This window comes from Novosphingobium sp. IK01 (assembly GCF_033242265.1).
Classification (GTDB): Bacteria; Pseudomonadota; Alphaproteobacteria; order Sphingomonadales; family Sphingomonadaceae; genus Novosphingobium; species Novosphingobium pituita.
In genome coordinates this window covers 1-57,671 of record NZ_BTFW01000003.1, presented here as the reverse complement: position 1 = coordinate 57,671, position 57,671 = coordinate 1, and the positions used below count along the sequence as shown (strand labels likewise).

Sequence of the window (57,671 nt, the reverse complement as noted above, 5' to 3'; positions counted from 1 at the left end):
CGCATCACGCTGCCGGAAAGCATCGCGCACCGCCCAGGACAGAACCGGGGTTGCTGGAACGAGGACCGTGACAACGAAATCGGTGAAGGGCAGATTGAGGGCTAGCCCGGCAGCTACAAGCGCGAGCACGATTGCTACCGCCCCGGCGACCAACAGGAAACTGTAGTTTTCGCGCAGCTTTGCGTCATACCACAGGTTTGTTCGCTGGCAGATTATCCGCGCTAAATGCAATGGCGCCCGTCCAACAGCAGCCGGATACCAATCGATGAGCTTTGCATCACCCTTGGGCCATCGCCGATCCGCCTCGGCGATAATCTCCGGTTCAAGCGGCTTGCCGGCGGCAAATTTGCTCCATGGCAATTTTAGAAGGTCGCAGTCGAACCGCTCGCAGATCAGAGCCGCAGTCTTCAAGCGGCGCTTCAAGGCTCTGTCGAGAAATCCGATGTCGATAAGCGTGAGGCTGACCGATACCGCGGCGGCGACCGGGCGTATCGCCGGCATGAATAGCGCGACGATCGCCATCACAACCGGGACAACGACAGTCAAAGTGACCTGCACCAGCTGCAGATGGGTCGCGCGCCGATAGATTTCGGACCGAGCGCGCAGCAGGCGCAAGAAATGCGGTGTGTTCTGACGCTCAGCTATGTCGTTCATGGTCATTCAATCACCACATGGAACGGCGGACTTTGCCCGACAAGGACATCGTCGGCCATCCTGATGATGAAGGCCTCGGCGAGATGCACTCCCCGATAATGAAGTTCCTCCCACCGCCGTTCATTTTGCTGGGGAGTATAGAAGTCGCCGCGCCCCTGCCGCAGTGACAGCGCCGCAGCGCCGGTGTTGGTGATGCGCCACTGTACCCGAAACCCGCTGGGCAACAGCTGTCCTCCGCCGATCCTTGCCTCGAACCACAGGCCTCCCCGACGAGGCAGCACCTCTCCTGGCGTTACCACCCGAATAGGTGTGGAATTGCGGGATTGATGCCAGGTCGCCGTGACATGGACGTCGCGCGACACGTGCGCCGCCTTGCTCCAGCTGGGCTCGAGCATATGCGGAGGCCGGTAAAAGAAGTCCGGGAGGATCGACACGCCATAATCACGAACGACCTCTACCAGGCTGTCGAGATGAGCGGCTGTGCTGGTCAGCAAAGCGCGCACTCGCGACACGCCCTCCACATTGGCCTTGGACGCTTCTACCACTTCGCCCTTGGCAAAGGCCTCCCCGAAAACACGGCGCCACGCGGTGATGCTGGAAGCGCGGTCTTCCGCGAGATAGGCCTCGTCAATCCATCCACGATATTTGTGAATGAAGGACCTGAAGTTGAGATACTGGGTATCGGTCCAGCTGGCGGCAAAATCCTCGCTCGAAAGCTTCGGGTTCTCCACCCGCGGTTTGGCCGGCCTATCCTGCAGCCAATCATCAAGCCGTCCGATGACCGTCCGCAAGGTGGTGGGGACATCCGAAAATGCGTCGGAATCCTTATCATACCAGTGAATCTGCATGCCCAGCAGCGTTGTGAGCAAAACCGAAGGGCAGGTGAACGTGGTCTTGATGTCCCGGAGATACTTCATCAACCGCGTCACTTTGCGGAAGCTGTTTGATCCCGACAGCGTGTTCCGCTCACGGAGCCAAGCCGTGAATTCGACCGGTTCGCTCGCATCGAAGCGGTCGGCAGCACGATTGCAGACTTCCAGGCTTCCGTCATGTTTCCGCGATCGAACCAGCGGAGCAATATCCACCTTGCGCTCGCCGGGATAGGTGATGGTGACGCAATAATCCCAGGTTTTGGCCTTGGAGCCATAAACGGAGCTGTCAGCGAATGCTTTTCCCAGCTTCGCGACATAGTCCTTCGCACTCCAGCCATCGACCGGGTCGATGACAACCAGCAGGTCAGCATCGAATTCGCCGCCATCAACCGGTTTGATAATCGTGTCGTGCGCCCACGAACCCTGCTCTTCAAACCCACGGACCCGGGGAGACCATTCACATTGGCGGATGAAATTTCTGATCGCTTCCACATTGGATTCAAGCAGATCGATGCGGGTCTGGTTGAGGTTGACGGTCTCTTTGAGAAACGACGTGAATTGAGAAACCAGCTTCATTATGTCGCCTCAGGCTGCCAGAGCGATGGTCGCGCGCTCCGCACGATTGAAGGCGAAGCCTACCGGTGTGACCGCGCGCGTCCGGAAAAATGCGACCGTATCCGCGTCGAGTTCGACGCGATCCAGAGGGCCGAGCAGCCAGCTCTCCCCATAGATTTCCAGCCAAACCTCTAAGTTGCGTGTCGCCAACCCACCGAGTGCGAGAATATCCTCGGCAGACACAGACGAATGATTGGTCGCCCGCAGGCAGCCATCGATATCGATGATATGGTGGCCGATCACGGTCCTGTTTACGCATTTCATCCTATCGTCTCCGATTCGGTTGTCACACCGTTACAATCGGCGATGAGGATGACAAAAACGGACACCCATGCTCACAATAAGGAAATCGCCGTTCGCAGGGCCACGAAGCCAGGTATCCGTCTGTCCGTGCGGACGACTTGGGAACTACGTGAATTCAGGACCGGCGCTGCGCTCAGGCGAAACTGGCGAGGCGACCTGAAGCGTCGATCTCGATCGCGCCACGCCAGGCGCCAGGCACCGCAGCCAGATCTTCTGAACAGTGATCGGTGACGATCAGCTTGGTCCAGAACAGGCATATTGGCGCGGTGACCGGTTTGCCCCAGCCCGCAAGGTCGATACGGGCCTTGACCTCGATCCGGATGCCTCGCAGCCGCTTCGCGCCGTCAGTTGCCCCTCGCCACATGACGTTTCCTATGCGTTCGCCCTTAGCGAACAGATACGTCACGTTCGTTACCTCACCCCTGCAAGAAACTCCGCCAGGACAGCGGCATGGTTCACCACAGGATCGCGTGCTGCGTAAAGAAGCGTGATGTCCTGCCTTTTTGCGAGGGCGAGCAGCTGCCCAACCACCTCAGTGTTGTGGGTCAACTCGTCACGGTATTTTTGCCGAAAGGCGTCGAAACGCGCGGGATCGTGAGCGAACCATCCTCGCAGGTCCGGGCTGGGTGCGATGTCCTTGAGCCACAGATCGAGAGCCGCGGCCTGGCGAGAGACCCCTCTCGGCCACAACCGATCGACAAGCACGCGACAGCCATCGTCTGGTGCGAGAGGCGCATAGATCCGCTTGATCTGTATCTTGCCCATCAACTGCCTTTCCTGGCTTTGTGTCCGACCCAGGCCGGAGGATCGCTTGCCGGGAAAGATTCGATCGAAGCCTCATCGATCTCATCGATGAGTTTGCCGCTTGCCAACACTTCACGCACTTGGCGCGTGATTTCCAGCTTAAGGCCAGCCAGGATCGAAGCGCTGCGACTGTCATTGGCCGACGTCACGCAGCCGCAGAAGCGTTCGAGCACGACCTCTTCGACAAGCAGATCAAGCGGTCGATCCTCGACGCGGTGACGTTCGGCGATGCGCCGCGCGGCGGCGGCGACCGCTTCGGGATTGATTGGATCATCATATTCATGCGTCATCGGCCCGCTCCGTATTTGAAGCGCCCCGGGTTTCCCGGAGGCATTTTCAATTGAGTCATGCAACCATATCGAGGGGCTCTCTGGCTGCATAGTAGTTTGCCTCGGCCTCGGCGGGCGGGATGTAGCCGATGGGGCCGAAAAGGCGCTGGTTGTTGAACCAATCCACCCAGCGCAGGGTTGCTATTTCGACTGCCGATGCGCTTGGCCATGACCTCTGACGCCAGATCACCTCGGTTTTGTAGAGGCCATTGATGGTCTCGGCCAAGGCATTGATGCTCCTATGTTGGTCAAGAGCCTTTCGCGGCTGCTGGGAGCGGCTTTTCAGTACAGAGGTGCTGGTAGATTTCGCGAGCGATGTACCGCTTGAGGCACCGCCGGATTTCGCGAGGCGACTTGCCTTCGGCGGTTCGGCGCTGGATATATTCGCGGGTCGGCGGATGGTGGCGCATGCGAACCAAGGCGACGCGGTACAGAGCCGCATTCGCCCGCCGGTTGCCACCGCGGTTGAGCCGGTGACGGTTGGTCTTGCCACTTGATGCCGGCACGGGGCACACGCCGCATAGCTTGGCGAACGCGGCCTCGGATCGGATCCGCTGAGGATTGTCTCCCAAGACAATGAGCATGTCGGCGATGGTACCGGTCGACACGCCAGGCGCATCCATCAGTGCCGGTGCGTGGGCACGCACCAACTGCTCGAGGGCGGCTTCGTGCTCCTTGATCTCGGCATCCAGCATCAGCCATCGGTTCGCTAATGCGCGTAGCGCCATCTTCGCCGATGCAGTGGTGGACACCAGTGCCCCCGGGCGCAGCGCTGCGATCGCTCGGATAAGCGTCATCTTGCCGGTGATGCCGATGAACCGCTCGCGCAACGCCTGTGGCGCGTTCACCAGCATTGTCTTGAGCGTGACCATGGCTTGTGTTCGCGCTTTGAGCGCAGTGTTGCGGGCTATCTTGAGGTGACGGATCATTTCAACGGTGCCATCACCAACTTTGGGCTCACCGTCGGCGTCACCCGCAAGCACGGCCCTTGCAGCGGACTCGGCATCCACGGTATCGGTCTTGCCATATCGACGCCGGAGCTGCCGGTTGATCCGGCCGACCTCAATGACGCGCAAACCCTTCGCAGCCAGCGCACGTGCGAGGCCGGCACCGTATGAGCCAGTTCCTTCGATGCCGAATGCGTGCACGGTTCCGTGCTCGGTTGCCCAAGCTGCCACCTGGCGATAGCCCTTGCTGGTTACCGGGAACGATGCTGTGGCAAGCCGCGCGCCCAGTCCGTTGATCGCGACCGCGACGTGAACGTCTTTATGGGTGTCGATGCCGATGACGACAGCGTCTGGTGTGATATCATGCATATTGGTCCTCCAGGCGGGTGGAACCCGAAGGCCCTTCGCGAGCGGACAGGACTGTGACGGGACGGCACTCCCTCAGGCTCCTATCAAGTCACGTTTCGCGACGCCTCGGGTGCAGCCTGGAGGGCCGACAGATCAACGCCATGACACGTGGTCAGTCGTAAGCATGGGTCAGACCTTCCAGACTGCATGCATCTTCTCACAGTCATAGCTGTCGCCGACGCTGCCGACCGATGGCACGAGGTTGGCTTCGGCCAGACGCTGGGTGTAGTTCATGGCGAGATATTGAACGCCCCTGTCGCTATGGTGGATCAGGCCATCTTCCGGCCCTGGCCTGCGGGCGTGTATCGCCTGTTCCAAGGCGTCCAGCACGAAGCCGGCGGTAGCCGACGTGCTGACCTTCCAGCCCACGATCCGGCGGGCATAGGCGTCGATCACGAAAGCTACATAAACGAAGCCGGCCCAGGTGTGGACGTATGTAAAATCGACCACCCACAATGCGTTGGGACGTTCAACGCGGAACTCGCGATTGACTTTATCCAATGGGCACGGGGCTTTCGGATTGCTGACCGTGGTGATCGTCGTCTTGCCACGCCGAATGCCCGCCAGCCCCATGGCCGCCATCAGGCGCTCCACGGTGCACCGGGCGACAGCCACGCCATCGCGCAGCAACTGGTGCCAGACTTTGCGCGCTCCATAGAGCCCGGAACTGGCCTCGTGGACGCGCTTGATCTGCGCCTTGATCTCGTCATCACGACGGGCACGCGCGGGGCGCCTGCCAGGATCGGCCAGGCGACGTGCATGTTCATGGTAGGAGGACGGGGCGATCGCCAACTCATGGCAGATCGGCTCGATACCCAGATCCTCACGATGGGCGTCGATGAACGACATCATCATTTCTCGCGGCGGTCGAGTATCCGTCTTGGTCAAGGGCGAACAGGTTGCCAATCGCGTCCTTCACGCAACAACGTGTTTGCCAGAACGATGATGCGCCGCATGACGGCGGTGATAGCCACCTTCTTTGCTTTCCCTGCATTTACGAACTGCTGATATTTGTCACGGAAATCATGATTGAAGCGAATGGCAACCAACGCAGGCATGTAAATTGCCCGTCGAAGTGATGCCCTACCACCAATAATCCGCTCTTTGCCTTGCCACTTGCCTGACTGTTGCGTCATAGGCGCAAGCCCAGCCAGAGCGGCGATCTTTTTGCTGTCGAGATGTCCAAGCTCTGGCATGTCGATCACCAACGTGGTCGCGGTCAATCTGCCGATCCCGGGAATGGTCATGAGGCGTCTGATGCGCTCATCAAGGGTGCCACGCTGCTGAGCGATCTGCGCAATCACTTGATCCAGGGCTTTGATGTCCGTGTCGATGTCATCGATCCGGCGGCAAAGTTGGTCCTTCACAAGCGGGTTGCTCGCTGTGGCGAGACGCGTCTTTGCGGTGATCTGATCTTTGACCATGGCCCGCCTAGCTGTGGTCGCGTCCCGGGACGTGGTGTAGGTTCTGACGGTAGCGCTGCTGGCCGGGCGCGCGCTTTCCATATAGCGCTGTAGCGTCCGGCCAGCAGCGCGGGTGGTCACCGCGATTTTCGGATAGGTTTGGGTTGCAAAGCTCGAACCTGGAGAACCACGATGACCGATTCCATGATGCACTTGCGCACGCTGGTCGAGAAGGCCCCTGACGCGGATATTTTGCGCGAGATGATCTCGTTTGCCGCCGGGCGGCTGATGGAGATGGAGGTGGGAGGCCTGACTGGTGCCGGTCACGGCGAGAAGTCTGCCGACCGGCTCGTCCAGCGCAACGGCTATCGCAACCGCGACTGGCACACCCGCGCCGGCACGGTCGAACTGCGCATCCCCAAGTTGCGTAAAGGCAGCTATTTTCCTGGATTTCTGGAGCCGCGCCGGATGGCCGAACGGGCGCTGACGGCGGTCATCCAGGAAGCCTACGTGCATGGCATCTCGACGCGCTCGGTCGATGACCTGGTCAAAGCGCTGGGCATGGATGGCATCTCCAAAAGCCAGGTCAGCCGCCTGTGCGAAGAGCTCGACCAAAAGGTGCATGCCTTCCTCGATCGCCCGATCGAGGGCGACTGGCCCTACCTGTGGATCGACGCCACCTATGTCAAAGTCCGCCAGAATGGCCGGATCGTATCCGTTGCGGTGATCATTGCGGTGGGCGTCAACAGCGACGGTCGCCGCGAAGTGCTGGGTATGGACATCGGCCCATCGGAGGCTGAGCCATTTTGGACGGCCTTTCTGCGCAAGTTGACGCGCCGGGGCCTGCGCGGCGTGAAGCTGGTGATCTCCGATGCGCATGAGGGCATCAAGGCGGCGGTCTCCAAGCTGCTGTGCGCGACATGGCAGCGTTGCCGCGTCCACTTCATGCGCAATGCCCTGGCCCATGCCGGCAAGAGCGGTCGCCGGGTCGTCTCGGCCTTCATCGGCACCGCCTTCGCACAGGAAACGCCCGAGGCAGCCAGCCAGCAATGGCGCTCTGTCGCCGACCAGATGCGTCCGAAGCTCCCAAAACTCGCCACCTTGATGGACGATGCCGAACCCGACGTGCTGGCCTACATGACCTTCCCAAAGGAGCACCGCGCCAAGTTGCACAGCACGAATCCCATCGAGCGGCTGAACGGCGAAATCAAACGCCGCACCGAGGTTGTCGGCATCTTCCCGAACGAGGCTGCGATCACCCGCCTCATCGGCGCCATTCTCATGGAACAGTCCGATGAATGGGCCGTCCAGCGTGGACGATACATGTCGCTTGAAACCATGGCGCCGGTGAGCGACAATCCCATCGTCGTGCTCTCGGCTGTGCCAGGCGCATGATCGGCTCAAGCTGATGCCGAATTTGGCGGTGGCCCAGATAAGCTACACCATGCCGTGGGACACGATCCTAGCTGTCAGCAACTCTCTGAGATCATGAATATCTTCGCCTTCAATGCCTTGTGGGGCCAGATCAAGGACCACGCCCATTCGTGCCAACATCCTGGCATCAACGCTGTCGGTCTTGGCCAGACGGCCGATAGCCTGAGCAAAGCGCCGCGCTTGCTTCGGATTGACCTTGATGAAAGGCTGCCCCGCCAAGCTGAGGTATCGTTCAAGCCCACGATGATATGCGCCGGTCGCCTCGAAAACGACCAACACCCCCTTATTCTTACCCAGCCATGTGCATAGCTGGGCGAAACCCTCAACCGTGTTGGGCAGGCTGAGTGCTGCGTCTTGGGAATGCCAAAACGCATCCAGGCGGTCTTTCGACACGTCGATCCCGATGGTATCCTTGGCCATCTCTTCTTTCTACCTTTGCTTGTCGTTCGGGCCCGGAGCCCACGTATCCGTTCAGGTCGTAAGAAAAGACGGAGGCTCGCCAAACTCGACCGCGGTCCTGCAAGACCAAGCTCCGCACGGCGCCGCCTCCGCCACAACCCGGCACCGCAGCTGCGGTGCCGGGTTGTGGCTCCCTTTTGCCTCAGGAGCCGGGAATTCTCATAAGACAAGCTCCGCCATCGCAAAATACGCTGATGCCTTGCGCAGGATCTCGTTGGCGCGCCGCAGTTCCTTGACCTCGCGCTCCAGCAGTTTGAGCCGGGCCTGGTCATCGGCGGCCAGCGCCGCTGGTGCCGTTCGTCGGCTCGCCTCCTCACGGCACCAGCGGCGCAGAGTCTCGGCCGTGCAGCCAATCTTGCTGGCGATCGAGGTCATCGCCTCCCACTCCGAGCCGTAATCGGCGCGATGCTCGCCAACCATGCGCACCGCGCGTTCGCGGACTTCAGGTGAAAACTTGTTCCGGGTCTTGTTCATCACGAAAGCTCCTTCTCACAAATCGGAGCCTCCGGGAAACCCGGGGCGCTTCAGCCGCTGCTTGCTTGCGATGTGTGGGAGCATGCCTACTACATCGATTACCGCCAGGATCGCGCGGGCTGGATCACGTCCTGGTGGAACAGGCTCGCAAATTGGAGCTTCGCCGAAACGCAGTTTGACGCGGCGATCGGCCAGGGCAAGCCGTGGCGCTATCCACCATCACAGACCGCCCGTTGAATAAGGAGGAGAAGTAAATGCTCGTTGACGTTTGGGCTGGCGATAGCAGTTCCCCAGCAGCCTGGGGCAGTTTTCACTTCGCGCGGTCACCCCAGGCAGGCGAAGAGATCGAGATCGACGGAACGGTCGTCGTCGTGACGCGGGCCTGGCATCGGCCCAGCATCTATTACAAGGGTGCCAAGTTCGCGATTCTCGTCGAGGAACCTGTCGCTGACGCCCAAGTGCGTCCAGAAGTCCGAGATCACGCCGACATGGCGGTTTGAGTAGACGCGGAGAAGGGCGATGTCGCCCTTCTCCGCGCTCAGTCAGGCGGCGAGCAATTCGTCCGCCGGACCGAAGAATTCGTAATGAATGCGGTCGGATGGGACGCCAGCCAGCGACAAGGTCGAGACGGCGTGCCGCAGAAACGGGCGTGGTCCGCAGATATAGTAATCGGCCTCACCTATAGGCGTGTTGGCGACCAGCCATTCATCGGTAATGATGCCGGCGACGTCATAATCCCGTCCTGCGACTTCATCTTCGAGCGGGGTCTGATGAAAATCGGTGACGGTGATTGACTTGCCCCGCCCAGCGACAGCGCGAACATGATCACGCATTGCGTGGGTATCGCGGTCATAAGTTCCGTGGACATAGTGCACGGGGACTCCCGTCTCGCCCTCAGCAAGCGTTTCGAGCATCGCCACCATCGGGGTCAGCCCCACGCCGCCCGACAGGAGGATCACCGGGCGTTCGACATGCGCTGCCAGGAAGAATTCGCCTGCAGGCGCGGCAACTTTGAGCACCGTGCCCGGCTTGGCTTCATCATGAAGCCAGTCTGACGCAAGACCAAGCGGCTCACGCTTGACCGAAATGCGATAGGTTTCGCCGTTGGGGGCTGCTGAAATCGAATAGTTGCGCTTGACTGGCGGATGTCCCGGAATTTCAAGCCAGAAGGTCAGATATTGCCCGGGCTTGTGCCGCATGACGGCCCCGCCATCAACGGGGCGCAGAACGAAGGAATTGATGACGCTGCTCTCACGCACGACGTCCTCGACGCGAAAATCGCGCCAGCCATTCCATCCGCCGGTCGCGTCCTTCTGTTCTGAGTAGACTCGCTGCTCGCGGGCGATCAGGATGTTAGCCAGGAACCAGTAGGCTTCGCCCCAGGCAGCGAGAATTTCATCGGTGGCCGCATCCCCCAGCACCGCCTTGATCGCCCCCAGGAGCGCCTCAGCAACGTGCGGATAATGTTCGGGCAGAATTTGCAGGCCAACATGCTTCTGCGCGATCCGCTCGACCGCCGGGGCAAGCGCACCGAGATTTTCGATGTTGCTCGCATAGGCGAGAATGGCGCCGGTCAGTGCCCGCGGCTGCGAACCGGCATCACCATGGTGCGATTGGTTGAAAAGGTCGCGAATGTTCGGGTTCTGGAACATCCGGGAATACATCTCGTTCACGATGTCGAGGCCATGTGCTTCGAGCGCGGGGACGGTCGCCTTGACGAGCGCGATGGTCTGATCGCTGAGGGGCTGCGTCATCAACTTCTCCTTTTTGGATGCGTTGAAAATCCCGGAATGTCAGAGCTTGGGAATGTGATCGTAAAAATCCACCTGCATCTTCATCGGCCCTGTCGGCGTTACGAAATGCGGTTGCTGAGGGAGAATCAAGCCAGGCTGGTCAGGCGTCAGGACGATCTCCGAAGGTGGCTCGAGGTAGGTTAGCCGGAGTTCGCCCTCGAAAACCCGGATCACGCCCCAAACACCAGCCTTCGTGTCATGTCGCGCGCGCAAGGCAGCCGGCAGAGTGTCCTGGTCGAACACCGGCGTGGAACGGTAAGGCAAGATTTCAGCCATGGGTTTGCCCTGGTCGCTCGATGGCATCCTTACGTTCCGCGTTGGCGACCGATGCAGCACTCCGTTCCTCCAGTTGGAAGAACATCGCCAGTTGCAGGCTCTCGGCGATCCGCCGCGCCTTCGCTTGTAGCGCCGCTGCCGCTTCGGGCGTCATCCTGTCATTGGTCGTTTGAACCCAGAGTGCGAGCCACCGCTCGAACAGCACGGGCGTTATCCTGGCCTTATGCTTCAAATGGGCCGGCACCGGTTGCCCCTTGTATCGGCCACTGGTGAGCATGACGGAGGACCAGAACGCAGTCAGCTTCCCAAGATGCTCCGGCCAGTCATCGATCGCATCGTTGAAAATCGGCCCAAGCGCGGGGTCGGCGCGGACCCGCGCGTAAAATTCCTCCACCAAAGGAGTCAGCTCTTCTTCTCTGATTTTCGAGACACCGTCCACGACTCGTGCTCCAATCATGCATATATAATACATCTATCATAATTGCGCAAAAACGCAAGGCTAGCGCATATTTCCAGGTCGTCGGTCGCGGCGATGTACACAGCCTGAGAAACTGCTCAGCCCCGCTAGTTTAGCCTTGAATCCGAAACACGAAGGCATAGCATCAGCCAGCGACCCGAAGGAGTCTCGGTAAGACGAAGACGGGCGGGTTTTCTTTTCCGATTCCGTCGGACATTCGCTGGAACGCTAATCCGCGTGATCTGGCGCACTCGGAATTTTCAAACACCGTCACAAATACCTAACCGTCACAAATACCTAATTGTGCGCAGCTCAAGATCTAATCACCCGATTTTCGCGATCAAGCGGCCGGCGGCACCCTGCTCAGCCGCCAGATTGCGATTATAGGCGAGCGGCATCCGGGGACTCTTCCAGCGTAGCGCATCCATGATCCCCGCCAGATCTTCGCCGCTCGCAAACAGATCCTGGTTCAAGCCCACCCGCGTCGAATGCGCGCTCACGCCCTTGAGCAACTGCGCCAGATCATCGGCGGTGAGGTCGCTCAGCGCGCCCTTGTCGAAGGCGCGCCGGATCATTGCCCGCCAGATCGGCCCGATCGAACCCGGGTGCAACGCCCCCTCTCCCACATCATATTCGGTGCGCGCCGGCACCGCCGACTTCGGCAACGTCTTGCGCAGATCCCAGCTTTCGCGGCCAGAAATCGTCTCGATCCGCCGCCCCTTGACCGCGGCCCGCGCCTTGTAGCGGCGCACCTGCACCCGGCGAAACAGCGGTCCCTCCTCGATGTCGGCAGCCGCAGTCCAGGCGGCGATCGCCCGCACCGAGCGCGGGCTGAGGAACGCGGTCGCGCCCTTTCCCTCCTGATCGCCCTTGCTGCGCGAAATCGTCAGCAGCCGCGCCTCGGGATCGATGGCGGGCTCTGTTGCAAACATTGGTGACGGCCGGGCAGCGTCACCCCGTCTGGGGATCAGGCAGCATTGGCAAAATGCTGATTGAGCACGTCCATGGCCTCGGTCATGACCGAGGGGCCAATGCCAAATGCTCTTTCGATCAGACGCACCTCTCCCCTGATCCCTGGCTGCAGGCACCATGCCCGGGCTTGCCCTTTGCGCAGGGCGCGCATGACCTCGAAGCCCTTGATCGTGGCGTAGGCTGTCGGCATCGATTTGAAACCACGCACGGGCTTGATCAACAATTTGAGCTTGCCATGGTCGGCCTCGAGCACGTTGTTCAGGTATTTTACCTGCCGGTGTTCGGTTTCCAGGGCGAGCTTCCCTTCTCGTTTCAACTCGGCGATTGCGACGCCGTAGCTGGGGGCCTTGTCGGTGTTGAGTTCGTTGGCTTCTCCCAGCCCTTCAGCCCGCGAAGGGCCTTTCCCAGAAAGCGCTTCGCGGCTTTGGCGCTGCGGGTCGACGAGAGGAAGAAGTCGATCGTGTCGCCCCTTTTGTCGACCGCCCGGTACAGGTAGGTCCATTTGCCCCGAACCTTGACGTAGGTCTCATCCAGACGCCAGCTCGGATCAAAGCCTCGCCGCCAGAACCAACGCAACCGCTTCTCCATCTCCGGCGCATAGCGCTGCACCCAGCGATAGATGGTCGTGTGATCGACATCGATGCCACGTTCCGCCAGCATTTCCTCGAGATCGCGGTAGCTGATGCCGTACCGGCAGTACCAGCGGACCGCCCATAGGATGACCTCGCCGGTAAAATGCCGCCCTTTGAAATCGTCCATCACAACCGACCTTACCAATCCAAGGGCCCAACCTTGGCAACCGCATCAGAGTTTGCAACAGAGCCAACCAGGGCGCATTCCTCATGCGGGGCCTCGCCAACGTCAACGCCGAGTTCAGTCTGACGGCGCTCGCCTACAATCTGCGCAGGGCGATCAACATCCTCGGGATTCCGGCCCTGCTACGCGCCGTGCAGGCCTGAAAAGGTCGCGCTTCAGCCGTCTCCGGCATAACTCGCGTATAGATGCCGATAAGGTTCATCGAGACCGTCACCACGCCTTCCGCGCCGAAAAACCAGCGGGCCGCTGCGTGAAGCCCCTCCGCTCGACCGAAACCCGATCAGCCCGTGCGTTTTCGGACGGACTGACCTGTTTCCTGTACACCACCGCAACAGTCGCCACGGGGTGGAGAACGAACTGCTGCGCCGAGAGTTTAGTCGCCGCGGCACCAGCATGGCTGACACTTCATCCACTCGTCCCGGCATCGGGCAATTCCGTTGCTCCCACTTCGATGCGCTGACGAGAGGTGTCACAATCTGAGTTGACCAAACAACGCAATCGGTGGCATAAGATGCATATGCATCATGATTCACTTGCAATCGCCGACTTAAACTGCGCCTGCAACGCGCTGCGTAAGGCATCGCGCGCAGTTACACGCTTCTATGATGAAGTGATGGAAGGCACTGGCCTTTCGCTTGGCCAGTTTGCCGTGCTCTTCAACATCGCCCGGCGTGAGCCGCTACCCTTGATGGATCTTGCTCATATTCTCGTAATGGACCGCACCACGCTCTATCGCGCGCTCAAGCCTCTTGAGCGGGATGGCTGGGTAGCGCTCGAAGACGGTCATGGTCGGGCAAAAAATGCGCGCCTGACTGACCTGGGCCATCAAGCCATCGAAAATTCAACCGATGCGTGGCTGGCGGCGCAACGGCAGCTGATCGAAAAGTTCGGCCTGGACCGTTGGAACACCACGGAGGCTGCACTTCAGGATCTGGTGACAATTTCGCAGGAGGCGATGCAGTGAGCCGCATATTACATCGGACCGGCCTTGTTTCACCGCGCGTTCACATCGTCCTGATTGTCGCCGTCACCTTCTTGGCGCTGCTTGTTTCGGCCGGGCTTCGCGCCACGCCCGGCGTTCTGATGATGCCCCTGCAGATCAACTTCGGGTGGGATCGGGCGACTATTTCGCTCGCTGCTGCAGTGGGAATCTTCCTCTATGGCCTCGTCGGCCCGTTCGCGGCGGCACTGATGATGTCATTCGGAATCCGCCGTACAATGCTGGCCGGCCTAATGCTCATGGCGATATCCACATTCGCCAGCCTCTGGATGCATCTCCCCTGGCAGTACATAATGAGCTGGGGTGTGCTGTCCGGCATTGGCAGCGGCGCGGTCGCATCCGTTCTGGGGGCTGCCGTGGTCAATCGCTGGTTCGCCACCCGGCAAGGTCTGATCATGGGCTTGCTCAGTGCCAGCACAGCAACAGGCTCCCTCATTTTCCTGCCCTTTCTGGCATGGCTGTCAAATCAGGGAGCATGGCGGCCAGTCGTCATGGCGGTAAGCCTGGCTTGTCTGATCCTCGTGCCAATCGTTGCGCTGGTGCTGCCTGAGCATCCCGGTGATATCGGTACGCGTCGGTTTGGAGAAACCCCTGAAAGTGCCCCTCCAACACTGAGTAAGCAGGCGCGCACGGCCGGTCTGGCGATCAGTGTGCTGGTTCGCGCTGCGCGGCGACCCGTCTTTTGGCTACTGTTCGGAACCTTCTTTGTCTGCGGCCTGACGACCAATGGTCTTGTCGGCACCCATATGATCGCATTTTGCGGAGACCATGGCATCGCCCCTGTGGCTGCGGCGGGTCTGCTCTCGACCATGGGCTTCTTCGATCTGTTCGGCACCACGGCATCGGGATGGCTGACCGACCGCTACAATCCGCGCGTGCTGCTGATCGTCTATTACGGCCTGCGCGGTTTCTCACTGATGGCGCTACCATTCTTGAGCTTCGACACAGTAAGCCTTGGCGTTTTCGCCATTTTCTACGGGCTCGACTGGATTGCAACGGTGCCGCCCACCGTGAAGCTGGCGAACGAGGCGTTCGGGGAACAAGAGGCCCCAATCGTATTCGGTTGGATCCAGACTGGGCACCAGCTCGGGGCAGCCTTCGCCGCCTTCGGCGCTGGCGTGATCCGCGAACAAAGCGGAACCTATCTGCCCGCTTTCCTGGCGGCCGGCGCGATGGGCGTCATCGCCGCTGGCGTGCTGCTGCTGACCTTGCGGCAAGGGAAATCGACAAAGCTGAGAGCCGCTTGATCACATTTCAAGGAGACAAGTGTTGCGAATCCTGGTCGTGGGCGCTGGTGCCGTTGGCGGTTATTTCGGAGGGCTTTGGTCGGCAGCAGGTCGCGATGTCACGCTTGTCGTTCGTGGAGCGCGTTGTAATGAGATCAACCAACTCGGTCTGACGCTTGTCCGGAAGGGCAGCGAAATGCAGACCAGGCCGTCGGCCAGGGCTTCGGCGTCGGGCGTTGCGATCGTGCGAACGGGGGATATCTGGAGGCGGCCGTCGCGGTATCGCACACCCTCCAGAGCGTCGCGCTTCAGGCTCCGGGCGAATTTCTTCAGCCGCCAGTCCAGTTCGCGGCCCCGCTGTTCGAGCCATTCGCCGGCTGTGGGTGGCAGACCAAGAGCCGACACGATCGGCTTGGCCTTCGGTTCGCTTAGCAGGTAGCTGTCGAACTGGCGGTATCCCGTCGATCGTTCCACCCAGACATCACCGGAGCGCAGCTTGTTGCGCAGATGCGCGATAGTCGCGATTTCCCAGAGCCGCCGATTGATCTTGCCGTCATCGCCCATGACGATTTTCTGCCATTCCTTGCGGAAGGGCATCGGAGCGTCGGCAGGCAGATCGCGCTTGCCCGATCCACCATAGCGACAGGGGTGTTCAATATCTCGCCATGAACTACACCCAGCGCCTGGCCGAAGCCAACCTCGTGCCATCGGTCGGCAGCGTCGGCGACAGCTATGACTGTGAGAAGATGCATGCAGTCTGGAAGGTCTGACCCATGCTTACGACTGACCACGTGTCATGGCGTTGATCTGTCGGCCCTCCAGGCTGCACCCGAGGCGTCGCGAAACGTGACTTGATAGGAGCCTGAGGGAGTGCCGTCCCGTCACAGTCCTGTCCGCTCGCGAAGGGCCTTCGGGTTCCACCCGCCTGGAGGACCAATATGCATGATATTACACCAGACGCTGTCGTCATCGGCATCGACACCCATAAAGACGTTCACGTCGCGGTCGCGATCAACGGACTGGGCGCGCGGCTTGCCACAGCATCGTTCCCGGTAACCAGCAAGGGCTATCGCCAGGTGGCAGCTTGGGCAACCGAGCACGGAACCGTGCACGCATTCGGCATCGAAGGAACTGGCTGTTGATTTCCGCTGAGAGCTGACCCGGGAAGGTCCAAAGTTTCCACTGAGAAGTGACCCATGTTCTGAGCTTCCCCCTGGCATTTGCGTCGGGGGATCAAGGAGTGATCGACATGGCGTTATTGAGCGTAATCCGGCGCTGGCATTTCCGTGAAGGGATGCCGATCCGGGAGATTGAGCGACGCACCGGACTGTCGCGCAACACGATCCGCAAGTACCTGCGCGCGGGCACCGTGGAGCCCAAGTTCAAGGTTCCCGAGCGGCCGAGCAAGCTGGATCCGTTCGCCGAGAAGCTGTCGGCATGGCTGCGGATCGAGGCGGGCCGATCGCGCAAACAACGGCGCACCGCCAAGCAGATGCATGCCGACCACGTCGTGCTGGGCTACGAGGGCTCTTACAGGCGCCCGGGCCAGGGTCGGGCTCACAGGCCTCACTCTGGCCGAGTATTTTCGCGACCAGGGACAGGATGTCCTCTTTTTCGTCGATAATGTCTTCCGCTTCACGCAGGCCGGGTCCGAGGTTTCCGCACTTCTGGGCCGTATACCCTCGGCCGTTGGATATCAGCCGACCCTGGCCACGGAGATGGGGGCCTTGCAGGAGCGCATCACGACGACAACAGCCGGGTCGATCACATCCGTGCAGGCCATCTATGTCCCGGCCGACGATCTTACCGACCCTGCGCCGGCAACCTCCTTTGCACATCTCGATGCGACAACGGTGCTATCCCGTTCGATCGCCGAAAAAGGCATATATCCCGCGGTCGATCCGCTGGACTCCACATCCCGCCTGCTGACGCCCCTGACCGTCAGCGCGGAACATTATGAGGTGGCAAGGCAGGTCCAGGCGATCCTGCAACGCTACAAATCCTTGCAGGACATCATCGCCATTCTCGGGATGGACGAGCTGTCGGAGGAGGACAAATCGACCGTCGCGCGGGCGCGCAAGATCGAGCGCTTTTTAGGGGTGACTACACGAAAGTGACGTATCTGCACGGTAAGGGCGAACGGATAGCGAACGTCATGCGGCTAACAGGGAGCTGACGGCGCGCAGCGGTCGCAACGCATCCGGATCGGGCCGATCATCGACATTCCAGCTATAATCACCGGTCAGCGAAATATGCTCCCAGCCCAAGGGTGCGATGTGGCGGGCGATCTCATCGGGCGTGCCGATGTCCGCCAGCGCCATTTCGAGATAGCGGGTGTTCCACAAGATGATGGCGGCGACGAGCAGATTGAGGCCGGAGGCACGATAGGTCTGGTTCTCGAACCGACGATCGCGCAGTTCGCCTAGCTGGTTGAAGAAGATCGCGCGGGCGAGCGCGTTGCGGGCCTCGCCCTTGTTGAGGCCCGCCTGGGTGCGCCGGCGCAGATCGATGTCGCGCAGCCAGTCGAGCATGAAAATCGAGCGTTCGAGGCGGCCCAGTTCGCGTAGCGCGAGGGCCAGTCCGTTCTGTCGCGGATAGGCGGACAGGCGGCGCAGCATCGCCGAAGCAGTGACGGTGCCGGTGCGGATCGACGTGGCGAACCGCAGCAGTTCGTCCCAATGCGTCGCGACATGACCCAATGCGATCGGCTCGGCTGTCATGCCGGTAAGCAAAGGGCCGGATTCCTGGCCCGGAAGAAGGTGCAAACGACGCTCTTTGATGTCGCGCAGGCGCGGTGCGAAGCGGTAGCCGAAGAAGGGCATGAGGCCGAATACATGGTCCGATGCCCCGCCCGTATCGGTGTAGTGCTCCTCGATCGTCAGGCCGGTCTGGTGATACAGCAAGCCATCCAGCACATAGGGCGCTTCGCCAGCGGTTGCCGCGATCACCCGACTTGCGAAGGGGTCATATCGATCCGAGACATGGGTGTAGAAGGCGACGCCCGGTTCGTTGCCGCTGCGCGCGTTGATATCGCCGATCGCGGCCCCACGGCCCCCGGCATGAAATTGCTGTCCGTCGCTCGACGAAGTGGTGCCGTCTCCCCACAGCGCGGCGAGCGGCATGGCGCGATGGGCGTCGATCAGCCTTCCCAGCGCTTCGCCATAGGCTGCCTCGCTGATGTGCCAGTCGTGAAGATGGGCGAGCTGGCGCAGACTTGCGCCCCGGCAGGTTTCCGCCATGCGTGTGAGGCCGAGATTGATGCCATCGGCGAGGATGACCGTGAGCAGCGCATTGCGATCGTCGGCTTCCCGGCCCGAACGACGATGGATGAAGCATTCGCTGAACCCAGTCCAGGCATCGACCTCCAGCAGAAGATCGGTGATCTTCACGCGCGGCAGTCGATCATAGGCGGCGCGACGGGCAATCTCGGTGGCGGGCGGTGTTGCCGCTTTCAGCGGCGAGATGACGAGGCCGTTTTCGTCAAGCCTGACCTGAGGCAGCTCGCCCTGTCGGGCGAGGACCGTCACCTGTTCGATCGCCGTGTCGAGCCTGGTGCGCCTTTCCTCGATATGGTGATCGAAATCCGTTTCGATGGCGAGCGGCAACAGCCCCTTCTCGCGAAGCGCCGCAAAGGTCGCCGGCGGTATGAGATAGCTGTCAAAATCGCGAAACTGCCGGCTTCCCGCGACCCATATATCCCCAGCTCGCAACCGCTCGCGCAGTTGCGACAAGGCGCATAGTTCATAAGCGGCACGATCGACGATGCCATCCCGCAGGACGAACGCCCGCCATGAGGATGGCACAAAGCGCAGCGGCACGCGATCCGGCAAGCGCCGTTTGCCGGTCCGGTATAGCTCCGCGATGATGGCCAGCGCCGACAGGAGACCCTGCACCGCACCGGCGCCGCGAAATTCAAAGGCGTTGAGAAAGTGGCCGGCAAAAAGTTTCACCGTGCGATGCCGCTCGATCAACTCGGCGGTGCGATCGACGGTTTCCGGTCGCCCGAGCACTTCGGCCTGCTCGACGGCCACGGCGAAGCGCTGCCAGTCCAGCGCCTCGATCTGCGCCAGCGAATCCACGCCCTTGGTGTGCGCGTCGATGAGGAGGCGGCAAGAGCCCGTGAGCATCCGGAGATGACCTTGCAACTCGCGCACCGTCTTGAGGGCTTTGTCGCGGGTCCGGTTCTCGGCGCGGCGCACCATGCTGCCTAACAGTTTATCGAACATCGTCAGCGCCGCGTCGGTCAGGCTTTCCTCAAGGCGGATGCCGGTTGCCGCCAGCGTCGCATGCCGGCGCAGGGGATTGAGTTCGCCAAGGTGCTGGGGTGTGATGCGGCTGCCTTCGTCCGCCAGCCTGTCAAAAGTCAAAGCCGGGATCATGTCAGCACGGGCGCGATCGAGGCCCAGCGCGCGGATATAGGCGAGCCGTTCGATCAGGCGCAGGATGTTGCGCGCTGCCGGCGACTGTGGCGCATTGCGCAGCCAGGATAGCCATGTCGCGGCCTGCCCCGGTCGTCGGGCCAGCAAATCGTCCAGGCCTTGAAGGGTGTCGGGCAGCAAGCCATTTGTGAGCACTTCATAGGTAAGCTGTTCGGCTTGCTGGCGCGCCTGCCGCAGCACCGCTTCGAGAATCGACGAGGAAGGCAGGAGGATCTGCCGACGTCGGAGTTCATCGACGATGACGCCTGCCATCTGGCCGGGGTGGATGATGGTCTGCGCGATTGGGATCGAGAAGGCGACAACGTCACGGAACGCTTGGCGGTCAAAAATCCTGAACCCGTGCGATCGTCGGATTTCGACGAGATGCTCGCGACGGGTCTGGTCCCGATGGGCATAATCCGCGAAGGCTGCCGGCGCGACGCCGAGTTGCTGCGCCACATAGGCGAGCACAGGAGTGGGCGGGACTTCGCCCGCTTCCAGCGCACGGCCAGGCCATCTCATATATAGCATGAGCAGCGCATAGCCGAGCCGGGTGGCATCGCCGCGACGGCGGCCGACAATTTCCAGGTCGTCGCTGGTCAGCGTATAATGACGCGCGATCTCGCGCTCATCGAGCGGCGCGCCATAATGCCCCGCCCAGATTTCCGGGCTCACCAGTCGCCGTCTCGCCAAGCATCATCTCCTTCGCTTTGCGTGTCCGGCAGACGGTCCTCTGGCGGCCAACAGGAATATGTCCGTTAACTCTGGACCTGCAACGGCGATTCGGACAAGATTGCATAATGACGGGAAAACGGACAGGATCGGACAGTCTGTGGCGCTGATCGGCTATGCGCGAGTCTCGACCGCAGACCAAAAGCTCTCGCTTCAGCTCGACGCGCTGAACAATGCCGGGTGCGACCGTATATTCAACGATCACGCATCAGGGGCGAAGGCCGATCGGCCTGGTTTGACCGAAGCGCTCGCCTATCTGCGCAGCGGTGACACGCTGGTGGTCTGGAAACTCGATCGTCTTGGCCGCTCCATGAGCCATCTGATCGAGAAAGTCGGCGAGCTGGCGGCGCGCGGCATCGGGTTCCGCTCGCTCACCGAAAACATCGACACCACCACTTCCGGCGGGATGCTGGTGTTCAACATCTTCGGCTCGCTTGCCCAATTCGAGCGCGATCTGATCCGGGAACGCACCCATGCCGGCCTCAAGGCTGCTCGCGAGCGAGGCCGTCCCGGCGGGCGTCGGCCAGTGGTCACACCCGACAAGCTCCGCAAGGCACGCGATCATATCGCTTCCGGCCTCACCGTTCGCGAAGCCGCCGCGCGCCTCAAGATCGGCAAAACCGCCCTCTACAAAGCCCTCGAAGCCACGGAGAAGGACGCAAAGCCCAAGCGTTCCCGATCCGTTCACCCTTAGCGTGCAGATACGTCACTTTCGTGTAGTCACCCCTTTTTATCCCAGCCGTTTTTCGTCGCGGAGGTATTTACAGGGACGCCTGGTCGGTTCGTCAAGCTCGACGACACGATCTCAGGCTTCCAGAGGATGTGCAGCGGCGAGTTCGACGCGCTTCCTGAATCTGCATTTTATATGGTCGGCACGATCGACGAAGCGCTTGAGAAAGCCAAGAGCCTGGCGGAAGAGTAAAGGGCACAGCAGCGGCATCGATCCGATCTACCGCCCAACGGGAGTGAATTTGTGGACGCCATTGAAAACATTGAAAGTCAACCAGTCGCGGCGAAACTCTCGCGCTCAGCGATATTCCTCGTGGCGACAATCAATGAGGGCAGCGAACATGCAGATGCCGTGCGGGCATTCTGCGCTGATCTATCAGCTTTCGTTCGCGCGGTCGGCTTTCGCGATCTCGAGGGCGGCCTCTCCTGCGTCATGGGATTTGGCTCTGAGGCGTGGGACCGTCTTTTCGGTACCCCGCGACCGAAGGAGCTGCATCCTTTCCGAGAAATCAACGGGGTGCATCATGCGGTCTCGACACCCGGTGACCTGCTTTTCCATATCCGCGCCACTCAGATGGACCAGTGCTTCGAGCTTGCGCTCCAGATCATGGATCGTTTGCGCGCCGCAATCACCGTTGTCGATGAGACCCACGGCTTCAAATATTTCGACGAGAGGGATCTGCTTGGCTTCGTTGACGGGACCGAGAACCCGACGGGCCGGGCGGTAACCGAAGCAGCGATCATCGGTTCGGAAGACCCCGATTTTTCGGGGGGCAGCTATGTGATCGTCCAGAAATATCTCCACGACCTGCCCAAGTGGAACGCGGTTCCGGTCGAGCAGCAGGAAGGGATCATCGGTCGCAAGAAGCTCTCGGACATCGAGATCGAAGACAGCAAGAAGCAGCCCTTCGCGCACAACGTGCTCAACGTCATCCAGGACGAGAATGGCAACCAGCTCGATATCCTGCGTGATAACATGCCGTTCGGCGATGTCGGCAAGGGCGAATTCGGAACCTATTTCATCGGCTATGCGCGCTCTCCGAGCCGGACCGAGCGCATGTTACAGAACATGTTCGCCGGCAACCCGCCCGGCAATTACGATCGGATACTGGACTTCAGCCGTGCAGTGACCGGCACGCTGTTCTTTGTGCCGACGGCCAGTTTTCTGGACGATGTGACGCCGGTTACATCGGCCCCGCCGCCCAGTGTCATGGACACGCCGACGCCCGCCGTCGATGGGCTGGCAACGAAGGGGCGCACCTCCCTCGGTATCGGATCTTTGAAGGATGAGGACTGACATGAACAATCTCCACCGTGAACTGGCTCCCATCTCGGCAGCGGCTTGGGCTCAGATCGAAGATGAAGCGACACGCACGCTCAAGCGCTACCTCGCCGCCCGCAAGCTTGTCGACGTGATCGGGCCGCAGGGCTTTGACTTGTCCGCGGTCGGAACAGGCCACACGAGTGATGTTGCTCCGCTCTGCGATGGCCTCAAGGTCGCGAAGCGCGAGATCAAGCCCGTTATCGAGCTGCGTGTCCCCTTCAAGCTGACGCGCAAGGCGATCGACGATGTTGAGCGCGGCTCGAACAATTCCGATTGGCAGCCGCTCAAGGACGCGGCCAAGACCATTGCCTTTGCCGAAGATCATGTTGTCGTCGAGGGCTATGAGGCCGTCGGCATCCAGGGCATCCGCCAGGTTTCGAGCAATGAGAAACTGACGCTGCCCGCCGATATTCGCGTCTATCCCGAAATCATTGAGCGGGCCGTCAACGAACTCCGTCTCGCCGGCGTGAACGGCCCTTACGCCCTCCTGCTCGGGGCTGACCCCTATACGGCTCTCACCGGCGGCAGCGACGACGGCTATCCGGTGTGGAAGCACATCCAGAAACTCGTCGACAAGGAGATCATCTGGAGCCCGGCCGTCAAAGGCGGCGTCGTGGTCACGACGCGTGGCGGTGATTTCGAGCTCACGCTCGGGCAGGATCTGTCGATCGGCTATCTCAGCCATGACAGCGAGACGGTCGAGCTCTACCTGCAGGAGACGCTCTCCTATCAGACGCAGACTTCCGAGGCATCGGTGGTCCTCAATCCTCCGACGGCGACACCAGCCGCAGCTTAAGGCTGGGCCGGCCGGGGCTTTCGCAAATGATCAGGGAACGATCCACAATATGGTGTCTGAACAAGGTATAACGCCAATGCCGAGGCTACAGACCGTCAATCTCGCAGTTCGCCGGCTCGGCTTTACCGAGCTCGGCGACAGTGCGCTGCTGCGCAGCATTCCACTGGAGACGCCCGTTTCGATCGAGGTCTGCGGCATCGGCTATGCCGTCATGATGGCGACTCCGGCCGATCTTCGCGATTATGCTCTCGGCTTCGCTTTAAGCGAGGGGATCATCGAGCGGGCGGAACAGGTTCTCTCGATTGACATTCATAAGGTCGATGGCGGGATGGTGGCGCGCATCGCTTTGCCCGCCGAACGCGCCGACCGAGCCTTCGAACGCGCCAGGCTACGCGTTACCGAAAGCAGTTGCGGCATTTGCGGCATGGAAAATATCGAGCAGGTGCTCCGGCCACTGCCGAGGGTCGAAGCCCATATTACCACCGACCGGAACGGGATAGCGCGCGCCCTTGGCGCATTGCGCGACCATCAGCCGCTGGGGCGTGCGACCGGCGCGGTCCACGCCGCCGCGTTCTGCGCGCCCGACGGAGCGATCTTGCGCGTCCGCGAGGATGTCGGACGGCACAACGCGCTCGATAAGCTGATCGGGGCGCTTGCCACCGAAGGCATCGATCCGGGTACTGGCTTCTTCCTGCTTACGGCGCGTTGCAGCTATGAACTCGTGGAAAAGACGGTTCGTGCGGGTTGCCCGATGCTGGTCACCATTTTCGCGCCGACGAGCCTCGCCGTCGAGCGAGCGGTAAAGGCAGGCCTCACGCTCGTTACATTGGCAAGGACTGATTCCGCTCTTATCGTCAACGACGACCAGGGCAATATCGAATGACGACGCTGGGCGTTGTCCTGGCCGGCGGAAAATCGAGCCGCTTCGGGTCTGATAAGGCGCATGCGACCCTCACCGGCCGTGAACTGCTCGATCATGCTTTATTGGCCTCAGTGCATTATCGGGCTCTGTTGCAAACATTGGTGACGGCCGGGCAGCGTCACCCCGTCTGGGGATCAGGCAGCATTGGCAAAATGCTGATTGAGCACGTCCATGGCCTCGGTCATGACCGAGGGGCCAATGCCAAATGCTCTTTCGATCAGACGCACCTCTCCCCTGATCCCTGGCTGCAGGCACCATGCCCGGGCTTGCCCTTTGCGCAGGGCGCGCATGACCTCGAAGCCCTTGATCGTGGCGTAGGCTGTCGGCATCGATTTGAAACCACGCACGGGCTTGATCAACAATTTGAGCTTGCCATGGTCGGCCTCGAGCACGTTGTTCAGGTATTTTACCTGCCGGTGTTCGGTTTCCAGGGCGAGCTTCCCTTCTCGTTTCAACTCGGCGATTGCGACGCCGTAGCTGGGGGCCTTGTCGGTGTTGAGTTTCGTTGGCTTCTCCCAGCCCTTCAGCCCGCGAAGGGCCTTTCCCAGAAAGCGCTTCGCGGCTTTGGCGCTGCGGGTCGACGAGAGGAAGAAGTCGATCGTGTCGCCCCTTTTGTCGACCGCCCGGTACAGGTAGGTCCATTTGCCCCGAACCTTGACGTAGGTCTCATCCAGACGCCAGCTCGGATCAAAGCCTTGCCGCCAGAACCAACGCAACCGCTTCTCCATCTCCGGCGCATAGCGCTGCACCCAGCGATAGATGGTCGTGTGATCGACATCGATGCCACGTTCCGCCAGCATTTCCTCGAGATCGCGGTAGCTGATGCCGTACCGGCAGTACCAGCGGACCGCCCATAGGATGACCTCGCCGGTAAAATGCCGCCCTTTGAAATCGTCCATCACAACCGACCTTACCAATCCAAGGGCCCAACCTTGGCAACCGCATCAGAGTTTGCAACAGAGCCCGTGACCGTGACGCGCAACGAAGGCACATGCGATGTCCGCATGATCCGGCCGCCTAGCCGCGATTGAGGCCGGGGCGGCCGTTCTCGATGATGAAGCGGGCATAAGTCGAGAGCTTGCCGCCCGGCTTCGTGACCTTGTCGACAACCTTGAGGTCGCCGGTCCACTCCTTGCGGATGATGTCGCACAGCAGGTAGCCGCGCTTGTCGGTGGTGGCCTTGAGGAACGGATTGTCGGCGCGGACCTGGCGGCTGTAGGCGTCGTCATCGCCTTTGCCATCCGCGCCCGAGGCAATCGAGGTGGCGAGGAATTCGCTGGAGATCACTTTGCCCTCGGCGCCCGGCGCGCCTTCGTCCTGGAGCAGGTCGCCGGCATAGTGGCGGTGGGCATCGCCCGTGACATTGACGACATTGCCCTTGCAGTGCGTGTCGATGCAGTCGAGCAGGCGGCGGCGATTGGCCATGTAGCCGGGCCACTGGTCCATCGAATAGGTGGGCGTGCCCCCGGCTACGGCACCCGGCGCGGGGCTTTTGCGCTGGTCGAGGTTCATCACCATCACCTGATGGGCGATCAGGTTCCACCGCGTGTCGGAGGCGGCCAGGCCATCGTAGAGCCAGCGTTCCTGCGCCGCGCCCATGATGCTGCGCTGGGCAAAGGCTTCGGGGCCGAGCGGGGCGAGCGTGTCGCCGTAAAGCTGGTCGTCGCGATACTGGCGGGTGTCGAGCACGAACGCGTGGAGCAGGTCGCCATAGCGCGCGCCGCGATACATCTGCATGTGGCTGCCCTGCGGCATGGCGCTGCGGCGCAGGGGCATGTGTTCGTAATAGGCCTGCATGGCCATCGCGCGGCGGAACGCGAAGGCTTCGGGGGGCGTGCCGTCCTGATCGAAGTCGCTCGCCCAGTTGTTGTCGACCTCGTGATCGTCGAAGCTCATCCAGAACGGCACGGCGGCATGGGCGGCCTGAAGATCGGGGTCGGACTTGTAGAGCGCGTAGCGGCGGCGATAGTCGTCGAGCGTGTAGATCTCGCCCCCGACATGGCGGCGCACTTCGTCATAGGTGCGGCCATTGGCCTTGAACGGGCCCGCGCCGTGGTCGGCGCTCTCGTAGATATAGTCGCCATAGTGGAACACGAAATCCACCGGCTCCTGTGCAATGTGGCGCCAGGCGGTGAACAGGCCCTGCTCGTAGTGCTGGCAACCGGCGGCCACGAACCGCAGGCGTTCGACGCGGGCACCGGGGGCCGGCAGCGTCCGGGTGCGTCCCACCGCGCTTTCCTCGCGCCCGACCCGGAAGCGATACCAGTAGGGGCGATCGGGGGCCAGCCCGGCCACCTCGACATGGACCGAGTGGGCCAGTTCGGGATGGGCCAGTGCCTCGCCTTGCGCGACGAGCGTCTGGAAGCGCGCGTCCCCGGCCACTTCCCAGCGCACCGCGACAGGCCTTGGCTCCATCCCGCCCAGGGGTTCGAGCGGTCGGGGCGCGAGCCGGGTCCAGAGCACGAAACCGTCACTGGCCGGATCGCCCGAGGCCACCCCCAGCGTGAACGGATCGGCCCCGAACCGCGGGTTTGCCAGCAGGTTGCGAGGCATGGCGCCTTCCTGCGCGAGGGCGGCCAGCGGCCAGCCCCCGGCAAGGCCTATGGAAGTGCCAAGGCTGATGGAACCGGCACCGAGCAGGTGAAGGGCATGACGTCGATCGAAAGGGCGCATGGAACTGGTGTGCCTCTGGGGAAGGATCAGCGGATGATCAGGTGGACGAAGACGCTGCGGCCATAGTTGTCGACTTCGGTGGCATATTGAAGTCGCTCGCCGATCAGCCACTTCGGCTTGGCCCCCAGCACGTTGTAGATTTCGTACTTGAGGGTCGCAAAAGAGGTGACCTTCTGCGTCAGGCTGAGGTCGAGCGTGCCATATCCGGCGCGGCCTTCATCGAGCCAGGGCGAGGCGCCCACGCTTTCCAGATACTTGCCGCGATAGTTGTAGCGGGCGGTAAATGCGCTCCTGAGGAAGGGCGTGTGCCAGGTCACCCCCGCATTGGCCAGATATTCGGGCTGGTAGAGCATGTGTCCGATGCTGCGCGTGCCGGTGTCGCTGCGGGCATCCATGTGCCCCTGCATCCAGGTCATGTTGGCGAACAGGTCGAACTTCTGGCCTGCAAGGCGGATGCCCTTGTTCTCGGCCCGTGCCTCGATGCCATAGATCCGCGAGCCCGAGGCGTTGAGGGGCTGGCTGACCTTGTAGGTGGTATCTTCCAGCGTGGTGTAGCTGGTCAGGTCGTAGATGTCGTCGGCGATCCACTTGGCAAAGACGCTCACCCCGATCAGGCCCTTGTCGCCATGGAACCCTTGCGTGAACGTAAGGTCCAGATTGGTCGCGCGGCGCGGCTTGAGCTTGGGGTTGCCCTGGCTGATCGTGCAGCCGGTGCTGCCGTCATCGGCCTCGCCGCAGCTCACGCTGCGCGCCTGCGCCACGTCGCCGGGGGTGGGGCGGCCGATGGTGCGGCTGATCGAGCCGCTCAGGATCGTGCGCCGGGCCAGCTTGTACTCGGCCGAGAGCGAGGGCAGCATGAAATCATAGCCGCCATTGTTGCGCGCCATGCCGGTAATCGTCCCGCCCGAGACATCGGGGGTATCGGCGGCAAAGCGCGTATGATCGAAGCGCAGCCCCCAGACGAGCGCAAAGCTGTTCGTCCGGTAGTGCAGCGAGGCATAGGGGGTGATCGTCGTTTCCCTGTAGCGATAGTCGGAAATCAAGCTGTCATAGGCCGAACTGGTCTTGTCCACCGCCAGCGTGGGCATCGTGTCGACGAAGTGGTAATCGATCCACGGCATCGGCCCGAGGGCCCCCAACGCGGTGTATTCCGGCGTGAAGAGATAGTCCTTCATGTTCATGCCGGTCTTGTATTCGGTTTCGTCGAGGTTCCGCCGCAAGATCAGGTTGCGCCATTCCACGCCGACCGCAAAACCCATGCCGCGATCGTTTTCCTGGGCATTCCAGGTATAATCGAGACGGGCATTGCCCATGTCCTCGCGCGCCACGCGAGACATGTCGTAGGCGGTGCTCAGGCTGTAGGCGGTCTTCTTCGGGTCGAGCGCGCTGGCATCGCTCAGCGAGGTGACATAGGGCAGGTCGCCGATCCCGCCGTTGGTGGCATATGTGATGTAGGCCGATTTGGGATAGGCCCGCGCGACGATCGAATGCTGGTGGTTGTCATACAGCGCCTTGTTGAAGCCGCCCCGGATTTCGAGAATGCCCTTGCCCGATGTCCAGGCCAGATCGCCGATCACACCATACAGGCCCCGGTTCCAGTTGTCGTGGCGATAGCGCGTATAGATCGAATTGAGTTGCTGGCGCCCGCCATCCCCGGTCTGGCCGGAAATGGAACTCTTGGTGTAATAGTCCTGCTTGTTCATGGTGGAATCTTCATAGCGCCGCCGCCCGAACCCCATGATCGAGGCATACAGGCTGTTGTCAGGCGCTTGCCATTCCAGCTTGGCGGACCCGCCATACGAACGCAATGTGTTGGTATAGCTTGAATATTGCTGGTCATACGGGACAACCAGGCCGTTCCAGTTCGGGTCGTCGGGCCCGGTCAGCTTCTTGCCGGCATCGCTGAAAAAATACTTGGTCCCCTGCCAGTACTTCGAGGAATTGCGGATGCGCTTCTGGTATTCGCCCGACAGCACGATCCCGAACTGCCCGCCCGGCCCGAACCGGTCGCTGACCACGCCCTTGATCCCCTGCCCCCAGTGCGTGCCTGCGCCGGTGATGGCATTGATCGGCGCGGGCCCGCGATAGGTCGAATAGATGCCGTTTAGGTCGAGCACCTTGTAGAGGCCGTCGTGATCGAAGGCGCTGCGCGTGGCGATGTTGACGACACCGCCAATCGCGTCACCGGGCAGTTCGGGGGTAAAGCTTTTGTAGACCTCGTTTCCCGCGCTCATGTTCGAGGGCAGAAGTTGCAGGTTCACCTGTCGCGACCCATCGCCGTCCGAACCGATCGAGGCAATCGAGAGGCCATCGATGGTGGTGGCGTTGAGGTTGGCGGCGATGCCGCGGATCGAGATGAAGCGCGGGGTATCGCCTTCCTCGATGCCGGTCACGCCCGGCAGGGTGACGAGTTGCTCGACGACCGAGCCATCGCTGCCCGCCAGCGTCGACACGTCGTCGTAGCGCACGGCATCGACGACAGCGGTGGATCGGCGGGTCATGCGCACGGGCACGCGCCGTGCCTCGACAAGGATCATGTCGCGCGGGTGGGTTGCCTGGACTGCGCCGGCCTGACTGGAACGGTCGCGCTGCCCCAGCGTGATCACCGTACCGCTCGTCGCCACGACCTCAAGGCCGGTTCCATACAGCAAGCGGCCCAGCGCCGCGCCGATATCGAGGGTGCCCTTCACCGCATTCGTGCGCTTGCCCCGAGTCAGCCCCTTGCCCACCAGAATCTGCACCCCGGCCTGCCGCGCAAAGGCCTGGATCCCGGCGGCGGCGGGCTGGGCAGGTACGTCGAGCGATGCCGTCCGGGCCTGTGCCACCACCGGCGCGAATGCCGCACCGGCCAGGGCCACCAGCCCCACGCCCCATGCACCTTTCGAAGTACGCGAAACCGAAAACATGAAACCTCCACCTGTTGTTGAACAGGAAGAGTCGCCAATTTTGCAATTCCCTCAGATTTGGAAAAATAATTTATAAATTATCGTGTTTCTATTCGATGACAATTTCATTGCCATTTTGCGACACACTGGCCTGCGTCAATTGCGACAAGGCTTGCGCAAACTCCTGCGACTGGTGGATCTGGAAATATCCCACCAGCCTGTATTGCGCGGCACGCGGATTGACGATCCGGATCTGGCGGAGATTGTAACGGTTGAATTCCTCGGCTGCTTCCAGCCCGGTTTCCCCGTCCAGCCCGATCTCGCCGCGCCGCCATGCCAGCGCCTGATCGACATCGACCTTCATCCGCGCCACGGGGCTGGCCTTTCCGGTGCCCGGCGCAGTGCTCAGCAAGGCCCCGTCGCCACGGGCAATGGCGACAGGCTGGCCGCCCGCGCCATCGACCCACGCCAGCACGCGCCCTTCGGTGACGACGACCCACACCCCCTTGTCGGCCCGGCGCACCGAAAAGGCCGTGCCTGTCGCCCGGACATGGACCGGCCCGACATGCACCTCGAAAGGCCGCGCCGCGTTATGGGCAACCTGAAACCAGGCCTCGCCCTGTCGCAAGGTCAGGTCGCGCCGCCCCGTGGAATAGGCGACATCGAGCTGGCTGTCGGTGTTGAGCGCGGCAAGCGAGCCATCGGCCAGCCTGACCTGTCGCTGCTCGCCGACTTTGGTGGCATAATCGGGTGCGGCCGGCAGGGCGAGGAACAGCGCCAGCGAGGCCGCCATGGCCGCCAGAACCCCGGCCCCCACCGGTTTGGCCCAGCCCGGCCAGTTCCGCCAGCCCCGCCCGCGCGGCCCTGCCGGATCAGGTTCTCCCTCATCCGCCCCATCCCTGTCTGCAACACGGGGCGCAGCGGGCGCGGCGTCGAGCAGGCTGAGAATGGCCTGCGCACGAACGAATGCGCCACGATGGCGACGGTCTGCGCCAAGCCAGGCGTCCAGTTCGGCCTGCCCCGTCGCATCGAGCCCACCGGCCTCGCTGCGCATGGCCCAGGCACTGGCGATGTCGTCAATGGTGGACATGGCTGGGGAGGACATGGACGGGGAGGACATGAAGGGCAGGCTCGTCTCTGGCTTCGGGGGGGCGGTTGGCCGGGCTGTCCTCGCCACTGGCCATCATTTTCATCAGCAGGCGCAAGCCCCGCAAGGCATTGTTCTCGACAACTTTCTCCGTCACGCCAAGATGCAGGGCAGTTTCCTTTTGCGAAAGACCGTGAAGCCGCCGCATTTCCAGCGCGTGGCGATAGGCAGGCGGCAGGGCCGCGATCAGATCGAGCACCCGGCGCAGTTGCAGCCGCGCGCCCACTTCCTGCTCGGGCGAGGGCGCTTCATCGGGCAAGGCCACGATTTCAACGATCTGCGCGGTCTCTGCCGCCTCGCCCGCGCCGCTGCGCTGGCGCCGGGCGTTGTGGATCACGATCGAACGGGCTGTCGCGAACAGATAGGCCCGCCCGCTACGGATATGGCGATGATCGGGCAGTTCGGAAAGACGGCAATAGGCTTCCTGAATGACATCGTCGATGTCACCCGGATCGCGCAAGGTCCGTCGGAGCCAAGCCCGCAGGTCCGCCTCATGCGGCAATATCTGCGAGGCGATCCAGCGGACCCTGTCCTCGCGACAATCCTGTACGGACACCCCTGCGCCCCATGCAACTCAGCCCCCGTCCGGGCCTTGCCCCCAAGCCGCATTTGCAAGACAGGTTGATGACAATCCCCCTGATTTTCATGGGCCAATGCCATGGGAAAGAGGCCCCCCGCCCTTACCTGAGGCGTCAACCCGGTTCGGGGAAGCGGCTTTCGGCGGTGAAGGCCAGCACGGCGGGGGCGTGTTCTTCCGAGCGGATGGCCAGGGCCAGCGTGACCGTAGCGGTTTCTTCGAGTGCATAGTAATTCACGCCCAGAAGGGCGGTTTCGCGCATCGTGCCGGGCACCAGCGCAAAGCCGATTTCAGCCGCCACCAGCGCGAGGACAGAGGCGACCTGTGGCGCGGACTGGCCCATGATCGGCTCGAACCCGCACCGGCGGCACAAGGCCACGGTTTCATCGAACAGGGTCGGCCCGAGGCTGCGCGGGGTGACGATCAGCGGGTCCTGCGCCAGATCGATCAGGCGCACCGGGTCGCTGGGGGGCGCGCGCGAGGAGGGCAGCGCCACGATCAGCGGCTCTTCCTCAAGCGGATAGATCCGCAGGCCCGTGCGGTCGATCGCGGTCGGGCGAATGAACGCGGCGTCGAGCGTGCCCGCCCGCAGCGCGGTGACCAGCCCTTGCGAATTGTTCTCGCTCAGGCTCAGTTCGACTTCGGGAAACTTGCGGCGGAATGCACGGATCGTGTTGGGCACGCGGTGATTGAAGGCCGACGAGCCGGTAAAGCCCACGCGCAACGACCCGGTTTCGCCCTTGGCGGCGCGCTGGGTGTCGCGCACGGCCGCCGCGATCAGGTCGGGGATGGCCGCGATGCGGTCGCGCAGGATCTTGCCCGCAATGGTCAGCTCGGCCCCTTGCGGGATGCGGTGAAAGAGTTGCGCGCCCAGTTCTTCCTCGAGCGCCTTGATCTGCAAGCTGAGCGGGGGCTGGCTGATCCCCAGCCTGTGTGCGGCGCGGGTAAAGTTGCTCTCTTCGGCGACGGCCAGAAAATACCGGATCTGCCTCAACTCCACGCCCTGTCTCCTGCAAAGCCATATGCAAAGCATATGACAATAGCCTGTTTCGTGTATTGGACAAATGGACTGTGCAAGCCCAAATCGGCGCCGGAGGTTAACCCAGAGGTTCACAATGCACAGTTCCACCATGCTTTCTTCGGCCTATCCGTCCTTTTCGCCCTCGCTGTCCGAGGCCGCGCCTTGCGCCGGGCCCAATCCGGCAAACGATCAGGAGCCCCAACTCGAACCCACGGTTTTCCTGCCCGGCCTGCTGTGTGACCAGAGCCTGTGGCAAAACCAGGTCGAGGCGCTGGCCGATGTCTGCGCGCCGATGATCGCCAACCTCACGCTCGACGATACGGTCGAGGCGATGGCCCGCCGCACGCTGGCGGCCGCGCCCGCCCGCTTCTCGCTCGCCGGGCTGTCGATGGGCGGCTATGTCGCGCTGGAAATCATGCGGCAGGCGCCCGAACGCGTGACGCGTCTGGCCCTGGTCAACACCAGCGCCCGCGCCGACACCGCCGAACGCGCCGCCCAGCGCCGCGCCGGCATGGAATCGCTCAAGCGCGGCAAGTTCGTGGGGATCACCCATGGGCTGCTGGGCAACCTGATCCACCGTTCGCAGATGGAAACGCAAGTGGGCCAGCAGATGCGCTCGATGGCCTCGCGCGTGGGTGGCGAAGCCTTCCTGCGCCAGCAGAGCGCCATCCTCAACCGGCCCGATTTTTCCGATGTGCTGCCCGGCATTGCCGTGCCCACGATGATCGTGGTGGGCGAGGATGACCGCGTGACCCCGGTGTCCCACGCGCGCGAAATGCACGCGGCGATTGCCGGATCGACGTTCCATCTGGTGCCCGAATGCGGCCACATGTCGGCGCTCGAACGGCCCGAGGACACCACGGCGCTGTTGCGCACATGGCTCGAAGCGGCCTGATTTTCCCGGCATGAAACGGGCTGCCGGGCCCGGCTTTTGCAGAAGGGGCTAGGCGGGAACCGTCAAATGGGCTAAGTATAGCTAGCTTAGCTAAGGGCATCCGTATGCAAGTCACGATCCATGCCGCAAAAACCAATCTCTCCAAGCTGATCGAGGCGGTTCTGGCCGGAGAGGAGGTTGTCATTGCCAAGGGCAAGCAGCCGGTGGTCAAGATCGTCCCCTTCCCGCGCAGCCAATTCAGGATCGGGATGCTCAAGGACCAGATCGCAGGTCCGGGGCCGGATTTCTTCGAGCCTATGGATGATGCCGAACTGGCCCTCTGGGAGGGTGGAGACGCGTGAAGCATCTCCTGCTCGATACGCACGCCTGGGCATGGTCCATGACGGGGGATGCCCGCCTGTCTGCCCCCGCGATCGCCGCGATCGAACAGGCTGAAACCGTCTCGATCAGTGCCATCAGCCTGTTCGAGATCGGCCAGAAAGTCCGGTTGGGCAAATGGCCGGAGATGGCCCCGTTTCTCGACCGGCTGATTTCCCTGGCGCAGGAGCAGGGCGGGCGCCTGATGGAAGTCTCACCGGAGGCGAGCCTGCTTGCGGCCACGATGACATGGGATCACCGCGACCCCTTTGACCGGATCATTGCCGCAACGGCGATCACGCGGGGGCTGGTGCTGGTCTCCACCGATGCCGCGTTCAACGCCTTGGCCGGCATGCCGAAATGGCCTGGACTGGTCTGGTGACGAAGCGCAGGGCCGTCCCTGTTCCCGGATGCATCCATCGTTCGGGAACAGGGGGCACAGGTTATTCTGCAATTGCAGCCCCATCTTTTCAGGCACAGAGGAATGGGATACCTGCTGATCTGGCTGTCTGGCTTGCGATCCGCGCTATGCCTGTAGACCGGCGTGCAAAATTGACCCCGTTTGAGGGGTAATCGGCGTCTAAAATTGACCCCACCCTTGGGCATGTTTGAGGCTGTCCGTTTGTGCATACGAACGGCGAGGGCGGGGATGTTGGTGGTGGAGACGGTTGCGAAGATCCGGCGTGAGCACGGGCGGGGTAAATCGATCAAGGCGCTGATGCGCGAGATGGGGTTGTCGCGGAACACGATCCGCAAGGCGATCCGGGCGGAGAGCGCACAGTTTTCGTATCGGCGGGCAGCGCAGCCCCGGCCTCAGCTTGGCGGGTTCGCCGAACGGCTCGAAGGATTTCTGGAAGCCAACGAGCGCGCCGGGAAGCGGGATCGGCTGCGGCTGAGCCGGATCCACGATCTGCTGCAACGTGATGGCTTTGGCGGTTCCTATGATGCTGTGCGTCGCTATGCGGCCCGCTGGAAGCGCGAACGCCGTGGCGGCGCACTCGTCGATCCCGGCCAGTTGTATATCCCGCTGAGCTTTGCCCCGGGGGAGGCCTACCAGTTCGACTGGAGCCATGAGGACTTCGAGATCGCCGGCAAGCCGATGCGGGTGAAGGTCGCCTACATGCGGCTGTGCTGGTCGCGCATGGCATTTCGGCGGATTTACCCACGCGAGACGCAGGAGATGGTGTTCGACGCCCATGTCCAGGGGTTCGAGTTTTTCGGCGGGGTGGCGCTGCGCGGGATCTACGACAACATGAAGACGGCGGTGACAGCGGTGTTCGCTGGCAAGGATCGGGCCTTCAACCGGCGCTTTCTGGTGATGATGGACCACCATCGGATTGAGCCGGTGGCCTGCACGCCGGCGGCGGGCTGGGAGAAGGGGCAGGTCGAGAACCAGGTGCTGAAGGGGGCGTTTGCGGGAGGGGGCGGAATCCTACGCTAAGGATTTAGGCCAGCGATATTCGCCGGTTAGGTTGATGTGTTCCCATCCCAGTGGCGAGACATGGGCGAGGAGATCAGGCGGGACGACGATGCCGTCCACGGCGCGGCTGTCGACAACCTCCCCGAGTTTCATGGTGTTCCAGAAGATGATGATGGCGGCGAGCAGGTTCATGCCGGCGATGCGATAATGCTGCCCTTCGCCGGATCGGTCCCGGATTTCACCTCTGCGGTGGAAGCTGATGGCGCGCTTGAGGGCATGATGGGCCTCGCCCTTGTTGAGACCGATCTGAGCCTGGCGCTGGAGGCCGGCATCGAGAATCCAGTCGATCATGAACAGGGTGCGCTCGATGCGGCCGACCTCGCGCAATGCCAGGGCCAGTTCATTCTGACGCGGGTAAGAGGCGAGTTTGCGAAGAATCTGGCTGGGGGCGACGATCCCCGCTGCGATCGTCGCCGTGACGCGCAGGATGTCGGGCCAGTTGCGCTCGATGAGCGGTTCATTGATCTTGCCGCCGACCAGCGCTCGCACATTGGCGGGGGTTGCATTCGGCGTAAAGGCATAGAGCCTTTTCTGAGGGAGATCGCGGATACGGGGTGCGAACCTGTAGCCCAGCAAGGCGCAGGCGGCGAACACATGATCGGTGAAACCGCCCGTGTCGGCAAAATGCTGGCGAACGCGGCGGCCCGCGTCATTCATGAGCAGCCCGTCCAGGATATAGGGAGCCTCGCTGACCGTTGCCGGGATCACCTGGGTTGCGAACGGCGCATATTGATCGGACACATGGCTGTATCCCTTGAGGCCCGGGACGTTGCCATATTTCGCGTTGATCAGATTCATCGCCTCGCCCTGCTCGGTAGCAAGGAAGAACTGCCCGTCGCTGGATGCCGATTGCCCTTGTCCCCAGAAGGCGGCCATGGGCAGGGCGGCGTGGGCCTCCACGATCATGGCGAGCGCCCGATCATAGGCGCTGCCCTCGACATGCCAGCGCGCGATCCGCAGCAATTCCCAGAAGCTGTGCGTGTTGGTCGCCGCCGCCATCTTACGCAAACCGAGATTGACGCCTTCCGCCAGCAACACGTTCATCAGGCCGATTCGGTCGCTGCAGGGCGCGCCGGTGCGCAGATGCGTGAACGCCTCGGAAAATCCGGTTCGCTCATCAACTTCCAGCAACAGATCGGTGATCCTCGCGGGCGGGAGCTGTTGATAGAGATCGAGCACGAGATCCTCGGCCCCTTCGGGCGTGTCGGCCTTCAGCTTGTCGATGTGAAGCTTGCCGTTCTCGATGATGCCGCCTGGGATCGTGCCGGTTCGCGCCGCGCGGCCAAGCTCCTTCAGCCGTGTATCCAGTTGAGCCCTGCGCTCGGCCAGCCATTCACCGGGCCGTAGCGGCACGGCAAGCCGCGCGGTCTGCTCTATCGCCTGTGGCGGGACCAGAATCTGCTTGAGGTCGCCATAGCGGCGCGATCCCGGCAGCCATATGTCGCCCGACCGGAAGGCGTCGCGTATGTGGAACAGCACCGCGATTTCCCAAAGCCGGTAGTCGCCGGCGGGCTCAGCGCGAAGATGGCGATGCCATTTGGAGTTGGGACGCAGAAAATCCATCGGAGGATCGGCCTTGATCCCGCTCCGCAGCAGCGCGACAGCCGTCAGAAGAGGCTTGGCGATCGGCGCCGCCTGCATGTCGAGCAGGCGCAGCATCCTTGGCGCGTAGAGGCGGAAGCGGTGATAGCCGTCCAGCACACGGCTGAGCGGGTCGGCCGCGAGCACGTTGGTCAGCGCGGAGGCCGTGGCGACAAGGGTTCTGAACCGTTCCCAGCCAGGCCCGGTGGCGATTATCCCGTCCAGGGCCGCGCCATCGTCCAGCGCTCCAAGCAAAGCACCACCGATTTCGGCAAACGACTTCAGCGTGTCCCGAACGGCCGCCTTTTCATCGGCGATCCTGGTGCTGCAAAGGCGTTCGGAGGCCCTATAGAGACGGCCTACGATGCGATCGTGGGTCTCCACGATGACATCGGCCAGCGATGACCGCCATTCCAGGGTGCAGACAGCGAGGATCGCAAGCCGCCTGTCTTCGTGCAGATCACGCATGCCGTCGGCGTAATAGCGCTCGCCCTGCCGGCGAAGCCGGGTCACACGTGAGAACACCGGGAATAAAAGGGGCCACGGATCGGCCGGTAGCACCGGATTAAAAATGGGCCAGTCCTGCTAGACCCCTGCTTTTGTGCGGGGGTGGAGGATGAAGAGAGTGGAGCTTTATCAGAAGGTCCGCCGCGCCGTGCTGATTGACGGGATGAGCCGTCGCGCTGCTGCCCGGTATTTTGGGATCAACCGCAAGACCGTAGACAAGATGCTGTGCTTCCCGGAACCGGGGGCGCATGGCCGGAGTGGGCAAACCTACAGCCGCAAGCTGGCGGAATATACCGAGATCATCGACCAGATCCTGGTGGATGACCGCAAGGTGCACAGCAAGCAGCGACACACTGCCGCCCGCATTTTCGAGCGTTTGCGCGATGAGCATGGTTTCACCGGTGGCATCACCATTGTCCGCGATTATGTGGCGGGGGCCAAGCTGCGCAGCCGCGAGGTGTTCATACCCCTGAGCCACAAGCCGGGGCACGCACAGGTAGATTTCGGCGAGGCGGACGGGATCATCGACGGCAAGCTGGTGCGGTTCCACTATTTCTGCATGGATCTGCCGCACAGCGATGCGCCGTTCATCAAGGCCTATCCTGCCGAGGTGGCCGAGGCCTTTTGTGAAGGACATGTGGCCGCCTTCGCCTTCTTTGGCGGCGTCCCGCAGTCGATCCTGTATGATAACACCAAGCTTGCGGTGGCGCAGATCCTGGGCGACGGGACGCGCGAGCGCAGCCGGATGTTCGCCACGCTGCAAAGCCATTACCTGTTTGCGGACAAGTTTGGCCGCCCGGGAAAGGGCAATGACAAAGGCAAGGTTGAGGGGCTGGTCGGCTACTCCCGGCGCCATTTCATGGTGCCAAGGCCGGAGGCGCCCAGCTTTGATGCGCTGAACGCGCGCTTCCTCGAACAATGCGTGGAGCGCAGGCAGGCCATCTTGCGTGGGCATGAGCACAGCATCGGGGACAGGCTGGTGGCTGATCTGACGGCCTTCATGCCACTGCCTACGGTGCCATTTGATCCCTGCCATATGGTGACGGGGCGGGCCTCGTCGATGGCGCTGGTGCGCTATCGCACTAATGATTACTCGGTGCCAACGGCCTATGCCCACCAAGAGGTTGTGATCAAAGGCTATGTCGACCGGGTTTCCATCATCTGCGGCGGGGAGCAGATCGCGGTGCACCCGCGCAGTTATGAGCGTGAGGACTTCATCGCCAACCCGCTGCATTATCTGGCGCTGTTGGAGCAAAAGCCGCGTGCCCTTGATCAGGCGGCGCCGCTCGATGGCTGGGTGCTGGCCGAACCGATGCATCGCATTCGCCGGTTGATGGAGGCCCGCAGTGGCAAGGAAGGACGGCGCGAGTTCATCCAGGTGCTGCGGCTATGCGAGCGCTTTGAGCAACCCTTGGTGGAATGGGCGGTGGAACTGGCGCGCGGAGAATGGATCGAGCGGCAGCGCAATGTCATTGCGCTGGGCCCCAGCGGTACCGGCAAGACCCACACCGCCCTCGCGCTGGGACTGGCCGCTTGCCAGAAGGGGCACAGCGTGGCCTTCACCACCGCTGCGGCGCTGGTCCATGACTTGATGGAGGCGCGCGACGAACGGCGACTGCGCAGCCTGCAAAAGCATCTGGCCTCGGTGAAACTGCTGATCCTCGACGAGCTGGGCTATGTGCCCTTCACCGCAGTGGGCGGTGAATTGCTGTTCGAGGTGCTCAGCCAGCGGTATGAACGCGGCAGCACGCTGATCACCAGCAATCTGCCCTTCGATGAATGGACATCGGTGTTCGGGTCCGAGCGCTTGACTGGCGCCCTGCTCGACCGCCTGACCCACCACGTGCACATCCTCGAGATGAATGGTGACAGCTTCCGCCTCACCAGCAGCCGCAAGCGCCAGAAGGACAAGGGGGAGGCAAAATGATCTGACAAAAGGCGGCCATCGGCAGCGGGAAATCGGCTTCCGCTCCGCTACAGCCGCTTCCCCGCTGCCGATGCTGTCCAGCCTCAACCATGGGGCTTTTTATTCAACCCAACTGGCCCCTTTTTAAACCGGTGCCTGGCCCGTTTTTATCCCGGTGTTGACAGCGCGCAAGGACTATGAGGATCGCCGGCGCCGGCAGTTCGAGGGCACCGCGCGCGCAAAGGTCAGGGGCCTGTACAAGGGGCGCCCCGAAAACAAGAAGCGCAATGCGGCCATCGCCACGATGCTTCGTCACGGGCGCAGCTGGCGCGAGGTGATGGATGCCACCGGATGCAGCCGCACCCTTCTCGCCAGGATCGCGCGCACGCTGAAATCCGAAGAGCAGGATGCCCTGCCCGCCCCGCCCGGCGATCACGTGCCCGCCGGCCAGGCTCTCTCCGCGATCTGGCAGCCGCTGCCTCTGACGCAGGCGGAGCATGAGGTGATCGAGGGCGCCCGTGATCGCCCCCCGGCAGACCCGATGCGCTTTGACGAATGATCGCGCCCGCGCCATAGACTACCAATATTGTAGACATTTATCGCGATATGTGCTGCTTCGTCCGCACACAACGGCCAGAAGACGCCGCACGGCCAGCGGCGTCGGCAGAACCGGAGATGATGCCTTGAAAATCGAAACCCTTGCCGTCCATGCTGGCTACAAGCCCGATCCCACCACCCGCGCCGTCGCGGTGCCGATCTACCAGACCGCGTCCTATGCCTTCGACAATGCGCAGCATGGCGCCGATCTGTTCGATCTGAAGGTGGCGGGCAATATCTATACCCGCATCATGAACCCGACGCAGGATGTGCTCGAACAGCGCGTCGCCGCGCTCGAAGGCGGCATTGCCGCGCTGGCGCTGGCATCGGGCATGGCGGCCATCACCGCGGCGATCCAGACGCTTGCCGAGGCAGGCGACAATATTGTCTCGTCCACCACGCTCTATGGCGGCACGTACAATCTTTTTGCCCATACGCTGCCCCAACAGGGCATCGAGGTCCGCTTTGCCGATCCGCGCGATCCAGGGGCCTTTGCCGCGCTGATCGACGGGCGGACCAAGGCGGTGTTCTGTGAAAGCGTGGGCAATCCGCTGGGCAACATCACCGATTTCGAGGCGCTGGCCGCGCTGGCCCATGCCCACGGGGTGCCGCTGGTGGTCGATAACACCGTGCCCAGCCCCTATCTGTGCCGACCGTTTGAGCATGGGGCCGACATTGTCGTGCATTCCCTGACCAAATACCTGGGCGGGCACGGAAATTCCGTGGGCGGCACGATTGTGGACTCTGGCCGGTTCCCCTGGGCCACGCACAAGGACCGCTTTCCCCGGCTGAACCAGCCCGATCCCTCCTATCAGGGCGTGGTCTATACCCAGGCCCTGGGGGCGGCGGCCTTCATCGGGCGGGCGCGGGTGGTTTCGCTGCGCAACATGGGTGCAGCAATTTCGCCGATGAACGCCTTCCTGATCCTGCAAGGGATCGAGACCCTCGCCTTGCGGATGGACCGCATTTGCGACAATGCCCTGGCAATCGCCCACATGTTGCAGGCCCATCCCAAGGTCGCCTCGGTAAACTATGCCGGCCTGCCCGATCACCCCGATCACGGGCTGGTGGGCAAGTATCTGTCGGGCAAGGCCAGCGGGATCGTCTCGTTCGACCTGAAAGCCGATGAGCCCGATCCGCGCGCGGCGGGCGCACGCTTCCTCGATGCGCTGCAACTGTTCACCCGCCTGGTGAATATCGGCGATGCCAAGTCGCTGGCCACGCACCCCGCCTCGACCACGCACCGCCAGCTGAACGCCGAAGAACTGGCCAGCACCGGGGTTTCCGAAGGCATGGTGCGGCTCTCGGTGGGGATCGAGCATCTCGACGACCTGTCCGCCGACCTCGAACAGGCGCTCGCAGCGGTCTGAAACGCTTGCCCCGCCCGGCTGTCAGCCTTTCGGGCCCTGACAGCCGGGCGGGCGGGCGGTCAATTGGTGGCGCTGACCGACCATGTTGCGCTGGTGATGGTATCATGGCGCGTGATCTGCGCGGTCATCGCGTCCATGTCTGCCGGGTTGGCGGTCGTGGGCACGAGAATGGCCGCCAGTTCGACTTGCGCGTCCCTGTCGGACAGGGTCTCGATTTCCCGGATGGGATAGTGGTGCATTCCCAGCACTTCGAACAGCAGGTCGCGCGCCTGCGAGACGTTTGCCGCCGGGCACACCACATGCACGCGATAGAGCGCCTCGGTCTCGCCGGGGTTTATCGGGCGGCGGTTGATGGCATCGACGAGCGGGCGCAGCAAGGTGTTGCCCGCCAGCACGAAGATCGCCACCAGCACGGCCTCGGCGGGCTTGCGCGCACCGGCAAAGGCGCCGACCGCCGCGCTGGCCCACAAGGTGGCCGCCGTGTTGAGCCCGCGCACGTGGGTTCCCTCTTTCATGATGACCCCGGCCCCCAGAAAGCCGATGCCCGAAACCACCGAGGAAATGACCCGGATTCCCCCGTCCGCGCCCGCCATCCGCAAGCCCAGATCGGCAAAGGCCGCCGCCCCCACCGCAACCAGCACATTGGTCCGCAGGCCTGCGGTGCGCTGGCGCCATTGCCGTTCGAGCCCGATCAGCATCCCCAGCACGAAGGCGGTGGCAAGACAGATGAAACTGGTGAGCCATCCCACCAGATCGACATCGAAAAGCGCCGCGACAGTCGAGGGATCGGGAAGGGCATGGGCAGGCATCGTCATGCCCGCCCGGTAGCCGTCCGCTCGCCAATTGTGAACACGCAAGTGCAGGCAGGGACCACCGGAAACGCGCCTTTCTACAGACTTGCCCATCCAGATGGTAGACCCGCGCGCAGGACAGCATAGAATGCCCCCATGGTATTCTTTTCCCTCAAGACCCGTGCCACCGGGTTCGTTTCGCTCGCCCTGGCGGCCATGCCCGGCACCGCGATGGCCGCCTCGCATATCGAAGTGCTCGTCGGAGGGGCCTTGCGGCAGACGGAAGACGATGGCGCCGCCCGCAGCGAAACCGGGCGCGACAGCGTCATCGTCGACCTGCGCCTGCTCAACACCGGCGAGCAGGCCGACAGCATCATCCTGCCCGACCGGATCGAAGCGCGCGTCGCCGACAGCGACGGGCCCCATACCGTCATGCTCGTGCGGGCCGATACCGCAGGCTCCACGCTGGCCATCGCCGCGCACCAGTTTGCCGCCGCGCGCTATCGCCTCTCGGGGCATGAGGCCAAGGTTGGGGCCATGCTCACCATCCCGGCCTGGTCCACGCAGACGGTGCTGATCGAAGCGCCGGCCGCCCTGCCGGTGGCGCCGCCCACCCGGTTGGCCGGGAACGAGCCCCCCCTCCCGGAGCAAACCACGGCCCTTGCGCAAGCTGCCGCCCCCGCCCCCTCAACCGATGTGCTGCCCGTCTCCGAACCGGCCCGGCAGCCCGCGCCGCCGCCCACCGACGAGAGGGTCGGCAATGCCTTTCTCGACAATCTGTCCGTCTATCAGCCGATCTATGCGGTCTATGGTCCGGGCACCGATGCGCGCTTGCAGATCAGCTTCAAGTACAAGCTGTTCGGATCGAGCGCGGTGGGCAAGGGCCCTGCCGACTGGCGCCAGGGCCTGCATTTTGCCTATACCCAGCGGATGTTGTGGGACTTGAGCGCCGCGTCCTCGCCGTTCCACAACATCGATTTCCAGCCCGAGCTGATCTATATCACGCCCTCGTTCGTGCTGAACAACGGCATCGCGCTGGGCGGGCAGGTTGGCCTGCGCCACGAATCGAATGGCCGCGACGGCACCGCCTCGCGCAGCATCAACAGCTTCTATCTGGCGCCCATGGCCGCGATTCCCCTGGGCAGCGGCTACCGGATGACCGTCTCGCCGCGCGTCTCGGTCTATATCGGCGACAAGTCCGACAACCCGGACATCATCCGCTATCGCGGCAATGCCGGGCTGTTCTGGGAAATCGGCAAGGACGACGGCCTGCGCCTGTCGACCACGGCGCGGCTCAACTTCGCCACGGGCAAGGGCGCGTTCAACGCCGACGTGTCCTATCCCCTCCCCCGCCTGCTGGGCGGCGGGCCGGACTTCTACCTCTATCTGCAAACCTTCACCGGCTATGGCGAGAACCTGCTCGACTACAACCGCTATACCTCGCGCGTGCGTATCGGTCTGGCGCTGGTCCGGTAGGGCAGGCCTTGCGCCCATATGGCGGACAGTGTCCGCCCTTTTTGCACGCAAACCGCCGGTTTTGCCGATAGAGGGGGAATTGCGCCCCTTGTCCGGGTATGTTAGCCGTTATGGCGCAAAAACCACGAACTGTGCCTGATCGGGAGCCTTTTGCCGGACATGCTTTCTGCCCAGACTCTCGACGCCATGATCGTGGCCTGCGAAAACGCCAAGAGCGTGCTGCGCCGCGCGGCCATTGATCCGTCCGAGCGCAAGACGCTCAATATCACGCTGTCTGCCGCCGTGGCCGCCGCTTATCTCGACCGCACGCCCGAAGGGCTGGCCAAAGCCGAGGCGCGCGGGCGCCTGCCCGCCCCCAAGGTCGCGTCCAACGGGCGGCGGTTCTATACCGTGGCCGACATGATCGCGATTCGCGAGGCGCTGGGCATTCGCCCCGGCAAGGCCGACGACGAACGCGCGGTCGTCGTCGCGGTCCAGAACTTCAAGGGCGGGGTCAGCAAGTCGACCACCGCCAAGCATCTGGCCGATTACCTCGGCCTGCGCGGCTATCGCGTGCTGGTGGTCGATTGCGATCCGCAGGCCTCGATGTCGGTCATGTTCGACATCAACCTTGAGGAACTGATCGACGAGACGCACACGCTCTCCAATTTCCTGTCGCCCCAGATGGACGACGCCGACAGCTTCGCCAAGACCATCCGCCACACCGCCTGGCCCAATATCGACATCTGCCCGGCCAACCTCGGCCTTCAGGATACCGAGTGGGAACTGACCGCGACGATCGAGGACGGGCCGAGCGCGATTGCCGACGCCTTCCGCAAGTTGCGCTTTGGCCTTGAGGAAGTGCGCGGGGATTACGACGTGATCATCCTCGATCCGCCGCCCGCCATGGGCTTCCTCGGCGTCAATACGCTGACGGCAGCCGACGGGCTGCTGATCCCGGTGCCCGCCCGCCAGCTCGATTACCTCTCGACCATCCACTTCATGCAGACCTGCCGCGAGGCGCTCGAACTGATCAGCAAGTTCGATCCCACCATCGACTATGGCTTTATCCGCGTGGTCTGCACGATGTTCCAGCCCAACCGGACCAACGAAGCGCAAATGTTCCAGGTGATGGAAAAGACCTATGCCGGGCAGATGATCAAGACCCCGATCCTGCTGTCCGAAGAGATCAAGAACGCCGGCGTGCTGATGTCCTCGATCTACGAGGTCAACAAGCCCTATGGCTCGCACCAGACCTTCACCCGCTGCCGCGACAACCTCAACACCGTGTTTGCCGAAGTCGAGCGCGAGATCTGCAAGCAGTGGCCCTCGCGCCTCGCCCAGATCGGCACCGACAAGCTGACGGAGGCGCTCTGACCATGGCCCCTCCCCCCAAAGGCAAGCGCCGCAGCCTGCTGGCCGATGCCATCGAAAGCCTCGGCAGCCCGGCCACGCCCGACGCGCTCCCGCCCGAAAGCCCCGAAGCCGCGCCCCAGACCGCGCCCCTCGACGAGGACAGCGCGCCCACGCACCCCTCGTTCCTCGCCCGCCGCGCGCAGTCGCTGGGCGAGGTCAGCCGCACCGTCAAGCGCCCGACGATCCGCCTTGCCCCGTCCGAATGCACGATCTGGCCGGGCAATGCGCGCGACTATGCCGACCTCACGTTCGAGCGCTGCGAAAGCCTGATCGCCTCGATCCAGGAAGAAGGCCGCAACCGCGAAGCGGTCGTCGTGCGCCGCACGCCCGATGGCCCGGCGCCCTACGAACTGATCGTGGGCACGCGGCGGCACTGGTCGGTCTCGTGGCTGCATGCCAACCACCATTCGCAGATCGAACTGATCGCGCGGATCGAAACCCTCGACGACGAAGGCGCCTTCCGCCTTGCCGACATCGAGAACCGCGAGCGCGAGGACGTGACCGACCTCGAACGCGCGCGCAACTATCTCCACGCGGTCGAGGCCTATTACGGGGGCGTGCGCGCGCGCATGGCCCAGCGCCTCGCCATGCCGCAGACCACGCTCTACAATTTCCTGCGTCTGGGCGAATTGTCGGACACGGTGATTGCCGCGTTCCCGTCGAAAGCGGCGGTCAAGGCGGTCCACGCCAACCGCCTCGCCCCCCATGCCAAGGGCGATCTCGAACAGGCCCGGATCGAGGCCGAGGCCGAGGCCATCGCCCGCGAGCAGGCCGCCTTGCGCGCCAATGGCGACAAGCCGATCGAGGCGGCCAAAGTCTGCGACCGGCTGATCCGCGCCGCCAAAGGCAGCGCCCCTGCCGCGCCCCGCAAGAAGGCCGACAAGGGCGGGGCCACACTGTTCACCAACAGTGGCGAGCCTTTGGGCCAGATCGTGAAGAACAGCGCGAAAAGCGGGCTGACGCTCACCATCAACCCGGCCTCGCCGCTCGACGTGGAGACGATTCTGGAGGCCTTGCGCCCGGCCATCATGGCCGCGAAATTCGCCAAAAACATGTGAATTTTTCAATATTTTCAATAACTTGAATGCATTTTACCAACCTTGGTAATTCGGTCCGTCAGTCCATCATGAGCAAGCCCCGCGAGATCACCATCGATCAGGACCTGTTCCTGCCGCAAATTGCCACGCTGCCCTTGCGGGACCAGCGCGACACGATGGAGCGCCCGTTTTTCTCGCTCCACAAGCGCAAGCGGACCAAGCCGATCGACTATGTCAGCCCGGACGGCAAAGTCTCGGTCCATGTCACCGGCAACCCGGAATATGGGATCGCCACGATCTACGATCTCGACGTGCTGATCTACTGCGCCTCGATGCTGGTCGAATACAAGCGGCGCGGGGTCAACGACATTCCCCAGACCCTCGCGGTCGTCCCCTACGACATGCTCAAGGTCTTGCGGCGCGACACCGGCGGCGGCGAATACCAGAACCTGGCCAATGCCCTCGCCCGCTTGCAATCGACGACCGTGCGCACCAACCTGCACAGCGTGGGCCGCCGCGAAACGACGTTCTCGTGGCTCGACAGCTTTACCCAGGTCATCGACGCCAAGGGCCGCATCCGCGGCATGCGGATCACGCTGGCCAAGTGGTTCTACGACAGCGTGCTGATGGACGGCGGCGTGCTGGCCATCGACCCCGATTATTTCGACATCTCCGGCGGCCTCTCGCGCTGGCTCTACCGCGTCGCGCGCAAGCACGCCGGGGGCAATGGCGCACAGGGCTTCACCATCTCGATGCCCACGCTGTATGAAAAGTCGGGCTCGGAATCCCCCTATCGCCGTTTCAAGTTCGAGATCCAGAAGCTGGCGCGCGAAAATGTCCTGCCCGGCTATGGGCTCGAAGTGATCCCCCACGAAGGCCGCGAACCCTCGCTGCGGATGACCCGCCGCGCGCAACCGGTGCCCGCCGAAGAGGCCGCCCCGGCTCCCTTTCCTGCCCCTGCCCCTTCTGGCCGCCGCAAACCTGCCGCATCCCCTCCCCCCGCCGGGCCCACCTCCGCCGGGCCGGATCGGGTGGCCTTCCCCGATTCCGGCCATATCGGCTACACCGCCTTCGGGGCACTCGCGCGGGCCAACCTGCCACACCCCCAGCGCGATCTGGGCCTTGTCGGGGCCGACTTCCGGCACTTCCTCGCCAAGCGCCAGATCCCGGCCGATGCGCTCAACATCGAACAGATCTTCGCCACCTTCTGCGCCCGCCAGACCGCCGCGAGTTGAGAAAGCAGCACACGCGGCGTTCCTGAAACCCCGAGTTCAATCGCGCGTTGCACCAAACCGGATGCTTTTCGTGTTCCTGAAACCCCGTGCGATTGAACATCGCCCATCGCCCGCCATGGCCGCGCGACAGCAGCGCATGCCGGGCGCCGCGTCCCTCCGCAAAACGCACCAGCCTGTCCCGAACGCCCCGGAAATCGGCCAGAGCCACCCGCGCAAGCCACCCATTTCCCACACTTCGGCCCCCGGCCTGCCCGCCCGGACCAATCGGGCGGCCCAGCCCCTCCCGGCCGCCTTGCCCCCCTGCCCCTGCTTGCAGAAGGGCATCGCGCCGAACGCGCCAAAAGCCGCATTCGGGTCTTCAGGAACGCAGGGGCGGGGTTTCAGGAACGCCGGTCACGGGGTTTCAGGAACGGACTCTCGGGGTTTGGGGAACACCGTACCCGTGCAAACCGCCGCATTTCCGCCGAGTCACGATGCTTGTCCACAAGGGCTAACTCTTTAATTAGAACTTAACTCCCTAAAAGGGCCTGCGGCCTTTCCTGTTTTTTTTGGGGGTGAATATCCGGTCCATGCCGCACCGATGGGGCAAGGACTGCCTTCACAGCGCTCCCGACCAGCGGAAATGGGCCGATTCCCGCCGGAAATGGCACAAGCAGGCTTTGTAAATGATTGTAAAGCAAGCCCTTCAAAAGCACTGGACCCGCCAGATAGGGAAAGGTATCGCCCCGCAGATTACCTGACGCATCAAAGCCGCAACCCTGATGGCTTGTCCTTCCACGGTCCTTGTGGAAGCGCGCCGATGTGCAGAAAAGCGCGCGAACGATGGAGACGCGGGACATTATGGCGGTTTTTCGTTCCAAGCCTGTGCTGAACAAGCTTGTCTGGGCTCTGGCCACGCTGGTCCTGCTGGTGGGCGCCTATGCGCTGGCCGGGTTCTATCTCGTGCCCCACCTCGTGCGGACACAGGGTACGCAGTGGGTGAAGGACAACCTGCACAAGACCCTCTCGCTTGGCGAAATCCGCTTCAATCCGTTCACTTTCGAAGCCGATATCGACGGCATCGCCCTGCCCGACCGGCCATCCGCGCACAAAGCCGCGCCGATGGTGGCCATCAGGCATTTCCACCTCGCCTTTTCGGTGCGCTCGCTGTTCGGCCCGGCCTATCGCCTGCGCGAACTGCGGATCGACCGGCCCGAGGTCAATGCAGTGCTGCGGCCTGACGGCACGCTCAACCTTGCCGATCTCGTTCCGCCCGCCTCGCCCGATTCCAACGGCCCTGCGCCCGCCTTCCGCATCGACAGGCTGACCATCAACCAGGGCCGCGCCGGGTTCGTCGATCTGGGGCTGGCCAACCACCCCGAGCAGGTTCTGGCCCCGCTCACGTTCACCCTCAACGATTTCGAGACCGCACGGGGGAAGGGGGGCGCCTTCACGCTCCATGCACGCAGCGACAACGACGAGGAACTGGCCTGGAAGGGCACGGTCTCGCTCGCCCCGCTCGGCTCGCGCGGCACGCTGGCGATCACCCGGTTGCAAGCCCGTACGGTGCAGGACTTCCTCGGTGGCTATCTGCCGCTCACGCTCAAGGGTGGCGCGGCCAGTTTCCGGGGGGCTTACGCGCTGACCTATGCCAAGGGCGCGGTGCGCCTGTCCGCGCAAGTGCCGGACGTGACCTTCGAGAAGATCGCCTTTGCGGGCAAGCCCACGCTGTTCAACGGTCTGGTGACGATCGACCGCGCCCGGACCGCGATCCCCGCGCTCGAATATCGCAGCGCCAATCCGGGCGGGGCCATGGGCTTTCAGGCCACCGTTCCCGGCCTGAACCTTTCGGGCATCGGCATTGCGCCCCCATCAGGCAGCCCGATCCGGCTGCCCGAAGTGGACGTGGCCGATGCCCGCTTCGATTATGCCGCGCACAGCCTTCAGGTGGGCAGCCTGACCATCGACCGGCCCTCGCTGGCCCTGCGGCGCGAGGCCAGCGGGGCCATCGACCTGATGCGGATGATGCCCAGGGCCAGTGCCCCGGCGGACCCGCAAGCCCCCGCCTGGAATGTCGAACTGGGATCGGCCCGCGTGAGCGAGGCCCGCATCGGGTTCGAGGACCGCACGGTCTCGCCCGCCGCGCGGTACGAAGTGGCCCCCGCCACGCTCACCGCCAGCACGCTGGGCACCGACCTTGCAAGGCCGATCACCCTTGCCTTCAATGCGCGCCTCTCGGCGCCGGGAAAGGGGCAGGCGGCCAGCATCGGGGGCGAGGGGGCCTATGTGCCTGCAAGCGGGCAGGTGGACATGGCGGTCAAGCTGGGCAACCTGACCCTGGCCCTGATCCGGCCCTATCTGCCCCATCTGGACGGGCTCGATCTGCGTTCGGTCACGCTGGGCGGGGCAGGGCGGGTGAAACTGACCACGGCGCAGATGGAAAACGCGCGTTTTCAAGGGGATGCGAGCATTGACGACCTGTCCGTCGTCGAAACGGCCACCAACAATCCCTTCGTGGCGTGGCGCCGCTTTGCGCTTGCGGGCATCGACTATGCGCCCGGCAGCGTGACGGTGGCGCGCGGCCATCTGGTGGGGCCGCTGGGCCGGGTGGAAATCCTGCCCGACGGGGTGTTCAACTTCACCGCGCTGTCCACCGGGGACAAGTCGGCCCAGACGGTGGCCCAGCCCGGCCAGACCGCTCCGTCAGGCCAGCCCGCGCCCGCACCCGCTGCGGCCAAGGTGGCCATAGCGGCCCCGGCCGCTTCGACCACGGCGGCCCCGGCTTTCCGGGTGAAGATGAACCGCCTCGATGTCGAAGGCGGGACGATGGGTTTTGCCGACTATTCGATCCAGCCCAATTTCGAGGTTCAGGTCGACAATCTGCACGGCTCGCTGGGCAACATCTCCAATGCGCCGGGCGCGGTCGCGCAGATCGATCTGGGCGGCTATGTCGGCGACCGGTTCTCGCCCGCGACGATCAAGGGGTCGATGGACCCGTTCGGCTATGACCGCCAGACCGACATGCATGCTTCGTTCCGAAACATCGAACTGCCCGTGCTCAACCCCTATTCGGGGCGCTATGCGGGCTATGCGATCGCGCGGGGCAAGCTTACGGCGGAATTTGCCTATCGCATCGAGAACCGCGCGCTCGATGCCCAGCACCATGTCGTGATCGACCAGCTCAAATGGGGCAGCGCCACCCAGAGCAAGGACAAGGTGCCGCTGCCCGTCCGGCTTGCGACCTCGCTGCTCAAGGACAAGAACGGGGTGATCAAGCTCGACGTGCCGGTGACCGGTTCGCTCGACGATCCCAAGTTCCGCATCGGGCCGATCATCTGGCAGATCATCGGCAATGTCATCGAAAAGGCGATCACCGCGCCCTTCCGCCTGCTGGGTTCGATCTTCAGCGGCGCGGAAAAGGCCCGCTATGTCGATTTCGCGCTCGGCTCGGCCGATCTGCCCGAAGGGGCGGGGGCGGCCCTGTCGTCGCTGTCCAAGGCCTTGCAGGACCGCGAGGATCTGCGTCTGGTCATCCCCGCCGGGATGGGCACCAAGGCCGATGCGATCGCCATGGCCGACAAGCGGATCAATGCCGCGCTGATGGCCAAGGAGGCCAAGAGCGGGGCTGCGGCCGATGTCGCAACGCTCAAGCCGAACGACCTGCTCGACCGGCTCAGGACGCTCTACCGGGTCAAGCTGGGCAAGAAGCCGGTTCCCCCTGCCTTCGACAAGACCGCCCCCGCGCCCGATGGCGCGGCCAAGGGCCCGAGTGAGGGCGAGCGGCGCAAGCTGGCTGAAATCGACTGGCTGCGCACCGCGTTGCGGCAGGCTTGGCTGCCTTCGGACGCCGAACTGGCGAAGCTGGGCGCGGCGCGGGCGACGGCGGTGCGCGATGCGCTGCTGACCGGCAGCACGATCGCGCCCGAGCGGGTCTTCATGGCCACTGACCTTGCGGTGAGCGACGGGCAGGGCACCTCGCGGGTCGAACTCAAGCTGGAGTGAGGGGGCTGGCTTGAAATGGCGTGCCGCGCCTCATATAATGCCCCTTGGAAAGGGCATATGGTGAGGCGTTATGGCATCGGCATTTCTCTCTGACGTGGCGGGGCAGGCCGGGCCGCTCTCGCCCGACGTGCTCTCGGGCCGGTTGCGGATCACCAAGACCGAACTGGCCAGCGCGCTCGGCCTCTCGCGCGACAGCGTTTCGAAGCAGAGCCGCGTGGCCTCGCCCGCGACGCAAAAGCGGCTGCGCGATGTGGTGGAGATCATCAACCGGGTGCTGCCTTGGGCGGGCTCCGAACTGGCGGCCTTTGCCTGGTATCGCTCGCAGGCCCTGCCTTCGTTCGGCGATCTGACCGCGCAAGACCTCGTCCATGCCGGGCGGGGCGAGGCGGTGAAGCGCTATCTGAGCCGGATTGCCGAGGGCGGATTTGCCTGACCGTGGCGCCTGAATATCTGCCGTTTCTTCATCTGCGCACGACGGTCTTTCGCGGGCATCATCCGCGCTGGGCTTTCGATCCGCTTTCGGGCGAAGGGGCGAGCCGCCATGGCGGCCGCTTCAACCAGCCCGGACGGCCCGCGCTCTATACCGCGTTGCGGATGGAAACGGCCTGGCTCGAAGCGCAGCAGGGTTTTGCCTTCAAGGCGCAACCGTTGACACTGTGCAGTTATCATATCGATTGCAGCGGCATTCTCGACCTGACCGCCCCCGCCACGCTGGCGGCCCTTGGCGTGGGCCCGGCGGATTTGTCCTGCGCGTGGGAGGATCTGGCCGATCGCGGGATTGCCCCGCCCAGCTGGCTTCTGGCCGAGCGGCTGATCGGGCAGGGCGCGGCGGGCATCGTGGTGCCCAGCTTCGCCTTTCGCGCGGGGGCGGAGGATCGCAACCTCGTGCTGTGGCGCTGGGGCGCGGACCTGCCGCACCGCATCACGGTGGTAGACGACCATGCCCGCCTGCCGCGCGACGACAGGTCGTGGCGGTAGGGCTGGTTTATCCTTCCACCACGGCAAGGCGGCTCGTGCCCCGGCCCGTGGGGGTAATCTCGATCTTGGCGGCGATGCGTTCCTTCAGCTCCTCGACATGGCTGATCACGCCCACGCGGCGGCCACTGGCCTGAAGCTGGTCGAGCAGGGCGAGCGCCTGCCCCAGACTGACCGGATCGAGCGCGCCAAAGCCCTCGTCGATGAACAGGCTTTCGATCCTGACCCCGCGCGTGGTCGACATTTCGGCCAGCCCCAGCGCGAGCGCAAGGCTGACCATAAAGCGCTCGCCGCCCGAGAGGTTGTGAATGCCGCGCACTTGCCCGGCCATGTCGTTGTCGATCACCTGAATGACCATGTCGCCGCCGCGCCCGCGTTCGAGCTGGTAGCGCGGCTTGAGTTCGGCAAGGCGGGTATTGGCGTGTTCGAGCAGGCGGTCGAGGGTCAGCCCTTGCGCATATTTGCGGAAAATCCGGCCTTCGCGGTCGCCGATCAGGCTGCCGAGCTGGAGGGCGAGGCGCGCCTTGTCCTCGGTGGCGGCATAGTCCTTGTGGAGGGCGGCGGTGCGTTCGCGCACGTCGTCGTCGCGGCGCAGGACAAGGCGCGCCTCGTCGAGCGCCTGTGCGGCAAGGGCGAGTGCGGCGGCTTGCGCTTCGAGCGCGCGGGCGAGGCCATCGGGGCCGGATTGGAGGGCTTGGGCGAGCGCTTCGGCCAGCGCGGGGCCTTCGGCGGCCTCGAAGGCGGCCAGATCGTTTTCGCGCTGGGTGGCGACGGCGCGGGCCTCTGAAAGGGCGGTGTCGAGCGCGCGCAGGGCGTCCTCCTCGCGGTCGAGGGCCTCGCGCCCGGCGGCGGCCACGCGGGCGACGGTTTCGGGGGGGAGTTCGGTTTGGCCCAGGGCGTCCTCGAAGCGGGCGCGGGCGGCGGTGTGGGCGTCGCGTGCCCCGGTCAGGCGTTTTTCAGCCTCTTCGGCGCGGGTGCGGGCGGCGGCGAGATCCTGCAAGGCCTGTGCCTGCGCGGCTTGCGCGGCCTGACGGGCGCTGGCGAGGCGCTGGTCCTCGCCCGCCAGATCGGCTTCGATTTTGGCGGCAAGGGCGCCTGCGAAGGCGGTGCCTTCGAACAGGGCGGCATTGTCGGTGCGCAAGCCGGCAAGGCGGGTGTCCGCTTCGGCATGGGCGCGCGCGGCCTCGCGCGCGGCGTCCTGCGCGCGCTGGTCGTCGAGGCGGGCCTGCGCGAGGGCCTCGGCGAGGGCGGGCAGCGCCTGTTCGAGGCTGGCGCGGGTTTTGGCCCGGTCGCGCCAGTCCTGCGCCTGCCCGGCCAGCCAGCCTTGCGGATCGGGCAGGGCCTGCCAGTCGATGAGGGGGGCCAGCAGGTGGGACAGGTCGGCGGCCAAGCGGTCTTGCTGGGCGCGGGTCTGGGCCTGCTCGCTGGCCGTGGCCTGATGCGCGGCGCTTTGGTCGCGCAAGGTCTGCTCGGCTGCTGCCAGCGCGGCATCGGCCCGATCGAGCGCGGCGCGCGCGGCGTCCTGTTGCTGGCGCAAGCTGGCCAGCATGCGTTGCGCGGCCAGACCGGCGTCGATTTCGGCCTGGTTGGCCTTGCTCAGGGCAGCGAGGGCAGGCCCGCGCGCCTCGGGCTGGGCATCGGGGAGATCGGCCCGTGCGGCGCTGGCGCGGGCTTCGTCCTCGCGCGCTTCGCCTTGCGCGTGCAGGGCGGCGCAAGTCCGGGCGAGGGCCTCGTGGGCGGCGCGGGCCTCGCGCAGGGTCTCGTCGAGATCGGCGGCCTGCCGGGTCTTGGCGGCGATGTCGGCGGTCAGGGCATCGTGGCGGTCCTGAAGGGCGCGGGCCTCGTCGCGCGCGGCGACGAGATTGTCGCCGAGCAGGGCCTGCAAGGCATCGGTGGGATGCTCCCGCGCACCGCAGACCGGGCAGGGCTCGCCATCGTGGAGCGCCGCGCGCATGATCTGCGCGGCCTGATCGGAGGCTTGCGCGGCGCGTTCATGGCGCGCGCGGGCGGCGTCGAGGGCGGGGGCAAGGGCGGTGCGTTCGGCCTCGTGGGCGGCGATCTGCGTGGCGAGGGTCTGGCGCTGGGCCTCGCGCGTGGCGAGCGTTTGGGCGTCGCGGGCAAGGGTTTGCGCGCGCTCGTCGGCCTGCTGCCGGGCGGTCCGGGCGGCGGCATCGGCCAGCAAGGCGGCGGCGAGGGCTTGGGCGCGGGTGGTGAGGGCGGCGAGGTGTTCGGCGCCGAGGTGTCCGGTGTTGGCGGCCTGTGCCTGCGCCAGCGCGGTCCGGGCCGTGGTGTGCCGGTCTTCGGCCTTGCGCCGGGCCTTTTGCGCGGCGTCGCGGGCCTCTTGCGCGGCTTCGACCGCTTGCGCCAGCGCGCTGAGGCGGGCGTCCTGTTCGCCGATCCGGGCCCGGGCCGCGTCGTGGCTGGTCAGCAGGGCCGCGATCTCGCTTTCGCGCTCGGCCAGCGGGCGCAGGGCGGCCCTGGCGTCCTGCCATGCCTTGACCGCGTTCAGGCGCGTGGTGGCCTCGTCGTGGCCGGTCTGGCTGGTGGCGAGGGTCTGCGCGCTCTGGCGGGCGGCCCTGGCGCTGTCGCGGCGGCGGGTGTCGAGGGTTTCGGCCTGCCCGGCGGCTTGCGCGATCTGCTCTTCGAGCAGGCGGGCCTTGTCGATCCGGGGTTTGAGCGTTTGGGCGTGGAGGGTCTGGGCGTCGTGGTCCGCGCGGGCCTCGTTGTGGCGGGTTTCGCTGGCCGTGGCGCGGCTTTCGGTTTCGGCAAGGGCATGGGCGGCGGCCTGCCGGGCGTCTGTGGCGCGGGTTTGCGCTTCCGCCTCCTCGCGGCAGCGGCTGTAGAGCGGTTCGAGGGTGAGCGCCTGCCGGTCGCGGGCGAGCGCAGCGCGCCGGGGGAGGGCCCCGGCGATGGCCGCTTGCGCGTCGGTGCAGGCCTCTTGCGCGCGCCGGGCGGCCTGGGCGAGGCGGTCGCGCGTGGCGAGCAGGGCCTGCCGGTCTTCGAGGGCCTTGAGGCCGGTCTGGCAGGCGTGGTGATGGTCGCGCGCGGCGTCGAAACAGGCTTGCGCGGCTTCGCGCGCGTCAGGGGTGAGGCCTTCGAGCGCGGTGATCTTGGCGGTGATCGCGTCGAGCTTTTCGGTCCACGCGCGCTTGTCCTCGAAAGCCTTGCGGCCCAGCGCCGAATAGATGTGCGAGCCGGTGAGCTTTTCGAGGAGGGCGGCGCGTTCGTCGGCGTCGGCGCGGATCAGCGCCTCGAAATCGCCCTGCGCGAGCAGGACCGCGCGGGTGAACTGCTCGGCGCTCAGGCCGATGACCTGCCCGATGGCCTGTTTCGTCTGGGTATTCTTGCCGCCGAGGTTTTCGGGGCGGTCGGTCCGCTCGAATGTATGGGTATGGTTCTGGATCGCCCCGTCCGGCTTGCCGCGCGCGCGCCGCACGGCCCAGCGCGCGCGATAGGTGGCGCCATCGGGCATTCTGAAATCGATTTCGGCATAACCTTCGCCGCTGCCGTGGCGCAGGATCGCGCGCGGGTCGCCGGCGGAAAGCCCGTCTTCATCACCCCCGCGCCCTTCACCCACACGGGTCCGGGCCGGGGCCGCGCGCAGGCGCGGGATTTCGGCAAAGAGCGCGAGACACACCGCATCGAGCAGGGTCGATTTGCCCGCGCCCGTGGGCCCGGTGATCGCGAACAGGCCCGAGGCGGCCAAGGGGCCGCTGTCGAGATCGACCGCAAATTCCCCCTCAAGGCTGGCAAGGTTGCAGCCGCGAATGGCCTGGATACGCATCAGCGCGGCTTCTGCGTGGTCTGGGTGTCGATCATCAGGCGGGCAAAGGCCTGCGCGAGGTCTTCGGGCGGGGCTTCGCCCTCGTGCTGGTCGGCATAGAGCCGGGCGAAGACGGCGGCGGGGTCGAGATCGTCGAGGTCGACCGGCTCTGCGCCGGTTTCCAGTTGGTCGCCCTGTGCCACGAAATGGCGCCGCAGCCGCACGAGCCGCAAGGGCCGGTCGGCCAGCGCGGCCAGCACTTTCTGGTGCAGCAGCGGTTCGGGGCCGGTGACGGCCACGCTCACCTCGATGAACGGCCATTGGGCGGGGGGCAGATCGGCGTCGAGGTCGAGCGCGCCGATGGCCGCCACCGCCGCGTCGAGCGGCAGCGGGCCGAGGCTGTGAAAGACGACCGGGCGCGGGATCGGCAGCAGCTCGACCGTGCAGGACGGGGGCGTTTCGGGCTCGCCAGCGGCAAGGCGCACCAGCGCGACCGAATGGCGATAGTCGCGCTCGGCCATCGAGAGCGGGAACGGCGAACCGGCATAGCGGATGGTCGTGGGGCCGGTGATCGCCTGCGCGCGGTGGAGATGGCCCAGCGCGACATAGGCCGCGCGCGCATCGAACAGGGTGGGGGCCTGTGCTTCCTCGCCGCCCACGACGATCCGCCGCTCCGACATTTCGGAGACCGCGCCGCCCGCCACATGGAGATGTCCGGTCACCACCAGCGGCAGATCGCCCGCCCGCGCAAGGCCGGCATCCTGTACGGCGGCATAGAGCGTTTCGAGGCTTTCGCGCCCGAGATCGACCGGGCGGCAGAACGGCACGGCAGCCAGCCATGCCGCGATGGCGCCATCGCTGTTGGTCAGGGGGATCAGCGTTTTTTCCGGATCGGGCGCGCCGTCCGTGCGCGGCCCATTGGTTCTGGGCATGGCCCCCGCGAAATGGACGCGGCCCGTGCCCAGCAGCGCGCCGGGCAGGTCGATCCGCATCGCGCTGTCGTGGTTGCCGCCCAGAATCACGATGTCGAGGGCGGGATAGGCCGCGCAGAGCCGGTGCAGGAACCCATAGAGCCGCGCCATGGCCGAGACCGGCGGATTGGCCACGTCGTAGATGTCGCCGGTGACGACCAGCGCATCGACCCCGTGTTCGCCGATGACCGCATGGAGCCAGTCGAGAAAGTGGCGATGCTCCTCCTCGCGCGGGTGGCCGTTGAGCTCGTGGCCCAGATGCCAGTCGGACGTGTGCAGGAGGGTGAGGGGAGACATACCGGACATGGAAACAATCAGCCTGAAATTCAGCCGCAAACGGGCCTTATCCGGCCCCCATGCCATCCTGTGCGCGGCTTGTCTCCCCCGTGGTGTCGGCGCAGAAATGGTGATGGAGCGCGGCCATCACGTCGCGCGTGGCGGGGTGGTCGATGGCATACCAGAGCGTGCGGTGGTCGCGGCGGACTTTCACGATCCGCTCGTCCTTCAGCCGGGCCAGATGCTGGGACATCGAGGTCGGGGCCATGCCGGTGGCCGCGATCAGGTCGGCCACGCGGCGTTCGCCCTCGTTCAGGCAGCACAGGATCATCAGCCGCTGCGGGCTGGCCAGCCCCTTGAGGAAGGCGGCGGCCACGGGCGCGCTCCGGGCCAGTTCGTCGTCGGTGGGGGCTGGGATGGGGGCTTTACAATTCACGCCTTTCTCATATCATGAAAATGTGAATTGACAATATGCCCGCATCGAGGAGAGAGCAAATGGCCAAGGACTACCGCGCGATCACCGCTGATATTTCGGCCTACACGGCCCAGCTTCGCAAGGCCCAGCCCGAAGCGATGCAGGGGTTCTATGCCCTGGCCAAGGGGGCCAGCGCC

Annotated in this window: 45 protein-coding genes, 15 pseudogenes and 1 other annotated feature (1 of these 61 running past the window's edge); of the genes and pseudogenes, 30 read left to right on the top strand and 30 right to left on the bottom strand. The window is 63.9% G+C overall.

Annotated features, from left to right (window positions below; translation table 11 throughout):
* From SBI20_RS17100 to SBI20_RS17055, 10 genes and pseudogenes are all read right to left on the bottom strand, one after another.
* On the bottom strand, positions 1-660 hold the 5' portion of the coding sequence (locus tag SBI20_RS17100) for an S-4TM family putative pore-forming effector (RefSeq protein ID WP_317976283.1). Its footprint begins 255 nt before the window's first position; the window shows 660 of its 915 coding nt (coding positions 1-660); it begins with the start codon at positions 658-660; its stop codon lies off the left edge, out of view.
* The gene (locus SBI20_RS17095) at positions 657-2,102 is read right to left on the bottom strand and encodes an SMODS domain-containing nucleotidyltransferase (RefSeq protein WP_317976282.1); all 1,446 of its coding nucleotides are present in this window, start codon (positions 2,100-2,102) and stop codon (positions 657-659) included. Before SBI20_RS17095 ends, SBI20_RS17100 begins: the two co-directional genes overlap by 4 nt.
* Positions 2,103-2,111: 9 nt before the next feature.
* Complete coding sequence (locus SBI20_RS17090; RefSeq protein ID WP_317976281.1) at positions 2,112-2,384, bottom strand: hypothetical protein; 273 nt, start codon at positions 2,382-2,384, stop codon at positions 2,112-2,114.
* Between the two features lie 193 nt (positions 2,385-2,577).
* Complete coding sequence (locus SBI20_RS17085) at positions 2,578-2,850, bottom strand: hypothetical protein (RefSeq protein ID WP_146032577.1); 273 nt, start codon at positions 2,848-2,850, stop codon at positions 2,578-2,580.
* Between the two features lie 5 nt (positions 2,851-2,855).
* Positions 2,856-3,209, bottom strand: a complete 354-nt coding sequence (locus SBI20_RS17080; protein ID WP_021318864.1) for a DUF488 domain-containing protein — start codon at positions 3,207-3,209, stop codon at positions 2,856-2,858.
* Positions 3,209-3,538: a hypothetical protein gene (locus tag SBI20_RS17075; protein ID WP_021318863.1), complete on the bottom strand. Its 330-nt coding sequence runs from the start codon at positions 3,536-3,538 to the stop codon at positions 3,209-3,211. Before SBI20_RS17075 ends, SBI20_RS17080 begins: the two co-directional genes overlap by 1 nt.
* Before the next feature lie 55 nt (positions 3,539-3,593).
* Positions 3,594-3,809: pseudogene (locus SBI20_RS17070) on the bottom strand (integrase core domain-containing protein); the annotation flags it as partial.
* A 16-nt stretch (positions 3,810-3,825) separates the two neighbouring features.
* The gene (locus SBI20_RS17065; protein ID WP_317976280.1) at positions 3,826-4,893 is read right to left on the bottom strand and encodes an IS110 family RNA-guided transposase; all 1,068 of its coding nucleotides are present in this window, start codon (positions 4,891-4,893) and stop codon (positions 3,826-3,828) included.
* A 201-nt stretch (positions 4,894-5,094) separates the two neighbouring features.
* Positions 5,095-5,802 (bottom strand): annotated as a pseudogene (locus SBI20_RS17060) (IS3 family transposase); the annotation flags it as partial.
* Positions 5,712-5,825, bottom strand: a sequence feature (AL1L pseudoknot). Its footprint overlaps the pseudogene before it by 91 nt.
* Positions 5,817-6,356, bottom strand: a complete 540-nt coding sequence (locus tag SBI20_RS17055; protein ID WP_317976279.1) for a transposase — start codon at positions 6,354-6,356, stop codon at positions 5,817-5,819. (Overlaps the previous feature by 9 nt.)
* A gap of 171 nt (positions 6,357-6,527) precedes the next feature.
* Between SBI20_RS17055 and SBI20_RS17050 the strand changes: the two genes are divergently transcribed.
* Entirely contained in the window at positions 6,528-7,730 is a 1,203-nt protein-coding gene (locus SBI20_RS17050) for an IS256 family transposase (protein WP_317973748.1), read from the top strand.
* Between the two features lie 42 nt (positions 7,731-7,772).
* On the opposite strand, the gene SBI20_RS17045 is transcribed toward SBI20_RS17050, so the two are convergent.
* Both SBI20_RS17045 and SBI20_RS17040 read right to left on the bottom strand, forming a co-directional pair.
* Complete coding sequence (locus tag SBI20_RS17045; protein ID WP_317976278.1) at positions 7,773-8,189, bottom strand: IS110 family transposase; 417 nt, start codon at positions 8,187-8,189, stop codon at positions 7,773-7,775.
* 208 nt (positions 8,190-8,397) lie between these two features.
* Positions 8,398-8,702 (bottom strand): annotated as a pseudogene (locus SBI20_RS17040) (transposase); the annotation flags it as partial.
* Positions 8,703-8,723: 21 nt separating this feature from the next.
* Between SBI20_RS17040 and SBI20_RS17035 the strand changes: the two are divergent.
* Both SBI20_RS17035 and SBI20_RS17030 read left to right on the top strand, forming a co-directional pair.
* Positions 8,724-8,939 (top strand): Fe-Mn family superoxide dismutase, encoded by a 216-nt coding sequence (locus SBI20_RS17035; RefSeq protein ID WP_317976296.1) that lies wholly within the window; start codon positions 8,724-8,726, stop codon positions 8,937-8,939.
* Between the two features lie 17 nt (positions 8,940-8,956).
* Positions 8,957-9,202, top strand: coding sequence for a hypothetical protein (locus tag SBI20_RS17030; RefSeq protein ID WP_054435118.1), 246 nt, complete (start codon positions 8,957-8,959; stop codon positions 9,200-9,202).
* Positions 9,203-9,244: 42 nt separating this feature from the next.
* Here SBI20_RS17030 and hmpA read toward each other — a convergent pair whose 3' ends face one another.
* The 5 genes and pseudogenes from hmpA to SBI20_RS17005 all read right to left on the bottom strand — a co-directional run bounded on the left by hmpA (position 9,245) and on the right by SBI20_RS17005 (position 12,959).
* The gene (gene hmpA / locus SBI20_RS17025) at positions 9,245-10,456 is read right to left on the bottom strand and encodes an NO-inducible flavohemoprotein (protein ID WP_317976277.1); all 1,212 of its coding nucleotides are present in this window, start codon (positions 10,454-10,456) and stop codon (positions 9,245-9,247) included.
* A gap of 39 nt (positions 10,457-10,495) precedes the next feature.
* Positions 10,496-10,771, bottom strand: a complete 276-nt coding sequence (locus SBI20_RS17020; RefSeq protein WP_317976276.1) for a DUF1971 domain-containing protein — start codon at positions 10,769-10,771, stop codon at positions 10,496-10,498.
* Positions 10,764-11,243, bottom strand: a complete 480-nt coding sequence (locus SBI20_RS17015) for a group III truncated hemoglobin (RefSeq protein ID WP_317976275.1) — start codon at positions 11,241-11,243, stop codon at positions 10,764-10,766. The genes SBI20_RS17020 and SBI20_RS17015 overlap by 8 nt, the downstream gene beginning before the upstream one ends.
* 308 nt (positions 11,244-11,551) lie before the next feature.
* A pseudogene (locus SBI20_RS17010) lies at positions 11,552-12,148 on the bottom strand (site-specific integrase); the annotation flags it as partial.
* Positions 12,149-12,195: 47 nt separating this feature from the next.
* Positions 12,196-12,959, bottom strand: a pseudogene (locus SBI20_RS17005) (IS6 family transposase).
* A 538-nt stretch (positions 12,960-13,497) separates the two neighbouring features.
* Here SBI20_RS17005 and SBI20_RS17000 point away from each other — a divergent pair.
* The 3 genes and pseudogenes from SBI20_RS17000 to SBI20_RS17615 all read left to right on the top strand — a co-directional run.
* Positions 13,498-13,980 (top strand): MarR family winged helix-turn-helix transcriptional regulator, encoded by a 483-nt coding sequence (locus SBI20_RS17000; protein WP_317976274.1) that lies wholly within the window; start codon positions 13,498-13,500, stop codon positions 13,978-13,980.
* Entirely contained in the window at positions 13,977-15,263 is a 1,287-nt protein-coding gene (locus SBI20_RS16995) for an MFS transporter (RefSeq protein ID WP_317976273.1), read from the top strand. Before SBI20_RS17000 ends, SBI20_RS16995 begins: the two co-directional genes overlap by 4 nt.
* Before the next feature lie 19 nt (positions 15,264-15,282).
* Positions 15,283-15,414: pseudogene (locus SBI20_RS17615) on the top strand (ketopantoate reductase family protein); the annotation flags it as partial.
* Between the two features lie 32 nt (positions 15,415-15,446).
* On the opposite strand, the pseudogene SBI20_RS16990 reads toward SBI20_RS17615, so the two are convergent.
* Positions 15,447-15,872: pseudogene (locus SBI20_RS16990) on the bottom strand (Tn3 family transposase); the annotation flags it as partial.
* 308 nt (positions 15,873-16,180) lie between these two features.
* Between SBI20_RS16990 and SBI20_RS16985 the strand changes: the two are divergent.
* The 3 genes and pseudogenes from SBI20_RS16985 to SBI20_RS16975 all read left to right on the top strand — a co-directional run.
* Complete coding sequence (locus tag SBI20_RS16985; RefSeq protein ID WP_317976272.1) at positions 16,181-16,384, top strand: IS110 family transposase; 204 nt, start codon at positions 16,181-16,183, stop codon at positions 16,382-16,384.
* 107 nt (positions 16,385-16,491) lie between these two features.
* Positions 16,492-16,782: pseudogene (locus SBI20_RS16980) on the top strand (IS21 family transposase); the annotation flags it as partial.
* Positions 16,778-17,338 (top strand): annotated as a pseudogene (locus SBI20_RS16975) (ATP synthase beta subunit C-terminal domain-containing protein); the annotation flags it as partial. The pseudogenes SBI20_RS16980 and SBI20_RS16975, both read left to right, overlap by 5 nt.
* 57 nt (positions 17,339-17,395) lie before the next feature.
* On the opposite strand, the gene SBI20_RS16970 reads toward SBI20_RS16975, so the two are convergent.
* Positions 17,396-20,353 (bottom strand): Tn3 family transposase, encoded by a 2,958-nt coding sequence (locus SBI20_RS16970; RefSeq protein WP_317976271.1) that lies wholly within the window; start codon positions 20,351-20,353, stop codon positions 17,396-17,398.
* Between the two features lie 139 nt (positions 20,354-20,492).
* Between SBI20_RS16970 and SBI20_RS16965 the strand changes: the two genes are divergently transcribed.
* The 6 genes and pseudogenes from SBI20_RS16965 to mobA form a co-directional block, all read left to right on the top strand.
* A complete protein-coding gene (locus SBI20_RS16965) occupies positions 20,493-21,086 on the top strand; it encodes a recombinase family protein (RefSeq protein WP_067407130.1) in 594 nt (197 codons plus the stop codon).
* A gap of 33 nt (positions 21,087-21,119) precedes the next feature.
* Positions 21,120-21,314 (top strand): annotated as a pseudogene (locus tag SBI20_RS16960) (F0F1 ATP synthase subunit beta); the annotation flags it as partial.
* A gap of 51 nt (positions 21,315-21,365) precedes the next feature.
* A complete protein-coding gene (locus SBI20_RS16955; RefSeq protein WP_317976270.1) occupies positions 21,366-22,418 on the top strand; it encodes a Dyp-type peroxidase in 1,053 nt (350 codons plus the stop codon).
* Position 22,419: 1 nt separating this feature from the next.
* Positions 22,420-23,241: a family 1 encapsulin nanocompartment shell protein gene (locus SBI20_RS16950; protein WP_317976269.1), complete on the top strand. Its 822-nt coding sequence runs from the start codon at positions 22,420-22,422 to the stop codon at positions 23,239-23,241.
* Positions 23,242-23,290: 49 nt separating this feature from the next.
* Entirely contained in the window at positions 23,291-24,124 is an 834-nt protein-coding gene (gene fdhD, locus SBI20_RS16945; RefSeq protein ID WP_317976268.1) for a formate dehydrogenase accessory sulfurtransferase FdhD, read from the top strand.
* Positions 24,121-24,231: pseudogene (gene mobA / locus SBI20_RS16940) on the top strand (molybdenum cofactor guanylyltransferase); the annotation flags it as partial. The gene fdhD and the pseudogene mobA, both read left to right, overlap by 4 nt.
* A 66-nt stretch (positions 24,232-24,297) precedes the next feature.
* On the opposite strand, the gene SBI20_RS16935 reads toward mobA, so the two are convergent.
* The 6 genes from SBI20_RS16935 to SBI20_RS16910 all read right to left on the bottom strand — a co-directional run bounded on the left by SBI20_RS16935 (position 24,298) and on the right by SBI20_RS16910 (position 32,439).
* Complete coding sequence (locus SBI20_RS16935) at positions 24,298-25,062, bottom strand: IS6 family transposase (RefSeq protein WP_317976267.1); 765 nt, start codon at positions 25,060-25,062, stop codon at positions 24,298-24,300.
* Positions 25,063-25,180: 118 nt separating this feature from the next.
* Positions 25,181-26,836 carry an alkaline phosphatase D family protein gene (locus SBI20_RS16930; protein ID WP_317976266.1) on the bottom strand — a complete coding sequence of 552 codons (1,656 nt, stop codon included), beginning with the start codon at positions 26,834-26,836 and terminating at the stop codon, positions 25,181-25,183.
* A 26-nt stretch (positions 26,837-26,862) separates the two neighbouring features.
* Positions 26,863-29,703, bottom strand: a complete 2,841-nt coding sequence (locus SBI20_RS16925) for a TonB-dependent receptor (RefSeq protein WP_317976265.1) — start codon at positions 29,701-29,703, stop codon at positions 26,863-26,865.
* Positions 29,704-29,830: 127 nt separating this feature from the next.
* The gene (locus SBI20_RS16920) at positions 29,831-30,811 is read right to left on the bottom strand and encodes a FecR family protein (RefSeq protein ID WP_317976264.1); all 981 of its coding nucleotides are present in this window, start codon (positions 30,809-30,811) and stop codon (positions 29,831-29,833) included.
* Positions 30,798-31,424 carry an RNA polymerase sigma factor gene (locus tag SBI20_RS16915; protein ID WP_317976263.1) on the bottom strand — a complete coding sequence of 209 codons (627 nt, stop codon included), beginning with the start codon at positions 31,422-31,424 and terminating at the stop codon, positions 30,798-30,800. Before SBI20_RS16915 ends, SBI20_RS16920 begins: the two co-directional genes overlap by 14 nt.
* Positions 31,425-31,560: 136 nt before the next feature.
* Complete coding sequence (locus SBI20_RS16910; protein ID WP_317976262.1) at positions 31,561-32,439, bottom strand: LysR family transcriptional regulator; 879 nt, start codon at positions 32,437-32,439, stop codon at positions 31,561-31,563.
* A gap of 121 nt (positions 32,440-32,560) precedes the next feature.
* Here SBI20_RS16910 and SBI20_RS16905 point away from each other — a divergent pair, with 121 nt between their 5' ends.
* From SBI20_RS16905 to istA (SBI20_RS16890), 4 genes and pseudogenes are all read left to right on the top strand, one after another.
* A complete protein-coding gene (locus tag SBI20_RS16905; protein WP_317976261.1) occupies positions 32,561-33,361 on the top strand; it encodes an alpha/beta fold hydrolase in 801 nt (266 codons plus the stop codon).
* Positions 33,362-33,465: 104 nt separating this feature from the next.
* Positions 33,466-33,702, top strand: a complete 237-nt coding sequence (locus SBI20_RS16900; RefSeq protein ID WP_317976260.1) for a type II toxin-antitoxin system Phd/YefM family antitoxin — start codon at positions 33,466-33,468, stop codon at positions 33,700-33,702.
* Complete coding sequence (locus SBI20_RS16895; protein WP_317976259.1) at positions 33,699-34,100, top strand: type II toxin-antitoxin system VapC family toxin; 402 nt, start codon at positions 33,699-33,701, stop codon at positions 34,098-34,100. The genes SBI20_RS16900 and SBI20_RS16895 overlap by 4 nt, the downstream gene beginning before the upstream one ends.
* A gap of 267 nt (positions 34,101-34,367) precedes the next feature.
* Positions 34,368-35,117, top strand: a pseudogene (istA, locus tag SBI20_RS16890) (IS21 family transposase); the annotation flags it as partial.
* A gap of 33 nt (positions 35,118-35,150) precedes the next feature.
* On the opposite strand, the pseudogene SBI20_RS16885 reads toward istA (SBI20_RS16890), so the two are convergent.
* Positions 35,151-37,295, bottom strand: a pseudogene (locus SBI20_RS16885) (Tn3 family transposase); the annotation flags it as partial.
* Positions 37,296-37,395: 100 nt separating this feature from the next.
* On the opposite strand from SBI20_RS16885, the pseudogene istA (SBI20_RS16880) reads away from it, so the two are divergent.
* The 4 genes and pseudogenes from istA (SBI20_RS16880) to SBI20_RS16865 all read left to right on the top strand — a co-directional run.
* A pseudogene (gene istA, locus SBI20_RS16880) lies at positions 37,396-38,724 on the top strand (IS21 family transposase); the annotation flags it as partial.
* A pseudogene (istB, locus tag SBI20_RS16875) lies at positions 38,713-39,213 on the top strand (IS21-like element helper ATPase IstB); the annotation flags it as partial. The pseudogenes istA (SBI20_RS16880) and istB, both read left to right, overlap by 12 nt.
* Positions 39,214-39,370: 157 nt before the next feature.
* Positions 39,371-39,751, top strand: coding sequence for a hypothetical protein (locus tag SBI20_RS16870; RefSeq protein ID WP_317976258.1), 381 nt, complete (start codon positions 39,371-39,373; stop codon positions 39,749-39,751).
* 124 nt (positions 39,752-39,875) lie between these two features.
* Positions 39,876-41,159 (top strand): O-acetylhomoserine aminocarboxypropyltransferase/cysteine synthase family protein, encoded by a 1,284-nt coding sequence (locus SBI20_RS16865; protein ID WP_317976257.1) that lies wholly within the window; start codon positions 39,876-39,878, stop codon positions 41,157-41,159.
* Positions 41,160-41,218: 59 nt separating this feature from the next.
* On the opposite strand, the gene SBI20_RS16860 is transcribed toward SBI20_RS16865, so the two are convergent.
* Positions 41,219-41,974, bottom strand: a complete 756-nt coding sequence (locus SBI20_RS16860; RefSeq protein WP_317976256.1) for an MgtC/SapB family protein — start codon at positions 41,972-41,974, stop codon at positions 41,219-41,221.
* A 132-nt stretch (positions 41,975-42,106) separates the two neighbouring features.
* Here SBI20_RS16860 and SBI20_RS16855 point away from each other — a divergent pair, with 132 nt between their 5' ends.
* From SBI20_RS16855 to SBI20_RS16825, 7 genes are all read left to right on the top strand, one after another.
* Complete coding sequence (locus SBI20_RS16855; RefSeq protein ID WP_317976255.1) at positions 42,107-43,426, top strand: phospholipase A; 1,320 nt, start codon at positions 42,107-42,109, stop codon at positions 43,424-43,426.
* 159 nt (positions 43,427-43,585) lie between these two features.
* Complete coding sequence (locus SBI20_RS16850) at positions 43,586-44,782, top strand: AAA family ATPase (RefSeq protein ID WP_317976254.1); 1,197 nt, start codon at positions 43,586-43,588, stop codon at positions 44,780-44,782.
* Positions 44,783-44,784: 2 nt separating this feature from the next.
* On the top strand, positions 44,785-45,879 hold the full coding sequence (locus tag SBI20_RS16845; RefSeq protein WP_317976253.1) for a ParB/RepB/Spo0J family partition protein: 1,095 nt from the start codon (positions 44,785-44,787) through the stop codon (positions 45,877-45,879).
* A 68-nt stretch (positions 45,880-45,947) separates the two neighbouring features.
* Positions 45,948-47,093, top strand: coding sequence for a replication initiator protein A (locus tag SBI20_RS16840; protein ID WP_317976252.1), 1,146 nt, complete (start codon positions 45,948-45,950; stop codon positions 47,091-47,093).
* Positions 47,094-47,933: 840 nt separating this feature from the next.
* Positions 47,934-51,074, top strand: a complete 3,141-nt coding sequence (locus tag SBI20_RS16835) for a DUF748 domain-containing protein (protein WP_317976251.1) — start codon at positions 47,934-47,936, stop codon at positions 51,072-51,074.
* Between the two features lie 70 nt (positions 51,075-51,144).
* Complete coding sequence (locus tag SBI20_RS16830; RefSeq protein WP_317976250.1) at positions 51,145-51,507, top strand: XRE family transcriptional regulator; 363 nt, start codon at positions 51,145-51,147, stop codon at positions 51,505-51,507.
* A gap of 2 nt (positions 51,508-51,509) precedes the next feature.
* Positions 51,510-52,052, top strand: coding sequence for an RES family NAD+ phosphorylase (locus SBI20_RS16825; protein WP_317976249.1), 543 nt, complete (start codon positions 51,510-51,512; stop codon positions 52,050-52,052).
* Positions 52,053-52,059: 7 nt separating this feature from the next.
* Here SBI20_RS16825 and SBI20_RS16820 read toward each other — a convergent pair whose 3' ends face one another.
* The 3 genes from SBI20_RS16820 to SBI20_RS16810 are packed head-to-tail and all read right to left on the bottom strand — an operon-like array spanning position 52,060 to position 57,495.
* On the bottom strand, positions 52,060-55,833 hold the full coding sequence (locus tag SBI20_RS16820) for an AAA family ATPase (protein WP_317976248.1): 3,774 nt from the start codon (positions 55,831-55,833) through the stop codon (positions 52,060-52,062).
* Positions 55,833-57,089 (bottom strand): exonuclease SbcCD subunit D, encoded by a 1,257-nt coding sequence (locus SBI20_RS16815; protein WP_317976247.1) that lies wholly within the window; start codon positions 57,087-57,089, stop codon positions 55,833-55,835. Before SBI20_RS16815 ends, SBI20_RS16820 begins: the two co-directional genes overlap by 1 nt.
* 37 nt (positions 57,090-57,126) lie before the next feature.
* A complete protein-coding gene (locus SBI20_RS16810) occupies positions 57,127-57,495 on the bottom strand; it encodes an ArsR/SmtB family transcription factor (RefSeq protein ID WP_317976246.1) in 369 nt (122 codons plus the stop codon).
* Positions 57,496-57,671: the final 176 nt, after the last annotated feature.

What these genes read in the sequence shown, in the direction of transcription:
- SBI20_RS16905 (WP_317976261.1), top strand. Translation starts at nt 32,561, where the DNA reads ATGCACAGTTCCACCATGCTTTCTTCGGCCTATCCGTCCTTTTCGCCC.
- SBI20_RS17015 (WP_317976275.1), bottom strand. Translation starts at nt 11,243, where the DNA reads ATGTATTATATATGCATGATTGGAGCACGAGTCGTGGACGGTGTCTCG.
- SBI20_RS17045 (WP_317976278.1), bottom strand. Translation starts at nt 8,189, where the DNA reads ATGGCCAAGGATACCATCGGGATCGACGTGTCGAAAGACCGCCTGGAT.
- SBI20_RS16820 (WP_317976248.1), bottom strand. Translation starts at nt 55,833, where the DNA reads ATGCGTATCCAGGCCATTCGCGGCTGCAACCTTGCCAGCCTTGAGGGG.
- SBI20_RS16840 (WP_317976252.1), top strand. Translation starts at nt 45,948, where the DNA reads ATGAGCAAGCCCCGCGAGATCACCATCGATCAGGACCTGTTCCTGCCG.
- SBI20_RS17030 (WP_054435118.1), top strand. Translation starts at nt 8,957, where the DNA reads ATGCTCGTTGACGTTTGGGCTGGCGATAGCAGTTCCCCAGCAGCCTGG.
- SBI20_RS17065 (WP_317976280.1), bottom strand. Translation starts at nt 4,893, where the DNA reads ATGCATGATATCACACCAGACGCTGTCGTCATCGGCATCGACACCCAT.
- SBI20_RS16985 (WP_317976272.1), top strand. Translation starts at nt 16,181, where the DNA reads ATGCATGATATTACACCAGACGCTGTCGTCATCGGCATCGACACCCAT.
- SBI20_RS17075 (WP_021318863.1), bottom strand. Translation starts at nt 3,538, where the DNA reads ATGACGCATGAATATGATGATCCAATCAATCCCGAAGCGGTCGCCGCC.
- SBI20_RS16900 (WP_317976260.1), top strand. Translation starts at nt 33,466, where the DNA reads ATGCAAGTCACGATCCATGCCGCAAAAACCAATCTCTCCAAGCTGATC.
- SBI20_RS16860 (WP_317976256.1), bottom strand. Translation starts at nt 41,974, where the DNA reads ATGACGATGCCTGCCCATGCCCTTCCCGATCCCTCGACTGTCGCGGCG.
- SBI20_RS16855 (WP_317976255.1), top strand. Translation starts at nt 42,107, where the DNA reads ATGGTATTCTTTTCCCTCAAGACCCGTGCCACCGGGTTCGTTTCGCTC.
- SBI20_RS16920 (WP_317976264.1), bottom strand. Translation starts at nt 30,811, where the DNA reads ATGTCCACCATTGACGACATCGCCAGTGCCTGGGCCATGCGCAGCGAG.
- SBI20_RS17020 (WP_317976276.1), bottom strand. Translation starts at nt 10,771, where the DNA reads ATGGCTGAAATCTTGCCTTACCGTTCCACGCCGGTGTTCGACCAGGAC.
- SBI20_RS17050 (WP_317973748.1), top strand. Translation starts at nt 6,528, where the DNA reads ATGACCGATTCCATGATGCACTTGCGCACGCTGGTCGAGAAGGCCCCT.
- SBI20_RS17080 (WP_021318864.1), bottom strand. Translation starts at nt 3,209, where the DNA reads ATGGGCAAGATACAGATCAAGCGGATCTATGCGCCTCTCGCACCAGAC.
- SBI20_RS16845 (WP_317976253.1), top strand. Translation starts at nt 44,785, where the DNA reads ATGGCCCCTCCCCCCAAAGGCAAGCGCCGCAGCCTGCTGGCCGATGCC.
- fdhD (WP_317976268.1), top strand. Translation starts at nt 23,291, where the DNA reads ATGGTGTCTGAACAAGGTATAACGCCAATGCCGAGGCTACAGACCGTC.
- SBI20_RS16835 (WP_317976251.1), top strand. Translation starts at nt 47,934, where the DNA reads ATGGCGGTTTTTCGTTCCAAGCCTGTGCTGAACAAGCTTGTCTGGGCT.
- hmpA (WP_317976277.1), bottom strand. Translation starts at nt 10,456, where the DNA reads ATGACGCAGCCCCTCAGCGATCAGACCATCGCGCTCGTCAAGGCGACC.
- SBI20_RS16935 (WP_317976267.1), bottom strand. Translation starts at nt 25,062, where the DNA reads ATGGACGATTTCAAAGGGCGGCATTTTACCGGCGAGGTCATCCTATGG.
- SBI20_RS16830 (WP_317976250.1), top strand. Translation starts at nt 51,145, where the DNA reads ATGGCATCGGCATTTCTCTCTGACGTGGCGGGGCAGGCCGGGCCGCTC.
- SBI20_RS16850 (WP_317976254.1), top strand. Translation starts at nt 43,586, where the DNA reads ATGCTTTCTGCCCAGACTCTCGACGCCATGATCGTGGCCTGCGAAAAC.
- SBI20_RS17095 (WP_317976282.1), bottom strand. Translation starts at nt 2,102, where the DNA reads ATGAAGCTGGTTTCTCAATTCACGTCGTTTCTCAAAGAGACCGTCAAC.
- SBI20_RS17055 (WP_317976279.1), bottom strand. Translation starts at nt 6,356, where the DNA reads ATGGTCAAAGATCAGATCACCGCAAAGACGCGTCTCGCCACAGCGAGC.
- SBI20_RS16930 (WP_317976266.1), bottom strand. Translation starts at nt 26,836, where the DNA reads ATGCGCCCTTTCGATCGACGTCATGCCCTTCACCTGCTCGGTGCCGGT.
- SBI20_RS16950 (WP_317976269.1), top strand. Translation starts at nt 22,420, where the DNA reads ATGAACAATCTCCACCGTGAACTGGCTCCCATCTCGGCAGCGGCTTGG.
- SBI20_RS16815 (WP_317976247.1), bottom strand. Translation starts at nt 57,089, where the DNA reads ATGTCCGGTATGTCTCCCCTCACCCTCCTGCACACGTCCGACTGGCAT.